Consider the following 57,671-nt stretch of genomic DNA (forward strand, 5'->3'; position numbering starts at 1 on the left):
AAAAATATATAGGTATAAATTTTGTGTCAAAGTTTAAAGAATAGAAAAAAATGTTGACCTGTTCAGGAAAAATTTACATAGCTGAACTATATTGTTGATGTGCTTTTTGCGTCATCATCAGAACAATCCATCCCAACAGACTCTGAACTGAGAGAGCCGTACGTCATGCCGCACCTTTTCCGATACATCTGAACTTTCTCCTTGTTGAGGCGAGTTCGCCTTGATTCAGGAGTCGAAGCCGGATGGGCTTTGTCGCACTTGAACAATACGGAATTGTTGCGTGATCTTACAGCCATTGCATCTTCATCATGGTCGCTTACGACCTCTCAGGCCGACTACCCTTGATCGACCGACAATCCTGCTCGCTCTTTTCTCCGTCGTCTCCGCCTTTGGTCCAGCATATCATCTTTCGCTCCCCGACTCCCTGCCATCTCCTGCTTTTCATCTGCCATCTCTTTCAAGAGTTGGTTCCCCGCAGATTTTCCATCCCTTTGTTTTTCGAGCTGAATCTTCGTTTGGCTTTCCGCGACGATCTGAGCGGCTGATCACCCGCCCTCGGTCTTTTCTGAACTCCGCGCTTGGGTTGGGCCTCGTCAATCGCCGCATACTTTTGCTTTCGGCCTCTTTCCCGGGCGTACGTCCGCCAACCAGCCATCTTACGCATCGAACTCCGCGGTCAGTCCGTCGGAGAGCGAGCAAATATATCCTCGGCAAGCACTTCTTGCCGCCTCACCTTCAACTCAAGGAGTCGTCATGCAGATCAACCGCAGAAACTTCCTCAAGTTTTCGGCCGTAACCGGTTCGGCCCTGGCTTTCGGCGGACTGGGATTCAATCTCAGGCCTGCCGTGGCCAAGGCTGAATTATCGAAATTGCGGGACGCCAAGGAGACAACCTCGGTCTGTTGCTACTGTTCCGTGGGCTGTGGCCTGATCGTCCACACGGCCCTTGGCGGGAAAGGGCGGACCGTCAACGTGGAAGGGGATCCGGATCATCCCATCAGCGAGGGATCGCTGTGCGCCAAGGGGGCCTCGGTCTATCAACTGGCCGAGAACGAGAACCGGGTGACCAAGGTGCTCTACCGCGCGCCCTACGGCGACAAGTGGGAGGAAAAAACGTGGGATTGGGCCATTGATCGGATCGCCCGTAAGGTCAAGGAGGCCAGGGATCAGACCTTCGTGACGACCAATGCCCAGGGGCAGGTGGTCAACCGTGCGGACGGGATCGCCCATGTGGGGTCAGCGGCTCTGGATACCGAGGAGTGCTGGTACCTCCAGGGTCTGATGCGTAGCCTGGGGCTGGTGTACATCGAGCACCAGGCCAGATTGTGCCACAGCTCCAGCGTACCGTCCCTGGCCGAGTCCTTTGGTCGCGGGGCCATGACCAATCATTACAACGACCTGATGAACAGCGATTGCATCCTGATGATGGGCGGGAATCCGGCGGAATGTCATCCGGTTTCCTTCAAATGGATCATGAAGGCCAAGGAGCGGGGCGCGACGTTGATCAGCGTGGACCCGCGCTTCAACCGGACCTCCAGCAAAGCCGACATCTATGCCCCAATGCGCTCCGGTACGGACATTCCCTTTCTGGGGGGGATGATCAAGTATATTTTGGACAATAACCTGTATTTCAAGGACTATGTCACCAATTACACAAATGCCGCTTTTCTGGTTAACCCAAAATTCGGCTTTACGGACGGGCTGTTTTCAGGCTGGGATCCGGAGAAAAACGCTTACGACAAGTCCACCTGGACCTATCAGTTGGACGACAAGGGGGTGCCCAAGCGCGATTTGTCTTTGAAGGATAAGAACTGCGTCTTTCAACTGCTCGGGAAGCATTTCGACCGCTACACCCTGGACCGGGTCTCCGAGACCACCGGTACGCCCAAGGACAAGCTTCTTGAAGTCTACAAGGCCTACTCGGCCACGGGGAAGCCGGACAAGTCCGGGACCAACACCTACGCCATGGGCTGGACACAGCACACCATCGCGGTCCAGTTGATTCGAACCATGGCCATGATCCAGCTCCTTCTGGGCAACGTGGGCAACGCCGGTGGCGGAGTGAACGCCCTGCGCGGCGAGGCCAATGTCCAGGGCTCCACGGACAGCGCCCTGCTTTATCATATCATCCCGGCCTACAATCCCGCTCCCCGGGCGGTCTGGCCCACGCTGGCCGATTACAACAAGGCCAACACTCCCGTCAGTCACGATCCCAAGAGCGCCAACTGGTGGCAGAACCGGCCCAAGTACATCGCCAGCCTGCTCAAGGCCATGTATCCGGACAAGGCGCCCGAGGAGAGCTACAACTACATGCCCCGGTTGGACGTGGGCCAGGACTGTTCCTGGCTGGTGATGTTCGACCACATGCTGCAAGGCAAGTTCAAGGGCCTGTTCGCCTGGGGCATGAACCCGGCCGTCAGCGGGGCGCATTCCAACAAGACCAGGGAGGCCATGACCAAGCTGGACTGGCTGGTCAACGTGAACATCTTCCAGAACGAGACAGGCTCCTTCTGGCACGGCCCGGGCATGGACCCCTCCAAGGTCAAGACCGAAGTCTTCATGCTCCCGGCCGCGGTGTTCTATGAGAAGGAAGGTTCCATCACCAATTCCGGGCGCTGGGCTCAGTGGCGTTACGCCGGCCCCGAGCCGTTGGGAGAGAGCAAGCCCGACGGGGACATGATGGTCATGCTGATCAAGCGGCTCAAGGAACTCTACCAGGAAGAAGGGGGCGCATTTCCCGATCCCGTGGACGGCTTTACCCTGGACGCCGTGGTCACGGACGGCAAGTTCGATCCGGTCAAGATGGCCAAGCTGCACAACGGCTACTTCCTCACCGACAAGAAGATCGGTGACGCGACCTACAAGGCCGGGACCCAGGTACCCGGCTTCGCGCTGCTCCAGGACGACGGCTCCACGGCCTGCGCCAACTGGCTGTACTGCGGGTCCTTCACCGAGGCCGGAAACCTGATGGCCCGCCGCGACAAGACCCAGACCGAGATGCAGGCCAACATCGGTCTGTTCCCCAACTGGGCCTGGGCCTGGCCGGTCAACCGACGGGTCCTGTACAATCGGGCTTCCGTGGACCAGCAGGGGATGCCATTTGCCCCGCAAAAAGCGGTCATCAAATGGGAGCAGGGCAAGTGGATCGGAGACGTGCCCGACGGCCCCTGGGCACCTTCGGAGAGACACCCCTTCATCATGACCACCGAGGGCTTCGGTCGTCTTTTTGGCCCGGGTCTGGTGGATGGACCGTTCCCTGAACACTACGAACCCTTGGAATGCCCCTTCGAGACCCAGCTCTTCTCCAGTCAGCTGCACAACCCCACGGCCCTGCATTTTTCCGGGCCGCTGGACAAGCGGGCGGTTTGTGATCCGCGCTACCCCTTCGTGGGCACAACGTATCGCGTCACCGAGCATTGGCAGACCGGGGTCATGACCCGCTGGACTCCCTGGCTTTTGGAGTGTCAGCCCCAGATGTTCGCGGAGATCGATCCGGAACTGGCCAAGCTCCGGGGCATCGCCAACGGGGAGAAGGTGATCGTGGAGAGCATCCGCGGCCAGGTGGAGTGCGTGGCCATCGTCACCCCCCGGCTGAAACCCTACAAGGTCATGGGGCAGAGCCTGCACATGGTCGGCGTGCCTTGGCACTACGGTTGGGTGCATCCCAAGGACGGCGGGGACGCGGCGAACCTGCTGACTCCTGCCGTGGGCGATCCGAACACCGGTATTCCGGAGACCAAGGCATTCATGGTCAATATCCGCAAAGCATAGCAGGCCGTTGAATTTCCCAATTGCTGCGTCACTGCAAAAAGCTCAAACTCTCACGCATCAATAAATACGCTTCGACCTTGAGCTTTTTTTGCTCCTTGCACTTGGGATTTTTGAACGGCCAGCCGAAATAGGACTTTTTCAACACTCAGATAGGAGGAAACTGAGTCATGCAAGGAAAAACGTTTTTCATCGATCTGACCAAGTGCACGGCCTGTCGGGGCTGCCAGGTGGCCTGCAAGCAATGGAAGAAGCTGCCCGCCGAGGAAACCAAAAACTGGGGCTCGTTCCAGAACCCCAAGGATCTGTCCTTCAACACGTTGAAGTTGGTCCGGTTCTCTGAAGTGGAGGAGAACGGGGAGTTCAAGCACTGGTTCTTCTTTCCGGACCAGTGCCGACATTGCGTGCATCCGCCGTGCAAGATGGTTGGCGACATGTATGACGACACGGCCATCCTGCACGATCCGGAAACCGGCGCGATCCTTTTCACGGAACGCACCAGGGATCTGGACGGCGAGGAGATCCGGACGTCCTGCCCCTACGATATTCCCCGCTGGGATGATACCAAGGTGCAGGCCAAGTGCGACATGTGTCTGGATCGGGTGCAGAACGGGCTGTTGCCTGCTTGCGTACTGTCCTGTCCCACCGGGACGATGCATTTTGGGGACCGTGAGGAAATGCTGGAATTGGCCAAGAAGCGTCTGGCCGAAGTACGGGCCTACCGACCAAAAGCCGTGCTGGTTGATCCGGAGGATACACGGGTCGTCTATCTGTGCGAAGAAACCCCCCGCAAGTATCACGGCTATGCCATGGCCGAGGCGGACGTTCCTGGAACGCTGAGCCGGAAAAGGGTGCTGGCCGCCGTGGCCTCGCCCGTCCGGCATCTGTTTGGATAAAGCGCAAAACACGACAAAGGCGGATTAACACAAGGGCCATGTATGAACCCGCCGGGTTCGTGCATGGCCCTTTCTGGTTTCACGACCTGCGAGATCGGAAACCCTGACGGATTATCTGTTTTGCAACGAAGTAAACACTGCTTTGGCGTTCCCAGAGTGGCTCTTGGTCGCAGACCAATCAGTGCGCTGCTACACCCTCGGTTCGCCAAGATGTTTCCGGGGCAACCCGAGTCTGCCCCATTAGCCTGGAGATTCGTTTCTGACTTTCAGACCGGGAGCATCGCACAGTCCGCGAAAAATTTCCCGAAGCATGTTCTGGTCGATGAGTTCATGGAGGGGGCGGTCATAGTAGTCGTCGTCATCGGATGAAGGGCCAAGCGTTGTTGACATGTCGGACTCGTCGGGCGCGCCCCGAGAATCGCTTGGCCCAGATGCGGTTCCGGGAATGATCTCCCCTCCGGAGACATCCAGTTTGATTCCCGTGTTATTCTTGATCCAGGTGTCGGTTTCATCGTGGGTACCCAGGAACAGGAAGACGAAGTCGCCCTCATGCTTGGCCAGGACCAGCCGATGCCCGCCGGCGAGGTTGAACTTCCAGCAGTTTTCCATTCTGGCCTCGCCGTTGGTGGTCAACTTGCGGGCAACAATGGGATCCAAACGACCGCTGTCGGCCAGATCCTGGATAATTGTCCGGGCCTGCCGGGCCGCGCCTTCGGCCTTGCCCCCGGATTTGAGCATTTTGGCTGTTTTCTTGGAAAACTGCGCAGGGTCGACAATAATAACGGCCATGGAGAACCTCCGGGCATTTGGTGTCAGTGTTTCGGCGGAAACGGTCTTGTGTTCACGGAACCGTTTTCTTTTACAGCATCTTCGAGTTTTGTGTCTAATTTAATAGACGGATGGATATTTCTTCAGGCGATTGCTTTTTTCGATGTACGGACCGCGACACAACGGAAACGGGTCCGGTTTCAAATATCATCTGGCATGTATGGAGAATATGCCGGTGAAGTTTTTCACGTCGGCCTGCTCAATTGGAACGGCGAATGCTTTTGTGGCAACACAATACAGGGAAGCTATTTGACTTTTCGTGTTCTTGTTTTTTACGAATGAAATGCACGTCGTTACAAAAGCAAACACTTAACCCAAGAGGAATACGAAACATGATTGAAATCACCCCTTCCGTGAAGGAACAACTGGACAATCACTTTCAAGGCAAGGCGCAATCCCCGATCCGGGTCCATCTTGCAGCCGGATGCGGGGGAGAGCGGCTCTCTTTGGCATTGGACACGGAGCAGGAGACGGACCTGGTGCAGGAAATTAGTGGCTATACCTTTGTCGTGGACAAGGAATTGAGCCAGAATGCCGGGGCTATCAAGATCGACATGACGCCGTACGGATTCGCCGTCTCCTCCGAGGTGCCCGTGGGTGGCGGAGGAGGTGGTTGCGGGGGAGGGTGCTCGTCCTGTTGACGGGATGAGACGTATCCGCTCCAAAATCAGCTTCTGTCGCTCCTGGTAGAGGACGGCAACAAGGCACGGCTTTGGGCGTGCCTTTTTTTGTACGCAATTTTATCCGAGTGTCTCGCATTGGCTATCAGCCAAGTGCCTCGGGTGAGTCCCAGCTTCTTCGACAGACGGCTCCAATCGGTCGTCGGACGCGCCGCCGCGCGGCTTCAATCAATGGCATTTCCGGGAATTATCCCGGCATCGTGGCTGGTTACGGCTCCCGTTGAGACTTCCCAAAAACGGAGAGCGAAGGACCACTAAGGCCGCTTCGCTCTCCGTGACATGCTCACCTGGCTCTCGCCGAGCGCTTTCCTTTCCGGTGGGCGTTCCGGCAGGACGAGGATTAGAGGATTTTGAACTCGTGGACCTGGTTGGTCTTGGAGTCGATGACGTGGACGCCGCAGGCGATGCAGGGGTCGAAGGAGTGGACGGTGCGCAGCAGTTCCACGGGGCGCTTGGGATCGGCGATGGGAGTGTTGATCAGCGCTTCTTCCACCGGGCCCAGCTTACCGGCCGCGCAACGCGGCCCCAGGTTCCAGGTGGAGGGCACCACCAGTTGGAAGTTCTCGATCTTGCCGTTCTTGATCTTGATCCAGTGGCTCAGCGCTCCGCGAGAGACGTCGGCGAATCCGACGCCTTCGGCTTCGTCGGGCATCTCATGATTCTCGGCGATTTTGGTGTCTCCGCGCTTGATGTTTTCCTCCAGCTCGTTCAGCCAATCCTCGTTCTTCTGGGCAATGGTCAAGGCCTTGATGGCCCTTGCCGCGGTTCGCCCCAGGGTGGAGTGCAGGGCTTCAGGACCGACTCCGAGGTGGTTCAGCACCAGATCCACGGCGGCTTTCACCTCTGGATGCCCCTTGGCATAGGCCACCAGGACGGAAGCCAGTGGACCAACTTCTGTCGGTTCGTCTTTGTACCTGGGCGCTTTTGACCATGAATAGCGCTGCTTGTCGTCAATGCTGGTGTATTTGGGCGCGGTCACGCCCTCGTAGGGATGGCGGGCCTCGTCGCCTTCGTACCAGCTTGCGGCCACGTGCTCGTAAATGGCCGCGGGATCGAAGTCTTGCACATTGGCCAAGTCGCGATTCATGATCACGCCCTGGGGATACCAGCGGCTGTTGATGTCCTTCTCCACCTTTGGAAACTCGCCAAAAGCCAGGTAGTTGGTGCATCCGCCGATGCCGGCCCAATCCTTGTAATAGGAGGCCACTGCCAGCACGTCGGGGATGTAGACTTCCTCGATGAATTTCTGGGTTTCCTTGTACAGGCCGCGATATTCTTCAAGCCGCTCGGGCCGCAGGGCGTCGTAGCAGGTCACGCCGCCGCTGATGGTGAACTGCGTGTGCGGCACCTTGCCGCCGAACACGGCCATGGCCCGGGACGCCTTGATCTGCAGGCGCAGGGCTTCCAGGTAGTGGGCCGTGGCGATCAGGTTGACCACCGGCGGGAGATAGTAGGCCGGGTGGCCTCCCAGGAAATCGGCGTTGGAAAAGATGCCGAGTTGGCCTTGGTCAACATAGGTTTGCAAACGGTCCTGGACCGCCCGAAGGTCGTCCGCGGAAGTCGCGCGGGGGGAGATGTTCCCGGCGATCTTGGCCGCCTTGATCGGATCGGCCCGCAGGGCGCTGGTCACATCCACCCAGTCCAGGGCGTGCAGGACGTAGAAATGGATGAGATGGTCAGCCATGAACTGCGAGGCCAGAACGATGTTCCGGATCAGCCTGGCGTTTTCAGGGATTTGCACACCCACCGCATCATCCAGGCATCGGACGGATGCCAGGGCGTGGGTGTACTGACAGACCCCGCAGGCCCGTTGGGTGAAGTGCTGGGCGTCGCGCGGATCGCGGCCCTTGAGAATGGTTTCCAGGCCGCGGTATAGTTGGGAGCTGGACCAGGCGTTCTTGACCTTGCCGTTGTCCACTTCCACTTCCAAACGCAAGTGACCCTCGATCCTGGTCAACGGATCAACAACCACGGGTCCGGAATAGTTGCTTTGCGGGGTGACCGGAATGACCGGAGCACCTTGGGGCTTACAGCCAGACATAATTTCTCCTCCTTCGAATTATTGGCAATGTTGGAATGTCTTTCCGCATGATGTCGAAACTGTCAGTGATAAAATCTGATTCCACCGGCTGTTCAAAAACCTCGAAGGCAAGGCGCAATAAAAGCTATCCGGACACGTCCTGTGTCCGGCCCCTGCGGGCTGTGGCTGCGCCACATTTTCGATTTGCCGTCCTGGCAATCGAATCAAGGCCGAAGTGTATTTTGTCATCCATGAGGGTTTGAACTTTTTGCCGCAACGCAGCCAGCGAGGATTTTTCAACAGTCGTCTAAACCGGTTTGTAGAACGGACTGAGCTGATCCCAAAACTTCGGCTCGCTGCAGCCGATGCAAGGATGACCGGCCTGCACGGGCCAGTTGGTTTCGTTGAACTTGACCTTGGGACAGTTGTTGTAGGTGTCCGGTCCCTTGCAGCCGACCTCATACAGACACCAGCCTTTTCTGGCCTCTTCGGAGTCGAAGGACGGAGCGAACTCGTAGTTGAAGAAATGATCCAGTCGTTCACAGAGTTCATGGACCGATTCGCCGTAGAACAATTTCGGGCGATTCAGGCGATCCAGCTCCGGCATGCCCTTGGTCAGCAGATGCACCACGGTCCCGACGAAGTTGTAGGGACTGGGGGGACAGCCGGCGATGTTGATGGCCCGGGTCGGCAGTCCGAGGTGTTCCATCAATTCGTTCACGCCCATGGCTTCCGTGGGATTGGGGTTCGCGGCCTGGACGCCGCCGAAGGTCGCGCAGGCGCCGATGGCGATGACGGCCTGGGCCTGGGGCAGGTACTTTTGGGCCATTTCCAGCATGGTGTGTCCGCCGACCATGCCGTAAACGCCGTTGTCCTTGGTCGGAATCGCGCCTTCCACCACGGCGATGAACCCGTGGGGCGAGGTGACGGCCTGCTCCAGGGCGGCTTCAGCCGGATCGCCGGCCGCGGCCATCAGGGTTTCGTGATAGTCCAGGGAAATGGTGTCCAGGATCAGTTCGTCGATGTAGGGATTGACCGTGCGCACCACGGCCATGGAGCAACCGGTGCATTCAGCGAAGTGGAAATACACCACGGACGGGCGGCGCGGATCAGTGAGCGCGGCCGCGACTTGTTTGGCGAACGAGGCCTCCATGCCCATGGCCGCTGCCACCGCGGCACAGAACTTCATGAAATCGCGACGATTGACGCCACGACACGCGAGCCGTTTTTCGGCTTCGTCTCTGGCCAAGCCAACACTGAATTTCATAACCCACCTCCGTTTAGAGTGTTCATAACCAGGGCCTGTTGCGATATCGAGCCGTACGGGATCAGCCGGACCTGCCAAAACCCGTGAGGCTTTTTTTGAAAAGTTCAATTTTTCACGTGCTAATAACTGCTTTTACACTTTGAACTTTTCTTTGTCCTTGCGTTGAGGGTTGTGGGGAGAACCATTTGTGATGGAGTTCGCGCGGCGATAATGAAGGTGCTTGTGTAACACGTTCCGTGTTTTTGTTGTCTCCTGTACGCCGATTTGAAAAATTAGTAGCAAAATAGATAATGATCTCGATAGCCTCTATTCTTGCTGATTCTTAAACCGATTCCGGGGAATAATGTCAAATAGGTAAAAACAATCATATGAGGCTGTTTCGATAGGCGGGGGCGTGAGAGACCTTGGCCAGGTTCTTGCCAAGGGCGACCGGGGTCGGCGCGGGGGCGAAGAGGTATGATCAGGAGCGGGGCGGCATGCCTGGTCGGCATCCATGATCAGCGGAGAGAGGCGGCTTCTGGGCCGGGAGATTGCGGGAGAAGATGGTGAAAGGAGGCGGGGATGACATGAGTTCGAAATAGAGAAATTGTGGGGAGATGCCCTTCGTATTCCGGCAGGCGGGGCATTCAATCATCAGGCCGGAGCGGTTGAACCGCCCCGGGCAGGTTAATAGGCGACCCGCCTGATGCCTTCGATGGCTCGCAGCGCGTCCGCAAGCTCGTTGGTGGGGGGCTGGTGGATGATGTAGACGGTTTGGACCAGATTGTTCAGTTCGCGGGAATTGTTCTCCCGGATATTGATGCCCAGGTTGCCCAGGGTGGTGGCGATCTTCCCGAACATGCCCGGTTTGTCCTCGTGGGTGATGAAGATCGTGTAGATGCGTTTGCCCTCTTCCTCAACGGTTTCCCCGACGTTGACCGAGCTCTGGAAGTCGCCCCGGCGCAGATAGCTGACCACGACCTCGCTGATTTCCAGGCTGGTGCGGCGCACCGCGTTGCGGGTGCTGGCGCCCAGGTGGGCGCTGAAAATGATGTTCTCCAGTCCGCGCAGCCGGCTCAGAAAGGGCTCCCCCTCCCGCTTGGGCTCCACCTCGTAGCAGTCCAGGGCCGCCCCGGCGATGCGGTTGCTTTTCAAGGCGTCGTAGAGCGCTTTTTCAGAGACGTTTTTGCCCCGGGAGGCGTTGATCAAATAGGCGGAGGGCTTCATCATGGACAGTTCGGCATCGCCGATAACCACGTCCGTGCCCCCGGTATGCAGGCTGACGAAGTCGGACCTTTCCAGCAGTTCGGCCTTGGTATCCACATATTCCACTTCGGAATCCATGGCGTGATAGACGTCCACCCCGATAACGCGCATGCCCAGGGCCTTGGCCTTGACCGCCAGAGCCTGGCCGATGCGGCCGCAACCGATGACGCCCAGGGTTTTGCCCATCAGTTCACTGCCCATGAACGCCTTCTTGTACCAGTGCCCGGCCTTCAGGGAGCAGTGGGCAAAGGGCACCCTGCGGGCCACGGCGAACATCAGTCCCAAGGCGTGCTCCGCGGCTGCATTAGTGTTCCCGTTGGGCGCGAACTTGACGATCACGCCGTATTCCCTGGCTGCTTCCTTGTCGATATTGTCCGTGCCCACGCCGCCGCGACCGACGATCTTCAGCTTGGCCCCGTTTCCGGCGCCGACCTCGATGACCTGCCGAGTGACCTTTGTGGCGCTGCGCACGATGAGCGCGTCAAATTCCGCGATGTCCGCCAGGAGTTGGTCCGGGTCGCGTTTGACCGTATCCACCTCGAAGCCTTCTTGCGAAAGATAGTAGAGAGCCTCGTCCGCCAATCCGTCATTGGCCAGAATTTTCATCAGCTACCTCCCGAGTAAGGCATTTTGCAGGTCGTACAGATAGGTTTCGAGCATCTCCGGCGTGATGTCGCCCATGTGCCCGATACGGAACACGGCGGCCTTGCCCTCGGCCGCCAGGGAGTCATTCAGTTTGCCGTAACCGGGATCAAACAGGTAGCCCTTGGAGCGCATGGTTTCCTTGAGCGCCTTCAGATCCTTGGGGGACATGCCCAGGGGGCATCGTACCGCGGTCAGGGTGGGCGATCGGTGCCCGGATTGGGCGAACAGCTCGAAGCCGTCCTGTGCGTCAACCCAGGCATGCACCATGTCCCGCATCCTGATGTGGCGGTTGAAACGGTTTTGCACGCCCTCGCGGTGGACGATATGATCGAGTTGGACGAACATCTGGTTGGCCAGGGTGCCGTTGGGGGTGGTCAGCGTTTGGGCCTTGGAAGCGCGCCCAAGCTGGCCCAGGATGTCCGACGAATGGCCTCGGAACTCCACCTTTTCGGCCTTGGCAAAGGCATCAGGGCCGATGAAGGCGATCCCGAAACCGGCGGGCAGTCCCAGGGATTTCTGGGTGGCGGTGCAGTACATGGTCGGCCGGGCCTCGTTGATTTCGCTGGGCGCTCCGCCGAAAATGGATACCCCGTCCACCAGGGGCAGCGCCCCGTGGGCGCGGATCAGAGCGCAGGCCGCCACGGTGTCGTTGGTCACGCCGGTGGAGGTCTCGTTGTGGGTGATGGTCACCACCTGGGGGCTGGTTTTCCGCAGGCGTTGTTCCAAGACCGCCAAATCCATGGCCCGGCCCGGCTCGAAGCGGAGTTGCTCGGCCTTCTTGCCGTTGACCACGGCCATCTTGTGATACAGATCGCCAAAGGCGCCCACGGATACGTTCAGGACCACGTCGTCCGCGGCGACAAGCGAGCGGATGGACGATTCCATGGCCGTGGAGCCCGAACCGTTGTAGATGACAACCTGGTAATCCGTGTCGGCGGGCAGCCCGGCCAAGGTCTTGAGATTGGCAATAATCGGGGCGAACCGCTTATTGTTCTCCGCGTCGCGGTGGCCGAATTCCGGCAGCAGGGCAGCCTGCTTCACCTCTTCCCGAATATACGTGGGGCCGGTGATGAACAGTTTCAAGGGGGCAAAATCAGAGTGATGCATGAAGATACCTCGCAACGATGATGACTGTGATGATTCCCGCCCCGGGGAGCGCACGGAACGGGCATTAAATACTGAGGGAAAAATGAGGCGGCCGAGAGCATTTGGCCGTGTCCGGAGCCTATCCAGCGACCTTTCGGTCTGGCCGCTTTACATGATTCTGGATAAGATGCAACAGGTGGAGATGCGGATACCAGGGCAGATTTGTTTTCGATTCCTCGGGCGCTTTCCGGATCGGTATCGATTTCGACTGATGCCGGCCTTTCCCGGGGACACGCCCTGAACACTCAATCGACTACTATACTGGGATTTTTGAAGTTTCACAGAGAACAATTTTGTACTGACCCTTAGGCGGAACCTCTTGCTGATTCGTGCTGTTTCGGGATACGTGAGGCCACGTTCAGGGCGTACTTCTCTCCGCCTGGCCTCCTTGAAACCTTTGAACCATCCGCAAGGCCCTGTCCTCGGAAACGACATGCATGGAGCGAACACGCACGGATACGCAATGAACCATTTCCCGGCTTTGGCCTTTACCGCGGACGCCTCGGACCCGGCTTCCAGGCTGCGCTGGGTTAGCGAGCAGGCCGAGGCGGTGGAGTTTTCTCCGGACCCGGAGCGGCTGGACCGGCTTCCGGAAATGGTTCGGCCTTTCTTGACCGCCGGTCTTTCCGTCCGATACCACACCAGATATTTCGAGCATGAACTGGGACACGCCGATCCGGTCCGGGCCGGTCAGGCCCTGGAGGCGCACGTGCGCACCCTGCGGGCCATGTCCGGACTGGGGGAGCCCGCGGTCACGGTGCATACCGGGCTTGACCCGCATCAGCCGGCGCATGAGCCGACCTTCGTGGAGAACCTGGCCCGGCTGGTGGAATGTGGAAGGGGGCTGGGCATCAAAGTCTGCCTGGAGAACCTGCGGCGCGGGCCTTCCAGCGATCCGGCGAACGTACTGCGGTGGGCCAAGGCCTCCGGGGCGATGATCACCCTGGACGTCGGTCACGCCCTGGGCTCGGAAGCCGCGCTAAGCGGCCGTTGTCCCGCGGAAAGGTTCGTGGATATCTTCGCGGATCGGCTGTTCGCGGTTCACATCTACGGTCGCGAAGACGACCAGGGCCATCACCCCATCGAGGACGTCGCTCCGTTCAGGCCGTTCATCGTCAAGCTCGCTCGAACCGGGTGCGCCTGGTGGACCATCGAATTGCAAAGCCCGGCGCACGCTCAGGACACCCGTGCCTTGCTCCTGAAGGAACTGGCGGCCATCTCCTCTCCGGCCTGCTCAAACCAGCACCCATCCGAACCTCCCGCTTCCCGTCGCATGAACTCAAACCACGCCTCTTGTTGCCCATGCCCGACAAATGCCTGTTGATCGTTCTGGACGGACTGGGGGATCGCTCCCATGAGGTCCTGGATTGGCGAACCCCGCTCCAGGCCTCCTACACGCCGCATCTGGACCGCCTGGCCCGAAACGGTGCCAACGGCCTGTACCACGCCGGCACCCTGGGCGAGGCTCTGCCCAGCGAAACCGCGCATTTTGCAATATTCGGTTATGATCGGAAGGAGTTTCCCGGGCGAGGGCCCCTGGAAGCCTTGGGTGCCGGGGTGGATTTATCCCGGGACGAAGTCGCCATCCTGGCGCACTTCGCGGCCCTGGAAGAGCGGGACGGCTGCCTGGCTCTGGTCCGGGACGTGCCCCAGGTCGAGGAAGAGGAGGTCGCCGCCCTGATTCGGGCGGTGGACATGTGGGAACAGGACGGCATCCGGGTTCGGTACGTCCCGGTCAAGGGCGTGTTCGGCGTGCTGGTGCTTTCCGGCGATGTTTCTCCGGACATCACGGACACCGGGCCAATGCGCGACGGCCGGTTCCTGTCGGACGTGCTGCCCTTGGTCTCGAAACATGCCAGGAGAGCAGGACCGGATGGGCCAGATGGGACGGATGGGGCGGAGAGCGATGAGGTTCGGGCCCGGAGGACGGCCAATGTGTTGCGGGCCTACCTTCTGCACGTTTGGCGCACCTTGCGGGAGCATCCGCTGAATGCCCGGCGCAGGGGGGCCGGGCTGCCGCCCGTCACGGGACTGGTCACCCAGCGCGCGGGAAGATTGTGTCCGGTGCAGCCGTTTTCCCGACGTTTCGGCCTGCGCGGCCTGAGCATCGCTTCGGGCGCGGTGTTTCGCGGATTGGCCCGGTATCTGGGCATGGATTGGCAAGCGCCGCGAGACACCGGCAATTTGCAGGCGGACTTTGCCCATGATCTGGCCGCCGTGCCTGGGCTTTTCGACCGGTACGACTTCATTCATCTGCACACCAAGGCCCCGGATGAGGCGGCCCATGCCAAGGATCCCCTGCTCAAGAAATCGGTGATCGAAGCCCTGGATCAGGCTTTGGGGAACGTTGAGGATTCCTTGCTGAAAGATCCGGACCTGTTGGTGGTGGTCACCGCGGATCACTCCACCCCCAGTTCCGGAAACATGATTCACTCCGGCGAGCCGGTCCCCTTGCTGTTCCACGGAAACGGGGTCCGGCGGGACATGGTGGATCGCTTCGATGAGATCCACGCCGCGTCGGGATGCCTGGGCGGGGTCCGTGGGCGGGAACTGCTTCGGCTGGCCCTGAATCACCTGGACATGGCCCGCCTGGAGGGGATCCGGGACACCCCGGATGAGTGCCTGTATTGGCCCGGAGACTACCAGCCCTTGCCAGTCCGTTGAAAAACCCCCAATTGCTGCGTCGCTGCAAAAAGTTCAAACTCTCACGTATGAATAAATACGCTTCGACCTTGAACTTTTTTTGCTCCTTGCACTTGGGATTTTTGAACGGACTGTCAGACAAGGACTTTTTCAACAGTCAGTTAACCCAATATCCGCATGGAAGCTCAGATGTACGACATCGGCGTGATTCACGGGCGATTCCAGGTGCCCCACAACGACCACCTCAAATACCTGTTGGTCGGCAAGGCGCTGTGCCGTCACCTGATCGTGGGCATCACCAACCCGGACCCCAGCCTGACCGTCGATACGGCTTCGGACCGCAAGCGTTCCAGCGCCCTGGCCAATCCCCTGACCTATTACGAGCGCTTGGTCATTCTGCGCGACGTCCTCTTGGAAGCTGGCATCAACCAGACGCGGACGACCATCGTCCCCCTGCCCATCACCCACCCCGAACTCTACCGCCACTACGTTCCCCTGGACGCGGTCTTTCTGCTTTCCATCTGCGACGACTGGGGCCGCCACAAACTGAGCCAGTTCCAGGCCCTGGGCCTGCGAACCCACGTTCTTTGGGACGTTCCCCCGGACCAGAAAGGCATCAGCGGCACGGAAGTCCGCCAGGCCATGATCGACGACCACCCCTGGGAACACCTGACCCCGGCGGCCACGGTCCGGCACTGCCGGGCCTGGAACATCGCCGAAAGATTGCGAACGATCCGGAATGTTGAATGAAGTTGTTTTTTTAAGAATTTCGGGCTTTTTTCTTCCCTCGTCGGAATCCTCAGAGGATTCTTTTCCATAGCTTTGGGTTGAGGCTACACCATCATTGACCCTGTCCGGGGCAAGTGGCGTGTTTTCGTCGCCAAGCCCAATGGGGTTGTTTCTATCCCTTATCAACGGTTTGGCGGTTCACATTCCATCTTGTTCCGGGTAGATTCGCGCGGGTTGAATCGTTGTCCGCCGGGTCGCCTTTCTCAACGCGGTCTTTGGATGGATGTCGGTGGGCAAGAGGCGGCTGTGTTTTCACTGAATATGATCATGGAGCAAAGAAAGATGAATAGACGATTGGCGACGTTGCTGCTGGTCGCGGTATTTTGCTGGGGGAGCGGGGGAGCTTTGTGGGCTCAGCCGCCTGGGCAGCAGGGAGGCCCGCCGCCGGCGGTGGTCGTGACGGCTCTGGTCGCGTCCGGGGAGATGATTGAGGAGCAAGAGTTCGTGGGCACGGTCTTTTTTCAGGAAACCTCCCTGGTGGCTTCCGAGGTCAGCGGTCGGGTGCTTGAGGTCCATTTCGAGCAGGGCGATCGGGTTCGCCGCGGCGACAAGCTAGTGACCATGGACGGGGTGCTCAAGTCCAAGGATCTCCAGTCCCGCCGAGCCCAGCGGGAGGAAGTCCTGTCTGAATTGTCCCGTGTCCAGCGGGAGTTGGACCGGATGCGGCGACTCTTCGATCAGGGGACCGTTGCCGAACAGGAGTACGAGAAGGTCAAATTTCTCGCCAGTGCGCTGGAGCGTCGAGCCGAATCCCTGGCCGCGGAAATCGCCCGGATTCAGGAGGAAGTGCGAATGCTGGAGGTTCTTGCTCCCTTCGACGGAGTGGTCCTGACCCGGCTGAGCAATCTCGGAGAGTGGCTGTCTTCGGGCTCCCCCGTGGCCGAAGTGGCGCGGGACGACGTGGTGGACATCCTGGTCAACGTTCCCGTGGACGTGGCTTTGGACCTGGAACTGGGTCAGGTCGCGCGGGGAAGCGCCGCGGGCCGGGAACTGGTGGGCCGGGTCCAGGCCGTGGTACCTCGGGGCGACGTGGGCTCGCGGACGTTTCCGGTCAAGGTTCGGCTGCCCAACGAGCACGGTCTTTTGGAAGGCATGGAGGTGCGGATGTACCTGCCCACCGGCCAGCGTCACGAGGGGTTGACCGTTCCCCGGGACGCCGTGGTTCCCAGCCCCATGGGCCAGGTGATTTTCCTGGTCCGGGACGGCCAAGCCCAAATGATCCCGGTCTCGGTCTCCGCCTTTGCCCGTGATACGGCTGGAATAGAAGCCCAGGGCGTCGAGCCCGGCGAGCATGTGGTGGTCAAAGGCCAGGAGCGCCTGCGCGATGGACAGCCGGTGCGGGCAGAGTGATTGGTGAAGTGTGAAGGTGAAGTGTGAAAGGTGAAATGTGAACCTCGCTATTGGCGTCCACTCCCCCCCTGAACCGCAAACCTCATCAGCCCTTGAACCGCTGAACCGTTGAACCGTTGAACCCTTGAACCGTGAACCCCAGAACCCCATGAATCCCATCAGTTTTGCCATCCGCAATCCGGTCACCATTCTGGTGGGCGTGATTTTTGTCGTGATTTTCGGTCTGATTTCCCTGTTCGGGATGCCCTATCAGCTCACACCCACGGTGATCGAGCCGGAGATTTCCGTGCAGACCGTGTGGAGCGGGGCTACGCCCTACGAGATTGAGCGGGACATCATCGAGGAGCAAGAAAACGTTCTCAAGGGCATCCCCGGCCTCGTGGAAATGGAGAGCGAGAGCTTCAGTTCCTTCGGGCGGATCAACCTGCGCTTCTCTCTGGGCACCAACGTGGACGACGCTCTGTTGCGGGTTTCCAACAAGCTCAACGAGGTGGCTTCCTACCCCCAGGGCGCGGACCGGCCGGTGATCACGGCCACGGGCGCGGCATCCTCCCCGGTGATCTGGACATCTCTGAAGACCCTGCCGGACAACCCCCGGAGCATCGAAACCTACCGGACTTTTTTCGAGAACGAGGTCCGCCAGGAGCTGGAGCGGATTGAGGGCGTGGCGGACTTGTTCGTGTTCGGGGGCACGGAGCGGCAAATGCACGTGGTGGTGCTGCCGGAGCGGCTGGCCGCCTACGGGATGACCCTGGACGAGGTGCTCGCGGCACTGCGCTCCGAAAATGTGAACGTAGCCGCGGGCAGTATCGACGTGGGCCGTCGGGACTACCGCATCCGGACCGTGGCCGAGTTCCAGGGGCCGGAGGAGATCGAGGCCCTGCCGCTGCGCTCCACCGGACAGGAGCGGGTCTTCTTGAAAGACGTGGGTTGGGCCGAATACGGCTATGAAAAAACCTCCGCGGCCATGCTGCACAAGGGTCGCAAGGGCATTACCGTGGGGGTGCAGGCCGAGCCCGGGACCAATGTCCTGGACCTGACGGACCGGGTGGAGGCCGTGGTCCTGGGGCTGAACGCGAACCTGCTCAACCCCAACGGGCTGGATCTGGAGTGGCTGGCCGACGAACGCGGCTATATCCAGGGGGCCATCGGCCTGGTTCAGCAGAACATCCTGATCGGCGGTCTGCTGGCCATGACCGTGCTGTTCATTTTCCTGCGCCGGATCTCCACCACCAGCATCGCCGCCGGAGCCATCCCCATCAGCATCATCGGCACCTTCATCTTCATGAGCGCCTTTGGCCGGAACCTGAACGTGGTCAGTCTGGCCGGAATTTCCTTTGCCGTGGGCATGCTGGTGGACAGTACCATCGTGGTTCTGGAAAACATTGACCGTCACCTGAAGATGCGCAAGCCCACCTGCCAGGCGGCCCTGGACGGCACCCGGGAGGTCTGGGGCGCGATTCTGGCCTCGGCTTTGACCACGGTGGCCGTGTTCCTGCCCGTGGTCTTCATTCAGGAGGAGGCCGGGCAGCTTTTCAAGGACATCGCCATTGCCGTGACCTGTGCCATCAGCCTGAGCCTCGTGGTCTCGGTGATGGTCATCCCGTCCATCACCTGCCAGATATTTCGGGTGGTCAGTTCGGTCAAGCCGCGAGACCTGGGGCCGCTGCCCAGGCTGGGCGGTTTTTTGGTCAATCTGATCATGTACTTCGTGCGCTTGGCCGTGCGCAACTGGTTCTCCCGGATTTTGACCGTCAGCACCCTGACCGCAGCCGCCGTGCTCATTGCCTGGCTGTTTTTCCCGAAGATGGACTACCTGCCCCAGGGCAACCGCAACCTGATCCTGAACATCCTGATCCCGCCACCCGGCCTGTCCTATCCGGAGCGGGAGAACATCGGCGAGCACATCCACCAGCGCCTGGAGCCCCACTACGACCAGGACGTGGACGGCTTTCCCGGGATCCGTCATCTGTTCTATGTTGGCGCGGAATCATTCATGTTTTTCGGGGCCGTGAGCACCCATGAGCAGCGGGCCGGGGAACTGATCCCGCTGTTTCGCAACGTGATCGGCTCCATCCCGGGCATGCTCGGGGTCAGCCTGCAGGCCGGGATTTTTCAGACCCGGCTGGGCCGGGGACGAACCATCGACATCGATATCGTCGGCCCGAATCTGGAGGAGCTGGTGACCGTGGGCGGAACCATGTTCGGGATGCTGCGCGGCATCTACCCCGAAGCCCAGGTCCGACCGATCCCCTCATTGGAGCTGACTTATCCGGAGATCCGGTTCATTCCGGATCGGGACCGGCTCAAGGCCGTGGGGCTGAGCGCCGCGGACCTGGGGCTGGCTCTGGATGTGCTGACCCATGGTCGCAAGATCGGCGATTTCAAGGAAGAGGGGCAAAAGACCATTGACCTGATTTTGCGCTCATCCGCCCAGGCCATGGAAACCCCCGAGGTGTTGCACCACGCCCTGGTGGCCACGCCCCAGGGAATCTCGCTGCCTGTCTCTTCCCTGGCCGCCATGGAACGAACCACCGGAATCACCCAGATCCGTCACCTGGAGCGCCAGCGGACCGTTACCTTGCAGCTCACGCCCCCGGAGGCCGTGACCCTGCAGGAAGCCATGGAAACCGTTCAAAATCGGATCGTTCCGGCCCTGGAGGCCCAGGGACTGCTGGCCAATACCCGGGTGGAGATGAGCGGGGTGGCGGACAAGCTGACCGAGACACGGCTGGCCCTGCAGTGGAACTTCATCCTGGCCGTGATTATCATCTACCTGCTGATGTCCGCCCTGTTCGGGAATTTCCTCTATCCGCTGATCATCCTGTTCACCGTGCCCCTGGCTACGGCCGGCGGGTTCGTGGGGCTGAAGCTGGTCAACGTGCTTATCGCCCCCCAGGCGTTGGACATCTTGACTATGCTCGGGTTCGTGATTCTGGTGGGCGTGGTGGTGAACAATGCCATCCTGCTGGTCAACCAGTCGCTGATCAATGTCCGCCAGCACGCCATGGAACATCTGGAAGGCGTGCTGGAGGCCACCAGGGTTCGTCTGCGGCCGATCTACATGAGCACCACCACCAGCATTTTCGGCATGCTGCCCCTGGTGGTGGCCCCGGGGCCGGGGTCCGAGCTGTACCGCGGCCTGGGCAGCGTAGTCCTGGGCGGGTTGGCCCTGTCCACGGTGTTCACGATCTTCGTGATCCCGTCCCTGCTGGCCTTCTTCATCCGCATGGAAACCCCGGGCTCGGCCATGGGCGCGGACGCCCCCCTGAGCGGGGCGGCACGCTGCGAGTTGCCAGAGTCTGAACGAGGAGCAAACAATGAAAAGCTATCGCAAGGAACTGTGGTTTGACGTGTCCGGTCGGCGGGCGTTCATCAACATAACGCCCCAGGTGGAACAGTGTCTGCGGGAAAGCGGGATTCAGGAAGGGTTGCTGCTGTGCAACGCCATGCACATCACGGCCAGCGTGTTCATCAACGATGACGAATCCGGCCTGCACCAGGACTACGACGACTGGCTGGAACGCCTGGCCCCCCACGCTCCCGTCAGCCAATACCGCCACAATCGCACCGGCGAGGACAACGGCGACGCCCACCTCAAACGCCAGATCATGGGCCGGGAAGTGGTGGTGGCCGTGACCAAGGGCCGCCTGGACTTCGGCACCTGGGAGCGGATCTTCTACGGTGAATTCGACGGCAACCGCCGCAAGCGGGTGCTGGTGAAGATTATTGGGGAGTGAGACGGGGGGGGAACTCCCCGTTTCGCACTACGATTCTCACGGCGCATGGCCCTTTCTTGTTGCTGCTTACCAAAAACATCACTCTGTCGCCTACCGTCAGCCGATTGATGTCCATGTCCACCAAATCGCCGTAGTGAAAGAAAAGGTCGTCCTCTCCCTCGTCCGGGCGGATGAACCCGTATCCGCCCTGGATGGAAACCACGGTTCCGGACTGGTCCTCGCCGGGTTTCGTCTTGGCCGCGTCCACGGGGCGGTATTTCTCCTTAACGAACAAATCCCGCACGATCTGGTCGTCGTGGCGCTCGGGGTCGTCGATGACCTCGTTGATCAGGATCGGGTAGGTGGCGTTGTCCAGCAGGGCCTGGGAGGTCTTGGTGACCCGGTGGTTCCCATACTGGTCCATGTATTCAAAGTCGCACCCCAGGACCATGACCCGCGCGCCAATGGTGTTCAGCTTTCTGGTTAGGGGCAGGTAGTCCCCGTCCGAGGCGATGAGCACGATCACGTCGTACTTCTTGAAAATGGCCAGCTCGAAGGCCTCCAGGGCCAGCCAGACGTCGATACCTTTCTCCCCCTCGGGGGACATCGGCAGATAATGGGTGATCACCCCTTCCTTCATCAGAATGTCGTCGAAGATACGCTCCTTGAGTAGCAGGTCCCGGGCCTGGGCGTCGTAGGCCGTCAGCCGCCCGCGAAAATAGTGCATGTCCACGATCTTGCAGTTCTTGACCGGCCGTTCCTCACGGGCCGCGACTTCGTGGATGATGAACTGGTGGACTCCGTTGATGCTGATCCGGGACTGGCGGGAGTGGTCGTAGAGGTAATAATTGCTGACGTGAAAGAAGAAATTGCCGTCATAAAATATGCCGATCTTGGTCAGGTTTGTGTTGGTGATCATGGGGATCCTGGGCAGGGCTTGAGTCCTGGCCCTTTTTCAATTTGGTTGCTGAGCGTCGAGATATCTCTGGTAATCGTCGTGCAAGGTTTTGGCTTGAGGTCCAGCCATGGGATGGAGATAGTCCGGAATGCTGAAGGCGATAATGTCGTTGCTCACGAGGGTTTGGGCCTGAAGCAGTTGTTGCTTGATGCGGTTTATTGGTGCCGGAACAAAATCGAGGCCGTCTTCCGCGGGAGCGAAGGTTTCCACGATGACCCGAAGGCGCGCGCCGGTCCGCGGCATGGAGGCCGCCAAGGCCTCAAGGTAGGCCGCCGACTCGGAGGGTAGGAGACGTTCGGTGCCCAGGCCGTCCTGGTACAGCACCTCCGTGATGTTACCTGAGAGGGCCAAATCGGCCATAAGTGCGGCAAATCCCATTGGATCGTTGCGGCCGGTGGCAAAGCATGAGACGCTTATTTCCACTTCCGGGGAAAGTTCGCGCAACCCATCGACGAGCCGGGTCAGGTGATTCGAAAGCCGGTTCAGGCGCTCCGCGTCGATCCAGGTGGCGTCGTCGATTTCCTGTGGAATATAGAACCCCGCGAAAATCGGCTCCTCCCCATAACGTTCGACCAGGGTCCGGGCCAGGGAAATCTGGTCCTGGAGCAGGCGGTTCAGGAAGACCTCCACCAGTCCGGCTTCATTCTTGATTTTTTCCCACCATGCCGGGTCTTCGCTCAGGCCGAATCGAACCGACAGGCCATGCCGTCTAGCCGCTTCGACAATCAAGTCCACGACGGGAGCGGGGTCAACGCGGTCGTTCGGAACGTCCATGCGTCGATCCGGGGTCAGTCGCCAGAAAAAAGCCGGTTCGGTGATCAGCGACCACTGGAGGATGATTTCCCGGATACCCATTGCCTTCAGATCAGCGCAGAGAGTGTCCCAGTTCTGCTCGGTCCAGTCGTCGTGACGGTCCCATATCTGGATGAACGTAGAGGAAAAAGCCGGGGGAGTCTCGGCCCGAACTGGAAGCGCACCCCAGGCCAGGGCCAGGCACGCCAGGAGCGCCCACCACGCGGCCCGAAGCCTAGAACCGGAAGAGCAGTGTCGCGAAAAAGGCGTCAATTTGGTCATCCTTGATGTTGTCCGTATTGAATATTCGACCTACCTTGTAGGTCATGAGAAGTTCCACGCTTTTCCGGGGCAAGGCGTACTTGTCCTCGTCGTACAGGTAGCGGGTCGAAAGGCCGAGGCCGCCCTCGTAAAAGGAGACATCGTCGGCCCGTGATTCGGACCACCACTTGGCGTCGGCCACCAGAAACGGCGTCAGGATCAGGTTGTCGCGCACTTTCCAGTTGAAGCCCTGACGACCCTCCACATAGGCCGCCAATCGGGACGGAGACTCCAGATAGGCGTCGACTTCTCCGAACAGAAAAGAGTAATTCCAAAACGTTTCGTTGGGACGGACCCGGTCCGAGTCATCGAACAGGGAGAGCATGGCCCGGGCGACCCAGTTGTCCTCCCCGTCCCCCGAAAGAGAAAACAGCCGCTCCAAACCCAGATTCAGGTTGTAGGGTTTCAAGGGTTTGTAGCGCAGGCCCAGGGCCGCTTCCCAGGAGTTGTCCAGCACACGGAAACTGTCCGGCTCCATGCTCCAGCCCAGTCGTCCGATGAGCTTGAAGATCCGATGGTCCTGGAAGCCCCATTCCGGCGGAATCCAGCCCAGTTCTATCCCCGACGACGTGCGCAATACGTCCCGACCAGGCGCGGCCAATCCACCGAGGGTCCCGGTTTTGCCCGAGGTGTAGGTCAGCCAGAAGTCCAGATCCACGGCATTGCGCAGTGCCCGTATTTCGCCGCGCATCCTTCGGACATCCTCAGCGACGGCCTGGGCCTGTTCTTCATCTTCCGCGGGGCGAAGCGGGGCGTTGTCAATGGCGTCCATGAAGTGCGCCACTGCCTCGTCGTTGTCCCCTTGCTGCATGGCGATGTAGCCTAAATCCTGATGCACGGCGAGGAGGTCCGGTTCGAGCAGGGCCGCTTCGCTCAAAGGATTCCGGGCATCTTCCAGGCGTTCCAGGTTCAGGAATTCGTAGCCGGAGGCCATCAGCATCGCCGGTGTCCCGTGCAGGTCCGCGGCTTGCGCGAATGCCTCCGCGGCGGCTTCATGGTCTTCCTTGAGGCGGTAAATCCCGCCTAACTCAAACCAAAGCTCAGCGAGCCGCATTTCACCATGCCCTTGGTTCTCGGCTTGAGCCAAGGCGTCATGGTAAAGACTCTCGGCTTCGTCCAGGCAATCGAGGGCTCTGGCGATTCGCGCCAGCAAGACGACTCCTGGTGGTTGGTCGTGCTCCGGAAGATCGGCTTGATCCACAATGGAAAGCAGGTCGGCGGCGCGCTTCGCGTCCCCACCGGATAACGAGGCTCTGGCCAAACGATACCGTGTTTCCGGGGTGTCTTGCAGTTCCAGGGCCTGCACGTACCAGCCGATGGCCAGATCATGGCGGAGAAGTTCCTCGCTGAGATATCCCAAAAGCATCAGCAAGGGATACCTTTCTTGCTCCGGCAACGTGCCTAGATCAATGTCCAAATCCGTTTGTCGACGAGTGAACGGGGCTTGGGCGAGGGAGTGCAGGGCCAAGCCGGGTTGATTGAGGCGTTCATAGGACCATGCTAAGCCAATCCAGGCCATGTCTCCCGCACCAAGCTCAGCTGCCCGGGCAAAAGCGTCTCGAGCGCGGTGGTGGAGGTCCATCGCGGCCAGGGCATAACCAAATTGGAGCATGCGACCGGGCTGTTCGTCTCCTCGAATCACGGCGCGTTCCATGGCTTGCAGCGCCCGGATACGGTCGCCTTGGCTGATGAGGATTTCCGCGGAAGATTCCGCGATTTGCGCGGCTTTTTCCGGTGGGAGACCGGGTTGATCCTCGGCTTGTTCAAGGAAGACCACGGTTCGTTCCTGCCAATCGGGCAGGGCACGTGTTTGTTCCAATCGGGCGAGGCGCAGCAGAACGTCGGCTCGATCCGGTCCCCTGGCCGTATCTTCCAGCAGAGTGACCAGAACGTCGCCTGCCTGTTCAGGGCTGTCGCCCTCCAAGAACAGCCTCTCCGCACGCCCCAGGAGGTCCGTTCGTTTTTCCGCGTCCACGGCAGGCAAGGCCGCGGCGCGGAGCAGGGTTCTTGCCGCGGCATCCGGGCTGCCGGCCTGCCGCTGCATATGCGCCGCGGACTCCATTGCCCGAAGTCGGTCTTTCGGGGCGGCGTCGGTGTTGTCGGCCAATTTCAGGGACGTGGCGACGGCTTGGTCGATCTGTCCGGACTTGGTCCAGTACTCGACGATCATTTCCGCCATGGCGACATCCTTCATTCCGCCGGCTTTCCATACTTTTTCGTATTCCTGGGCAGCGATGTCGAAGCGTTCCTCCTTCACGGCCAGCGCACCCAGGGTGGCCCAGGATGACGGTGAGAGGTCGTCTTGGGCGGCTTGTTCAAACGCCAGGCTTGCTCCTCGGAAGTCGCCGAGTCGCTCTCGAATGACGCCGAGCATGACCAGGGCCCGCTTGCGCTTATTCGGGTCGGTGGTCTGCGCCAGGATTTCAGCATGATGCTCGGCTTCATGGAGTTGTCCGAGGTCGAAAAACAGCTGCGCGAGATGTTCGCGGGCTTGCTCATCGCCCGCTTCCACGGCTCGGAGGTAATGTGCCACGGCCTCCATGGAAAGACCGGCGCGAAGAGCCAACTCAGCCAGCCGCGACTCCAACTCGGAAGATGTTTCCCGTACCGGGATGGTTTGCAGAAGCAGCACTCTTGCTTGGGCGTATTGGCCGATATGGATGGCCTCCTCGGCGGCGGCCGAGAGGGCTTGATCTCGAAATTCTCTGGTCTTAGCCTGTAATGCAGCAGTTTCCAAAGCTTCCAGGGCCAAGGCATGCTCGCCGAGAGCGGAAAGGGCGAATCCACGGACCAGGTTCGGTGACCACGAGAGTTCTTCCTGGACGGAGTCGTCGAGTAGCGCCAGAACCTGATGGAAATCCTCATGAGCCATGGCCCGATTGACCAGGGTCAAAAGGATGTCATGATCTTGTTCCTTGGAGATGTCGGGCAAACTCCGGGCCCGTTGAAAATCGACCTGGGCTTCTTCCCAACGTCCCAGGCGGTCAAGGGCCCAGGCCCGATACAAAAGCGGGAGCAGGGCGTTTGGTCGGTTTTCCAGTATCCGGTCGGCGTTTTCGACGATTTCACTATCTTCTCCAAGCTGTTCCAGCAAAACGATCAACTGAAGCCGTACGTTGTCCTCGATCGGGTCGATGGCCAGGAAGGCCCGCATTTCGTCGGCAGCGCCGTGAACGTCGCCCTTGGCTTGAAGGCGATACGCCATGTCCTGGTGCGGATATGTACGATTCTTGCGCAGTTCGCGGGCGATGACGCCTTCGTCTGTTCGATGGATTTCAAACGGCGGAGAGACTTGCTCGGCGTGTATGTCGTCCGAGAAAGAAAAAAGGACAAGACCGAGGAGCAACAAGGCGCGAACAAGGAGGAGGCTCATACGTCGGATCCGGAGATGCGAGGCGAAACAGATTCCAGTGTTGCCTGATCGATCACGCCCATGTCGGTTAAAATGGTTTCCAGCCGCCTGGTATTTCTGTTTTGCAATTGCAGGGCTTCATCCAGTTGGGTTTGCGTTATGATCCCTTGTTCCAGAAGACAGGTTCCCATCGGGGCCATGTCTTGTCTGTTCTCCACGCAGGACTTGAGTTCGGTGAGACTGGTTCTGTCGAAATGTCCGAGGGCCGTAAAGACCTCTCCGAGGTTCCGGTAGCCCTTCCGTTGCCTTTGTCGGGCTTCGGCGATCTGTTCCGGCGTGATCAGCCCCTGGGTCAAGAGTGCCGTTGCGAGTTTTTCTTCATGCGATTCCCGTACCAAGCGATCATAGCCAAAGCGAATCGCGAAGGATAGGTCGCCGCGGGTAGTCAGGCGCAATTCGATAGGACGGCCGATATCATTGGCCAACTGTCGAATTTCATCGGCATCCGGCATGGAGTCCATGGCCAGGATCAAGCCTCCATTCGGAGAGATGCCCACGGGAAAGAGGCGTTGTCCCCGGGCCATGCCCGGAGGGACCATGGCAATGATGTCCGTGTCCACGGCATAGGGGTCGACGGCGGTGGTCTGGACGCCGAACTGAACACCAAGGGTTTGCAGGAGCTTGTCCTCTTCGAGTACACCCATGTCCTCCAGGATCGCGCCTAGGGGCAGCCCATTTGCCTTCTGACGTTCAAGGGCCGCCTCCAACTGGGCCACGGTCACAAACCGGCGATCCAGGAGCAGGTCGCCCAAGCGACGCCGGTAGCGGACCAACTCGTCTTCACTGGGGTAGGAGTGGTCGGTCTTGTCCCAGGCCACGGGATTACCGGTGAGCAGGTGCCGGGTATAGAGCCTGATGGCCCGGATGGTGGCGAAAAAATTGATGACATTGGCCCAGATCAGTCGAAAAGGGCTCAAGGCGGCTTGGCCGATGCCGTAAGTTCGGGCCACGTACCAAGCCCGGATGCCGACTTGCCAGAGCAGCAGGCCCAGGTTGGCCAGCATCAGATGGAAGAGCGTCGTTCCGGCGGTGACCACGGGCGGGTAGCGATAGGCGTCGGGGAAGAAATGTACGTAGCCCCAGACGGTCAAATAGACAGGCACGAGGATGTTGGCCAGCATGTTCACCTGGTTGGTGATTAATCCGACCCTGTCCCTGGCCAGCATGTACCGGGTCCAGAATCCTCCCACCCAGCCAATGGTCTCCCAGGCTTGGAGGGTGATGCCCAGGATCCAGCGCGATTTTTGGCGGACCGCGGTGCGAAAGGTGCGGGGGAAAAAACCTCGGACACCGATGTAGTCCCGTTTTTGAACCATGCGCTCGCGGCCGGTCAGGGGGCTTTTCTTGCGCACGGAGCGCACAAAGGCCACCCGTGAGAAAATCTGGCGTACTCCGGGGACATCGGCAAGGCGGATGCCGAAGTCGTAGTCTTCGGTCACCGAACCGATGGTGAAAAGGCGATTCTGGTTTTTTTGGGCCAAACGGAGCAGCAGCTTTCTGGAAAAAGCCGTCCCGACTCCGGCGGAGGGGAGATTGCCGGTGAGCAGTTCTCGGACGACCATGTCGCGGGAGTGGTTCGTGGCGAACTCGTCCAGATAGGTGCCCATGGTGAACTGCCACCATTTGGGTTCCATGGGCAGGACCGGGACCTGGACCATGTCCATGCGAGGAATAAGAAAATTGAAGAGCTTCAGAAGCATGGGGTGCAGGACGTCTTCGGAGTCCTCCATGACGATGATCTCGAATTCGGTGCCATGGCTTTTCTCGTAATGCCGGATGCCCTCGAAAACCCAGTTCAGACAATCGGCTTTGGAGGTTGGGCCGTCCTTGGGACAAACGATGCGCTCCACGTTTCCGTAGCGCTCACGGACGAGGTCTACTTCCCGTTGCGTGTCCGGATCGTTGGGATACGTGCCGACGAAAATGACGTAGTTGGAATAGTTGAGCACCTTGATGGAGTTTTCCAGCATGCGGCTGATGACCGCGGACTCGTCCCAGCACGGAATCATCACGGCGACGAGTTGCTCGGGGCGGCTCATCAGGTCGGCTTCGGTGAGGTGTTTGGCCCGCCGAAAACCGAAGACGAACACCCGTCGCCAGATTTCCTGGCCTATTCTGACCAGATCGATGAACAGGTCGCTGAGTCCGTTCAGGAAAAAGACCAGCCCAAAGCCCCACAGACCGGCTTTAAGCAGAATGAGCAGGACTGGCATGAAATCGAAAAGCATGTCGTTATGTCTCCGAGCAGGTGCCGATGAAAGCCTCGTCGCCTGAAAGCAGGGGGCGCTGTCCGGTCAGGAAACGCTTGGCGGCCAGAACGATGCGCCGCGAGGCCCGGCCGTCGCCGAAAGGATTGCCGGTCCGACGCATGATCCGGGAGGCCCTGGACGTCCGGGCGAGTATCTCGCCGGCGGCCTGGATCACGGTTTGCGGGTCCGTGCCCACCAGTCGGGCCAACCCGCAGTTCACGGCTTCGGCGCGTTCGGTGACGTCGCGCGTTACCAGGACCGGTACGCCGAATGAGGGAGCTTCTTCTTGAACGCCGCCGGAGTCGGTAAGAATGAGTTCGGCTTGGTGCATCAGGCGAACGAAGTCCAGGTATGGCACGGAAGGGAGTAGAACGATCCGGTCATGGCGTCCGAGGATTCGTTGCGCGGTTTGTTGAACAAGAGGGTTGGCATGGACCGGAAAAACCGCGATCACATCCGGATGATCCTGGACGATGGATTCCACGGCCCGGCAAATGTTTTCCAAACCTTGGCCCCACGACTCCCTGCGGTGGGCCGTGACCAGAATCATGCGGCGTCCCAGGAGGCGGCTTTGGATGTCCGAGGCCAGGGGACCGAGCTTGTCCTCGAAATGCAGCAAGGCGTCCACCACGGTATTGCCCGTGACGGCGATGTTCTCCGGAGGGATGCGCTCGGCCAGCAGTTCGGCTGCCGCGGATTCCGTGGGCGCGAAGTGCGGTCCGGTCAGGATGGAGACCAAGCGGCGATTGGCTTCTTCGGGGAAAGGGTTTTGGAGATCATGGCTTCGCAGGCCGGCCTCAACGTGTCCCACGGGCACGCGGCGATAAAACGCGGCCAGGGCCGCGGCCAGGACCGTGGTGGTATCGCCCTGGACCAGGAGCAGGTCAGGCCGATGCGTGTCGATTTCCTGATCCATGGCGCGCAGCGTGTCCGCGGTCATTTCGGCCAGGGAACTTCCCGGCCGCATGACTTCAAGATCGCGGTCGGGTCGTAGATCGAAGGAATCCAGGATCTGCGTGAGCATCTCCTTGTGCTGTCCGGTGCTGAGGACCCGAACCGCAAAATCATCCGGGCAGTCGCGAAAAGCGGCGATGACCGGGGCCATTTTGACGGCTTCGGGCCGTGTGCCAAGAACGATGTCAATGGTATGGGGCATGGGAAAAGTGGATTAGAGGTGGGTTGGGAGGGGGATGACTCGCCTCGTCGCGTCGTGTCTGTTCACTTTGGAATCAAAACGTCAGGGACAAGGCGGAGCGAGCAAGGCGTCAATATTAGTCAGGAATGGATATCAGTCAATAATAGTCAGGAATGGATATCAGTCAATAATAGTCAGGAATGGATATCTGTCAATCTCAATTCCGGCGACGATCTGCGGACTGCTGAAAAAGTACCCTTGAAACAGGGAGAAGCCCGAATCCCGGCATCGATGGAAAAACCTCAAGTCCTCTACTTTTTCGGCGAGCAGCGTACAATGATGCTTGCCAATTTGCCCACAACCGCGTCCAATCGCCCTGGTTCAACCCCGAGAACGTCCACCTTGACGATGTCGAGGGAATCAAAGGCGGACAGGCGACAGCCGCTGCCATCTTCCTGGCCAGGACGTAGGGATCGAAGAACAATATCAAGGAGTTCGTCGACCAAAAACCAGTACGACCTGAGCCGACACGTAGACGTAATTCGTCCCGAATATGCCTTTGACATCTCTTTACAGGGTACAGTGCCCCAAGCCATCCGGGCATTCTACGATTCAACGGACTTCGAGGATGCTATCCGCACCGCCGTTTCTCTGGGCGGGGACTGCGACACCCTGCCCTGCATCACCGGAGGGATTGCCCAAGCGTTTTACGGTGGTGTGCCGGTCGATATCCAGAGCAGGATCTATGCAATTCTGGATATGAAGCTGGGGGATGTTGCCAGGAAGTTTATGGAACGCTTTTGCGGCTTGCCATGAACCACATGTATGGTTCACAGTAGATTCCGTTACATCGGCACCGACATAACGATCTCATCCGTCCCATCATTTAATGACAAGGCTCCGATATGCTCCCAGATGCATGGATTTCCTCGTGGTTGCCGTGGTTTCTCGCTGCCATTGCTTTTGCAACCCTTGAATTGTTTCTGCCTGTTTTCGTTTTTCTCTTTTTTGGCATCGGCTGCCTGGGAGTTGCCCTAGCACTCCTTGTTTTTGACATCCATCTTTCACAACAGCTTGTTATCTTTATCATTGTGACAATTTCTTCGCTCGTGATGCTGCGAAAATGGATGATGGGCATATTTCGCGGTGTAACCACTGACCGTACTGATAAAGATTTTGACGATTTTCCTTATGGTGAACGGGTTCAGGTTCTGAGAGACATCAATCCGTCACAGCCAGGGCGGATTCAACACCGAGGAACTGCCTGGGATGCCGTGGCCGACGAGAGTATCGAGGCAGGCACAACAGTCGAGATTATCGGTTATGCCGCTACTTCACGCCAAACCTTTCAAGTTCGAAAAATCTAGAAGGAGTTCCTGATGAACGCCACTCTTATCGCCCTGCTGGTTCTTGCCGGTTTTATTATTGTTATTCTTCTGAAAACAGCCGTCATTGTTCCTCAAAAAAGCGAGTATATTGTGGAACGACTCGGCAAGTATAACAATACGCTTGGAGCTGGATTTCATATTTTATTCCCATTTATTGACCGTGTCGCCTACAAGTTCACATTGAAGGAAGAAGTTTTCGACATTCCCAGCCAAACATGCATCACAAAGGATAATGTGACCGTTGAGGTTGATGGACTTATCTATCTACAAATTGTGGATAGCAAGCAATCTGCCTACGGAATCAACGATTACCGCATGGCTGCATCCCAGTTGGCGCAAACGACATTGCGGTCCTGCATTGGCCGTATTGACCTGGACAAGACTTTCGAGGAGCGGGAGACCATCAACAGCCAAGTCGTCGAATCCATCGACCAGGCTGCGCAGGCATGGGGCGTGAAGGTCTTACGCTATGAGGTCAAGGACATTTTGCCGCCGGAGTCAGTAAAAAAAGCCATGGAGGCCCAGATGACGGCGGAGCGGGAAAAGCGTGCCGCCATCGCAAGATCCGAAGGCGAGCGTCAAGCCACGATCAACAGAGCGGAAGGAGATAGACAGGACGCCATCCTGCGTTCCGAGGGGGAAAAGCAAAAGCGGATCAATGAGGCGGAAGGGCGAGCCAGGGAGATACTCATCGTCGCCCAGGCCACCGCTGACGGGTTGAGCACGATTGCCAAGCAACTGGAAATGCCGGGTGGCCAGAACGCCGCGAACCTGAGGGTGGCTGAACAGTATGTCGTGGAGTTCGGAAAATTGGCCAAGTCTTCAAACACGATGATCATTCCAGGGAATATCGCCGACTTGGCGGGCATGGTATCTTCAGCCATGGCAGCATTTCAGAATGTGAAAAAGGGCAATATTGATGGTGGAACGGAAAGTTATCAATTCACAAACAGGTAAGTGTCGGGATGTGGCGAAGAGGCCCCAGGAAGAACTCGGCCTGAAATTACTCAACTGCATTGCGTCAGTCGCTTCACAGCTTTGACTTGGCTTATTCACATTTTTTTCTCAAAGTGTTTCCAGCCATCCATGCCTTAATTCACCGCTTTGATGCTTGCAGTGCATCAAAGCCGAGAGCTGGTCCTTGTTGAAGCAAGGGCAAGATGTAAGCAAGCTTTTTAGTCATATCAGGGGGTGGGAAAGAGGGTGGGAATGGCCCTTGGCATTCCCGAAACCAGAAAAGGCGGGAAAGAAATTCAGAAACAACAAAAAAAGGGTTACAGCATTTGCTGTAACCCTTTGATTTTCCTGGTGCCGAGGGACAGAATTGAACTGCCGACACGGGGATTTTCAGTCCCCTGCTCTACCGACTGAGCTACCTCGGCGGCGAAAGATTGAGCTTGTATCCAAAACTCCAAATCTTGGCAAGTGAATTTGGGAGGAATCTTTTCGTTTTCTTCAGCCGTTCGGAATGTCAGGAGAATGTTTGGTCTATAAGTTTGCGGTGGCCGGCGGGGAAGGCGTATTGGTTCAGCTCTTCCTGGCGGACCCAGCGATATTCCTGGGCCGCGGCGAGGATGGGCGGGGGCTTGGGTTGATCGTCTTCCAGGCGGCAGCGGTAGCAGTGGAGGGCCACGCGGTATTTGGTGTAGCCGTGGCGGATCACGGCGAGCTTGCGCGGGTCGTTCACCACGAAGCCGGTTTCTTCCATGTATTCGCGGATCAGGGTCTGCTCCGGGGTTTCCGCGCCTTCGATGGTTCCGCCGGGGAACTCCCACAACCCGGCCCAGACTCCGGTGGCCGGTCGCTTCTGGATGTAGATCAGCCCTTGGGCCATGAGTACGCCGGTGGCCACGTCGATGGGGATGTAGGTCACGGCCTTGGACGGAACCGGGCGCTCCAGGACGATGTCCAGGCGGCGGGCCTCGCAAATGTCGTGCAGGGGGCAGGAGGAGCAGCGTGGGCGGCGGGGAAGGCAGATCAGGGCACCCAGTTCCATCAGGGCCTGGCTGAAGTGTCGGATTTGTCCCGGCGGCGTCAGGGCCAAGGCCTGCTCGGCGATGAACGTGGCCGCGGCCCGTTGCCGGACCGGGACGTCCAGGTCGAAGATCCGGGCCATGACCCGGCTCACGTTGGCGTCCACCACGGCATGGGGTTGGTTGTAGGCAATGGCGCACACCGCGGCCGCGGTGTACGGCCCTATCCCGGGCAGGGCCAGCCAGCCGGCATGGTCCCGGGGCAGCGTTCCGGAGAGGTTGTCCATCACGTACCGGGACGCCCGGAGCAGGTTTCTGGCCCGGGTATAGTATCCAAGCCCTTCCCAGGCCGTCAGAACCTTGTCCTCCGGGGCCGCGGCCAGGACGCGGACATCCGGGAATCCGGCCATCCAGCGCTGAAAATAGCCCACCACCCGATCCATCTGGGTCTGCTGGAGCATGACCTCGGAAATCCAGACCTGGTAGGGATCATACGTCCTTCGCCAGGGCAGATCCCGGGCATGGGCCGCGAACCAGTCCAGCAGGGGGCGGGAGAAGGTGGACTGGTCAATCACGGCGGGATGAATCGGATTTTCGGCCGGTTTTCCGCGTGCCTTTCGGAGACTCTTTTGGGGTTTCCTTCTGGTCGTCCTTTTGGGCATTTTTACGGGCGCCTTTTCGGCTGGAGCCTTTCGCGGACCGCTTGGAAGGAGTTTCCTCAGGCGTCTTCTCCGGCTTAAGGGTCAGGTTGATCTCCAAGCGGGAGAGGCTGACGTCCTCCAGGATCACGGAAACCCGCTGCCCCATCCGGAAGGTTCGCCCGGTCCGCCGCCCCACCAGTTCGTGGCGCTCCGGGAAAAAGGCGTAATAGTCGTCGGTCAGCGAGGACAGCCGGACCATGCCGTCGGCCAGCAGATCGGACAGCTCCACGAAAAAGCCGAAGTCGGTCAGGGAGGAGATCACTCCGGAGAGTTCCTCGCCCACCCGATCCAGCAAAAACATCACCGTGACCCGCTTCAGGATCTCCCGCTCCGCGGCCATGGCCCGGCGCTCCCGGATGCTCAACTGATCGCCCAGAGTCTTAAGTTGTTTATTGGAGATTTTCGGGCCAAGCCCGGCCAGGGCGGTTTTCAGGGCCCGGTGCAGCTCCAGGTCGGCGTAGCGCCGGATAGGGGAGGTGAAGTGGGCGTAGCAGGTGGAGGCCAGGCCGAAGTGGCCGAGGTTTTCAGGGCTGTACTTGGCCTGCATCTGGCTGCGCAGGAGCAGCCGGTTGACCAGGAACTCCATGTCCGTGTCCTGGGCCGCGGCCAGAATGGCCTGCAAGGTTTTGGGGTCGGTCGGCTCGCCTTTCTTGGGGAGGCTGACGCCCAACTCAGTCTGCTGCAGAACCTTGAACAGGGCGCGCAGCTTGTCCGGGTCCGGCTGGTCGTGCACCCGGTAGAGCATGGACCGCCCGCGCTTGGTCAGGAATTCGGCCACGGCCTCGTTGGCCGCGATCATGAATTCCTCGATGATCTGGTGGGAAAAATGCCTGGGCCGGGATTGAATGTCCGCGGCTTCGCCCTGGACATCCAGGAGCACTGCCGGGTCCGGCAGATCAAAATCCAGGCTGCCTCGACCATGCCTGCGTTGCTTCAGTGCCCGGGCCAGGGTCGCGGCCCGGTCCAGCATGGTCAGCAGCGGACCCAGATCCCGGCGCACGGAATGGTCGTTTTCCTCCAGAGCCCGATGGACCTGCTCATAGGTCAGGCGGGCATGGCTCTGGATCACCGCGGCGTAAAAGTCGGAGCGGAGAATCTTGCCGTCCGGGGAAAAGTCCATTTCCGCGACCATGGCCAAGCGGGGCTCGTCGGGGTTCAGGCTGCACAGACCGTTGGACAACCGCTCCGGAAACATGGGCTCCACGGATTTGGGAAAATAATAGGAGTTGCCCCGTTCCCGGGCCTCCTCGTCCAGGGGGGTGAAGGGCGCGACGTAATGGGCCACGTCCGCGATGGCCACCCAGAGGGTGAAACCCTGGGCGATTTTCTTGACGCAGACCGCGTCGTCAAAGTCCTTGGCCGTTTCACCGTCAATGGTCACCAGGGGCAGTTCGCGCAGATCCGCGCGGCTTTTGAAGTCCTCCTGAGCCGGTTTCTCAGGCAAGGCTTCAGCCTGCTCCAGGGCTGCCTCCGGAAATCCGGCGGGCACGTGATGGTTAAATTTGACTATCTGCTCCTGGACGTCGAGGTTGATCTCCGATCCCAGCACGGACTTGATGGTGCCGGACCAGAGATGTTCCTCCAGCCGCTCGCCGATCCGGGCCAGGACGATGTCGTTCTTGCGCGGTTGCAGATCCGGGTCGGATGAGGTCAAAAGCAAATGAAAGCCCAGCTTGGGGTCCGTGGCCTGGGCCAGCCATTGGCCCCGTCCCCTGGCGTCCAGGATGCGCACGGCGTAGATCTCGGTCTTCCGTTCCAGCACCCGGACCACGCGCCCCTCCGGATTACGGCCGCGGCGTTTGGGCATCAGGGCCACGGCCACCTTGTCTCCGTGGCGGGCGTCGCCCAGATCACGGGGGCTTACGAAGACGTCCTTTCCGCTGCTGTCCTCCGGCAGCACGAACCCCACCCCGGAGCGCTGGATTTCCAGTTCTCCGGTGATGATCCGCATGGTCTCGGCCAGACCGTAGGCGTCGCGCATCTGGATGATCCGACCTTCCCGGACCAGTTGGTTCAACGTCTCGGTCAGATCGTCACTTTGCCGCTTTCCTCCTCCCAAAAGTTGGGACAATTCGGCGTAAGCCAGGGGAGTGCGGGCCTTGCGGAAAGCCTGGAGCACGCTCTCCGGTGTCAAGGCGTCTGATCGATTTTTTCGGGCCATGGCGGTCACGTCCTTTGGCAAGTGGTTAACAATCCGTTGAAAAACTCCTAATTGCTGCGTCGCTGTAAAAAGTTCAAACTCTCCCGTATCAATAAATACGCTTCGACCTTGATTCGATTGCCAGGACGGCAAATCGAAAATGTGGCGAAGCCACACCGTGAGGGCCGGACACAGGACGTGTCCGGTAGCTTTTCTTGCTCCTTGCACTTGGGGTTTTTGAACGGACTGTCGAGATAGGACTTTTTCATCACTCGGTTAAGCGGAGCATGCCTCCGCCCGCAACATCTGATCATCCCCGACCAGGGCCAGAATGTCCAGGAAGGCCGGTTCAAAGCTGCCCGGTCCGGTGGATTTCAGGGCCGCCAGCTCTCCGGCCACATTGTAGAGGGCCATGGCGGCCACGGCCCCGGCCAGGGTCTCGCCTCCCGCGCCGACGAACGCGGCCACGGTGGAACTCAGGGCGCAGCCCATGCCGGTGATCTTGGTCATCAGGGGAGAGCCCCCGGACAGGCGGACGGTGCATCGCCCGTCCGTGACCAGATCCCGCTCCCCGGAAACAGCCACCACGCAGTTCAGTTTGACGGCCAGGTTCCGTGCCGTTTCGGCGATTTCCTCCACGCCATGCACGGCGTCCACGCCCCTGGCGCCTCCCTGGGCCCCGGAAACGGCCAGGATTTCGGACGGGTTGCCGCGGAGCACGGAGATTCGGACGGCGTCCAGAATCCGGATCACGGTTTCGGTCCGAAAGCGGGTCGCCCCGGCCCCCACCGGATCCAGGACCACCGGCTTGTTCAGCGCATTGGCCTTCTTCCCGGCCAGGATCATGGCCTCCACCCAGGGGCCGCTCAAGGTGCCGATGTTCAGGGCCAAAGCGTTGGCCAGGGACGTCATCTCCTCCACCTCCTCCGGAGCGTGGGCCATCACCGGATAGGCGCCCTGGGCCAGCAGCACGTTGGCCGTCACGCCCATGACAACGTAATTGGTGATGTTGTGAACCAGCGGCCCGGCCCGGCGCATGGTCCGGAGCTGCTCTGCCGCGATTTCCGGCCATTGTTTTTCTGTGTCGTGCATGATCTCTCCTGGTAATGATTTGTTATATTTTCGTCACCGGCGACCGGTTGAGCCCGGAGGCCGGAGGCGTTAGACTGATCCGCTTCGCGTCCTCTCCGAACAACCCGCCCAATTATTCATTCACACGTCATGACTGAACCAATTGCTTTAAATCCCCGCCGTGAGGAACCGAGGTCGCTTGCCGCCTCACGGGATCATCCCGAAGGCCCTGGGGTCTATCTGTTCAAGGACGCCAAGGGGCGGATTCTCTATGTCGGCAAGGCCAAGAACCTGCGCCGCCGGTTGGCGTCCTACTTTCGGCCTCCAGCGCAGCTTCCGCTCAAAACCCGGGCCATGGTCGCCAAGTCGGCGGCGGTGGACACGCTGTGCACCACCACGGAGAAGGAAGCCCTGCTTCTGGAGTCCAGCCTGATCAAGAAGCATCGTCCCCGTTACAACATCTGCCTGCGTGACGACAAGCAGTACGTGCTGTTCAAACTGGACGCCCAGACTGAATACCCTCGTCTGACTTTGACGCGCAGGGTGCTTAAGGACGGAGCCCTGTACTACGGCCCGTTCATCTCCTCTCAAGCCGCCCGCCAGACCCTCAAGGCCGTGCATCGCCTGTTCAATCTGCGTCGCTGCAAGGACACGATGTTCCGCAACCGGGTCCGGCCCTGTCTCTATCACCACATGGGCCAGTGCCTCGGACCCTGCGTACTGGATGTTTCCCGTGATGACTACGCGGATATGGTCCGGCGGGTGCGGATGTTCCTGGGCGGCCGCTCCCGAGAGTTGGCGACCGTTTTGAGCCGGAGCATGCAGGAGCACTCCGAGCGACTGGAGTACGAAAAGGCCGCGGAGATCCGCGACCTGCTCAAAGGCGTTCAGCAGACCCTGGAGCGCCAGGCGGTCGTGCTTTCCGACGAGCTGGACCGGGACGTGATCGGCTTGGTTCGCGACGCGCGGGGCGTGGGGCTGAGCATTCTGTTCATTCGCCAGGGGCGGCTTCTGGATAGCAAAAGTTTTTTCTGGCCTACAGTGGAAGAAACCGTCGGTGACGCAGGGGCATCGTCCGGCCTGTTCGATGACTCGAAAGCCGGTCGCCACGAGGCCGTGGCCGGACCGGAAGGGGAAGCGGACCACGGCCTGGAGGACGAGGAGGGCGGCGGCGCGTTGCTGGAAAGCTTTCTTGTCCAGTTCTACGGTCCGGAGCGGTTCATTCCGGAGCGGATCATCCTGCCCGCGTGGTTGGCGGAAACAGTGGGGAACGACTCTATTGTCCAGGTGCTGACCGAACGTCGTGGGGCACAGGTTCGGTTGACCGCGGCCCGGGGCGAGGCCCAGCGACGGCTGGTGGAGATGGCCGAGGCTAATGCGCTGGAGACCATGAAGCGGCGGGAGCCGGACCTGGCCGTGCTCTTGGCCGACGCCCTGCGCTTGGCGGCACCGGTTCGGCGCATCGAAGCCGTGGACGTCTCGCATCTGGGCGGGCAGGGCGTTCGAGTGGGTATGGTGGTCTTTGAGGACGGACGACCGCGCAAGGACGCCTACCGCATCCACGCCATGCCTGAGCTGGAAGGAACCCATGACGACTACCTGGCCCTGACCCACTGGGCCGAACGGCGGATCGAGGCCGGACCGCCGTGGCCGGATCTGCTGCTCATCGACGGCGGCCTGGGGCAGCTCGCCGCCGTGGGGAGAGTCAGTTCCGCCGCGGGTCTGGAACAAACATGGAACCTGGCCTCCATGGCCAAGGCCGGTCGCCGGGGCGGAGAACTGGGGGACAAAGTGTTCCGTCCGGGCCGCAAGAATCCGCTGCCGCTGCGGCCTGGAAGCAAGGAGCTGCTTTTTTTGCAGCAAATCCGGGATGCGGCGCATCGGTTCGTGATCTCCCGGCAGCGCAAGGCCCGCGAGCGCAAGGCCCTGGACACCAAATTGGAAGCCATCCCCGGCGTGGGGCCGAAGACCGCTCGTTTGCTCTGGGATTACTACCCGGATATTTCGGCTATGACTCGGGCCTCCCTGGAAGAATTGACGGCCCTGCCCGGTCTTGGGGCGGACAGGGCCAAGAAAGTTTATGAAGGGTTGCGGGGGTGATCGGGTAAGGCGTCATTCATCCGCGATCCGAGCCGCGAAATCCAGATTCTGCTTGCCCATGTTCAGGGTTTGGCCAGGCTTCATGGCATTGAGCCGGACCTTCGGGGCGTGGATGCCAAGTTGTTCGGCGAAGCTGTCGCAGTTCTGCTCTAGAACCGGGAACGAACCCCAGTGCATGGGCACGACTTCCCCGCACTGGAGCAGGGCGCAGGCCATGGCCGCCTGCCGGGGATCCATGGTGAACACTCCGCCGATGGGCAGCAGGGCCAGGTCGATGTTGAACAGCCGCCCGTAGAGTTCCATGGTCGAGAAAATGCCCGTGTCCCCGGCGTGGTAGACGCAGGTCCCGTCTTCCAGGGTCAGGATGTAGCCCACGGCCAGGCCGGTTTCCGAGGAGTGCTGGGCCTGGACCATGGTTGCCTGGAGGGTGTGGAAGCGCACCGTGCCGCCGATGTTCATGCCGGTGCCGTTGACCACTTGATCCGCAGGAAGGCCGAGGTTTTTGAGCTTGGCCACGGTTTCCACGACGCCGAGAAGGTGTGCTCCGGTCCGCCGGCAGATTTCCACGGCCTGACCGACATGGTCCCCATGGTCGTGGGTGATCAGCACCAGGTCCACCTTGTCCAAGGCTTCGTGGGAGGTTCGCGAGGACGGGTTGCCCTCGAACCAGGGGTCGATCAGCACGCTCAGGCTGGGCGTGACGATTTGAAAAGCCGCGTGTCCATGCCAGATCAATCGATGTTCCATGTCGTTCCTCCTCATTGGCGTGTCTCGGTTGGTGACGGCTCCAGACCGGGGGCGTCCTCTCCCCAGCGTCGCGTCGCGTCGTGATCCACGTCCAGCGCGTCCAGTATCCGACCGCAGAGTTGTTCCGTCAGATCCTGGATGGTCCGGGGGCGGTGATAGAATCCCGGACTGGCGGGCAGCACCACGGCTCCGGCCCTGGTCGCGGCCAGCATGTTTTCCAGGTGAATGCTGTTCAGCGGCGTTTCCCGGGTGACCAGAATCAGCCGACGCCGCTCCTTGAGCGTGACGTCCGCGGATCGGTGGATCAGGTTGCTGCCCAGCCCCCGGGCAATGGCCGCCAGGCTGGCCATGGAGCAGGGGCAGACCACCATGCCCTGATGTTGCCAGGATCCGCTGGCCGGCGGCGCGGCCAGATCGTCTTGGGAATAGGCGCGAAATGCCTTGTTCAGCAGTTCCTCGCGGGGCGTGCCCAGTTCCTGGTTCCAAACCAGCCAGCCGGCCTTGGAAACGATCAAATGCAGTTCGCGGCGATCGCCCAGCATTTCCGCCAGGGTCCGGGCATAGGGCATGCCGCTGGCTCCGGTGACGGCCAGGACGATGCGGTTTCGAGCGGATGGGGGCATAGAGGGCTACCTTTTTCGCAGGGTTTGCCAGAGTCGGCGGACGGTCTCGGTGAAGTGCGGATCAGGATGGCTGGGCATGGGCTGGGCTGGAGGTTTGGCTCGGGCGTCCAGGAGTAGTTTACCGCCCCGGCCCGGCGTCGTTGATGGGTGCCATGGGGCCAGCGGACCTTGGATACGGACCATGTCCCGATCCGGGTCCAGGCAGTTGCCCAACCGCCAAAAAACTTGCGAAACGTCAGTGCAGTCAACGAATTCATCCACGGCCACCAGGAATCGAAATCGGCGCAGCTCACGTTTCTCGCTCAAGCAACGCAGCAACTCCAACGCAGCATTTGGTGGGTCCCGCTGGTCCGAGTCCAGGGTGACGAACAGGAAATTCTGGTAGATGCCCTCCATGGGCAGGGCGATGTCCCGGATTTCCGGATACGCGGCGCAGAGTCGTGCCCGGAGCATCGCTTCCTGGGCCTTTGCCATCCAGGTGCTTTCCGAAGGCGGAGGCCCGGCGACGATGCAGGGCTGAACCGGGTCCAAGGCTTGGGTGATGGCGCGTAGTCTCAAGACCGGGCAGGGGCGTGGAGTGCTCAGCAGCCCGGTGTGATTGCCGAAGGGGCCTTCCAAAGCCCGTTCTCCGGGCAGCGCGTGTCCCTCCAGGACAAATTGGCTTGTGGCCGGGATCAGCAGGTCCACCGTGCTGCAACGGGCCATGGGCAGCCGGGAACTCGTCACGCGGGCCGTGAATTCCAATTCGTCCACCTCCCGGGGCAGGGACAGCCCGGCGGCCAGGAGCACGGCTGGAGGCGCGCCCAGGGCCACGGCGACTTCCAGCGGCTGGTTCATATCTTCAGCCGCGTGAAAATGCTCCGCCGCGTCGCTGCCCGGATGCCAGCCCAGAGTAGCCCTGGTATTGTCCAATATTTGAAGACGATAGATTCCCGCGTTGCGTCTTCCGGTCCGGGGGTGCCTTGTCACGACCACCCCGGCGGTCAGACAGGGTCCGGCGTCACCGGGCCAGAGCGTGATGCGCGGCAGGTGCTCAAAGCTGGCTTCAGATCCGGCAAGGGAATGCTCTTGGCAGGGCGGTTCATCGACGATCTCCATGGCGTCGTCGAGATCAGAACTGTCGGAGGAGGCAGGAGCGGGATCTGGATTTTGCCGCAAAAGATTAAAAGCCGTGTTCCCGAATTCTCGTAGGGAGGCGTGGTTCAGGGCCAGGGCTATGCGGCCTTCAGAGGCCAGGGCGTTGGTCAGGATGGGATGCTTCGAGTCGCGGGCATTCCTGAAAAGCAGAGCCGGTCCTTGTTCGCGAACGGCCATGGCGGTCAAGGCGGCTATCTCCAAATGTGGATCTACCGGCACGTCGACGACCATCAACGCATCACGCCGGTCGAGCTCCTCCAGATAAAAGGGTAAGTCCATGGGACGCAGTGTAGGCGATCCCCGGAAAAAATCCAATCACGACCAAGTTCGATTTCCTTGACAATCGTCCAGCCGTAAAGGTAAGTAGACTCTTTTAGGGCAATTAGCTCAGTTGGATAGAGCGTTGGCCTCCGGAGCCAAAGGCCGCAGGTTCGAATCCTGCATTGCCCACCAGGAAAAACAAGGGGTTACGATGAAAATCGTAACCCCTTTTTTTGTGTGCTCGGCAGGGAATGGTCATTAGTCAAACTCCTTCAGTCTGGCCAGGGTAAGGCGGGAATAGTCTTATGGTTCGCCGCATTGGGCTTGTTCGAGAAAGGTTGAGACAGTACAGATGGTTATGCCTTCGGTCTGCGAAGAGGTGTTCATGAATCGGCCGAAATGGCGCAGATCTCCTGTCAGCAGGTGGGTGGCTCTGGAGTGCAGGGCCGCGAGAAATATGGGGGCGTCCTTGGCCGGCAGGCCCAGGGTGCAGGACTGGTTGTTTGCCGCGGACACGACAAGAACGCTCTTGAGCAGCATTTCCAGACGAGGCAGGCATGCGGGATATTTCAGCCGCAGGTTGTGCCTGGCTTCTTCCACCGCCTGACCGGAAGTGACAATGGCCCAGTGCCCCAGGGCGGCCAGGTCAAAAACCAGGGAAGCCTTGCCGGTTGGATTGTGCGCTGCCGTGAACAACACGTTGGCGTCCAGAAACAGGCGGTTCACGGTTTATCTCGGAATCGTTTGAGAATAGCCTCGCGCTCCTTGGCGGGAAGATGATCCTCCGCATCCCAGGCGGCAATATCCTGATCAGAGTAGGTGTCGACCTCCATGACCACCGCCGGCTTGAGAATGATTGTCCCCTGCCCTTCCTCGGCGATGACCACGCCGCCAGCCGTAATACCGAGGCGTTTGCGCAACACGGCCGGCAGGGTGATCTGACCGCGACTGGATACAGTAAGCGTTTCACGCATGGTCGTTCTCCTTGTTGCCTCTTTCCATACTGAAATTGCAGAAATTCCGCAATGCGGAAAATATGGGCTATAGAGAATGAAAAGCGATTATTCTCTCAGGCGCACCTCGGTTGGTTGAAAATCCGGTCAACGGGTCAGGCGAGGGGGGAGAAGGGGGAGGTTGAGCAACAGAGCTGCAAAACCCTTCAACCTGTTCCAGTGCCAGTCTTTACGATCAACAGTCAGAGTCCAGCCAGTCCAGCAGTTCTTTTGGGGATTGCAAGATCGCGCGTGCTCCGGCGGCGAGGAGTTCTTCCGGGCCGCGGAAGCCCCAGGCCGCACCCAGCGGGGTCATGCCGGCGGCTTTGGCGGTGTGCATGTCCACGTTGGAATCGCCGAGGAAGAGGATGGTCTCGGGGGGGAGCCCCAGGTGTTTGGCCGTTTCCAGGGCCGTGGTCGGGTCGGGCTTGCTGGGTTTTTCCGGGTGCGCACCCATGACCACTTGGAAAAGGTTTGCCGGGAAAAAGTGATCGACCATGGCCGCGGTGGCGTCATGGGGCTTGTTGGAAAGCACGGTCATTGGGACGCTCTTGTCCCGCAAGGTGTTCAAGAGGTGATCGATCCCAGGGTACGGCTTGGTCTTGTTGGCCCATCCGTGGGCGTAGGTCTCCCGCATTTCCAAAACGATTTCCGCGACCCGCCTGTCTTCCCCGCGCTCTTCCTCCGGCATGGCCCGGCGGACCAGCATGGTTACACCGTTGCCGATGAACCTACGGTAGGCGTCCAATGGGTGCGTGGGCCAGTGGTGGTCGGCCAGGACCGTATTCATGGCGTCGGCCAGATCCTCCAGTGTGTTGAGCAGGGTTCCGTCAAGGTCGAAGATCACGCCTTGGGGGTGAATGGCGGGCATCTGGATATCTCCTGGTGAACTGATTTTGAAGCGTGGTCGGCAAATGGAGATAAAGGTTACAGCTCAATAAGACGGGGCAACCAACCGCCGCGGGTTCCGTGCTGCCTGGATACCGGCCTGCGTCGACGCTTTGCCGCTATGGCGGATGGGAGTGCCGTGTCGGTTGAGTTCCTTCAGCCGTCACCCCGGCGCAGGCCGGGGTCCAGGTGTTTTCGTGAGGTTCAGTTGCCCGGAGCTACAGAACAGTTACAGCTGAAGCAATCGAAATCAGGTTAGGTAATCGCGTTTAAACTTGGAATAATAGGGTATTGTGTGCTTCATTCATTGCTTTTGAACGCCTTGGCGTCGATCTCCAGCTTTTTGATCCGGTGCCAAAGGCTGCGCTCCTTGATGCCTAGGAGTCGGGCCGCCTTGGATTGGACGCCGTCCGTTCGGGCCAGAGCGGATTCGATCATGGAACGTTCCAGGGTCTCCAGACGATGATCCAGGGAGGAATCGTCTTCAAGACACGTTGATTTCCTCTTATCAGCAATGGGCGGAGTGGCTGGCGACGGCCCGAGGCCCGGCAGGTGTTCCGGCCGGAGTTCCTCGTAGTCGGCCAGAACGGCGGCCCGTTCCAGCACGTTGCGGAGTTCCCGTGCATTGCCCGGCCAGTCGTGGGCCATGAGCAGGCTCAGGGCTTGGCCGGAGAGACGCGGTGCGTGATCAGGCTTTGTGAGAAAGTGGTCGGCCAGCTGGGGGATGTCCTCCCGGCGCTCGCGTAGAGGCGGCAGATGCAGGGGGAAGACGTTCAGGCGGTGCAAAAGATCATCGCGGAATGTTCCCCGCCGCGCCATATCGGCGATATTCCGATTGGTTGCCGCCACGATTCTGACGTCGCAGCGGATGGTTTTGGTTCCGCCGATCCGTTCCACGGAGCCGGTTTCCAGCATGCGCAGAATCTTGGCCTGTACGGACAACGGCATGTCGCCGATCTCGTCCAGGAAGAGCGTGCCGCCGTGGGCCAGCTCGAACTTGCCCTGTTTGGCCGTCGCGGCACCGGTAAAGGCCCCTTTTTCGTAGCCGAACAGTTCGCTTTCCAGAAGATTTTCGGGGATGGCCGCGCAATTGATCGGAATCAGCGGACCGTCGCGACGTCCGCTCTGGGCGTGGATGGCCCGGGCCGCGAGTTCCTTGCCCGTGCCGGATTCTCCGGTCAGCAGGACCGAGGTCGTTGTCGGCGCGACCTTCATGATCTGGCCGAGGACGGAACGCATGGAACGGCTCTGGGCCACGATTTCCGGGAACAGGGCCTTGGCGTCCAGGCGGGACAGGGCCAGGCCCACCTGTTCAAGAGCCAGGCGGTACTCTTCGAGATCGCTTCTCGGAGCAGGGGCCGCGCTGTCCGGGGATCTGTCCGGAATGACGCCGGACTTGCGGGCCGAGGCCAGAAAGCGACGGACGGGGCGCAGGATGACGTACAGCAGCAGGGCGCAGGAAGTGGAGGTGGTCGCGGCGATCAGCAAGGCGACCCAGTGCAGGTTTCCCAGAAAATCGCGTTGGAAGGGCGGAGCGTAGCTGCTCAGAAACAGGGTCAGCACGGCAGTACCGGCCACGATTACTGGAACGAGCACGACCAGACTGACGTGAAACCCCGTGCTTCGTGCCATTCTCCCTCTCTACACGGTCTTGGTCAGATCCCACATGGGCATGAAAATGGCCAGGGCGAAGAAGCCGACCACCCCGGAGAGCAGCAGAATCAGAATCGGCCCGATCATTTCGGACATCCGCCCGATGGCGTATTCCACTTCATAGTCGTAATGGTCGGCCACGGCTTGAAGCATTTCGTCCAGGTTTCCGGTTTCCTCTCCCACCGCGATCATGCTGATGATCATCGGGGTGAAGCACTTGGATGATCGAAGCGGCCCGGAAATACCTCGACCTTCCCGCAGTTTTTCACGTAGAATGCTGAAATCCTTACTGATGGCAGCGTTGCCGATAACGTCGGAAAGAATGCCGATGGAGTCCAGGATGGAAACTCCGCTGGCCTGCAGCAGGGAAAAAATACTCGCGAACCGGGTCATGGCTGCTTTTTGAAGGACCGGGCCGATTAGGGGGATTTTCAGAAAGAGCGCGTCCCGGGTTATCTGGCCCTGCTTGGTGCGACAGACGAGATAGAGGGTCAGGATGGTCAGGGCGATGCCGCCGAGCATCAGGTGCCAGTAGTTCACCAGACCGTTGTACATATGCACGATGACCTGGGTGGGAAAGGGGAGTTCAAGGCCGGCCCCATCGAAAATGGAGATGAACTGCGGAACGACGAAGGTCAGCAGGAACAAGAACGCCCCGATCAGCGTCACCAGGATCACGGCGGGATAGGTCAGGGCGGACTTGATCTGCTTTTTGACCTTGTTTTCGTGGGTAGTCAGATAGATCAGCCGCTCCAGGACGGTGGTTAGCGTACCGCTGATTTCTCCAGCCCGGACCATGGCCAGGTACAGAGGATTGAATATTTTTGGGTGCTTGGAAAAGGCCGCGTGCAGGGAAGCGCCTTGGCGGATGTCGTCGCGGATGGTGGCGAGAGCCTGGCGCAGGGTCTGATTTTCCGTCTGGTGCTCCAGAACGTCGAGCAGGGAGATGACGGTCATCCCGGCGCCGAGCATGGTCTTGAACTGCTTGGTGAACAGAATCAGATCCTCGTCCGTGGGCTTTGGCTGTAACAGGGACGAGAATGCGCCTTTCCCGTCGGCGCTGCTGGTGGCCGCGCCGACGGAGCGCGGTATCAATCCTCTGGCGGCGACTTTGGTCTTGGCTGCCTGTTCTGAGTCGGCTTCCACCTCGCCGGAGACAGTGGTCCCCGCGTCGGTCATGGCTTGGTATTTGTACTTAGGCATGTTTTTTCGGAGTCAGGAGTCAGGTATCAGGAGGTCAGAAGGAACCATTGAACTATAAACCGTTGAACCGTTGACCCCCTCAAACCATGACCGTACTCATGGCTTCCTCGGCGGTGGTCAGGCCCAGGCGGACCTTGTCCGCGGCACCTTGGCGCAGGGTGCGCAGTTTGCCTGCCTGGACCAGGTTCTTGGTGATCTGACGGGGAGATTCGCGTCTGAGGATCATGTCCTGGACATCATCGTCCACCAGCAAAACTTCGTAAATACCCACTCGTCCGGAATAGCCCTGCTGTCCGCACCGTGCGCAACCCGCGCCGCGGTAGAACGGACCAGGGTCCTGGTCAAGGCCCAAAGCTTTGAGCATGGGTTTAGGCGGGGCGTATTCCTCTTTGCATTTAGAACAAATCTTGCGCACTAGGCGTTGGGCCACGGCTACCAGCAGGGTTGAGGCCACCAGAAACGGTTGAACATCCATTTCCATGAGTCGGGTCACGGCCCCCGCGGCATCGTTGGTGTGCAGCGTGCTCAGCAGGCGGTGGCCGGTAAGCGCGGCCTGGACCGCGATGTTTGCGGTTTCGGCGTCGCGGATTTCGCCGACCATGACCACGTCGGGATCCTGACGGAGGATGGAGCGCAGACCTGAGGCAAAAGTCATCCCGGCCTTGCGGTTGAGCTGGGCCTGCCGGATTTTTTCCACCCGGAACTCCACGGGGTCTTCCAGGGTGATGATGTTGATGTCCGGCTGGTTGATCTTCTTCAGCAGGGCGTAGAGGGTGGTACTTTTTCCGCTGCCCGTGGGGCCGGTGGCCAGGAGCATGCCGTAGGGCTTGATCACCGCGGCTTCGATCTTGGCCTTGTCTTCCTCGGAAAAACCGAGGTCTTCCAGGGTCATCACCTCGCCGCTGCGATGCAGGAGGCGCAGGACCATGTTTTCACCGTGGATGGTGGGCAGGCTGGAAACCCGGACATGGATTTCCTGGTTGTCCATGTTGAAGGAAAAGCGGCCGTCCTGGGGAATCCGGGTCACGGAGATGTCCATCCCGGCCAGAATTTTCAGGCGTGAGGCCATGGCCGCGAAAAAAGCCCGGGGCGGGGCGGGCACTTCACGCAGTTTGCCGTCAACCCTATAGCGTAGGTGAACCGTAGATTTTTCGGGGCTGATGTGGATATCGCTGGCTCCGGAGCGGGCGGCCTGGCTCAGGATGGTGTTCACCAGTCGAATCACCGGGGCCTCTCCTGCCATGTCCTCCAGAGACGAGAGGGAAACCGACTCGTTTTCCTCTTCCTGGCTCCCGTACATCTCGTCGTCTTCCATCTTGCTGATGGAGTCGTCCACTTGAGAGCCGACGCCGTAGATGGAATAGATGAGTTCGGTCAGTTCCCGGTCGCTGCAGATGACCGGTTCCACCTCTAGGTTGGTCATGATCTCCAGGTCGTCCAAGGTGGTGATATCCAGGGGGTCGACCATGGCCACGGTGAGCAGGTTTCCGCGACGCCGCAGCGGAGCAACCTTGTTCATCCTGGCGAAATCCGTCGTGATCAGGGAGGCAAGTTGAACCTCGAAGGGATATTTGTTCGGATGATACTGCTCAATGTTCAACTGCTGGCTGATGACCTCGGTGATTTGCGATTCCCGGATGACTCCCTCGCGCACCAGATATTCGCCCAGCTTGACGTTGGCTTTTTTATGTTCGAGCAAAGCCTTTTTGAGGTTTTCCGTGGATAACAAGCCGGCTTCCACGAGCATGTCGCCAAGGCGTTTTACTTGTCTGGCCATGTATTCCGTCCTTACTCGGTCGTCATGGGCGCGGGCCGCGGGGAGGTGCTTTGGAGCAGGGAGAGGGGACGCTCCGGGAGGATGGTCGCGGTGATGAAGATCAGCACCTCCTCCATCCGTTGGCCCTGTAAATCCCTTCGGAACAACCCGCCCAGTCCAGGAATGTCCATCAACCCGGGTACGCCTTCCAGGCGGGATCTGGCATCTTCCTTGGTCAGGCCGGAGATGACCACGGTTTCTCCGCTGGCCGCCACCAGGGATGTCGCGGTCTCTTTTTTAATGATATAGGGATTTTCCATGACCCTTCGTGTGTCGTCCACCTCGTCCTTTTTCACGAGGATTCCCAGCCTGAGCTGATCCTTGTCAATGACGTTGGGCGTTATTTCCAGGCGGAGCACCGCGTCCTCGAACTGGACCGTCAGGTCTCCGTCCTTGTCCCTGGTCACGAAGGGCACCTTTTCTCCGTTCTCGGTGTAGGCCATCAGGTTGTCCAGGGTGGTGATGGACGGAGAGGAGAGGATGTTCAGCTTGCGATCCTGTTGCAGAGCCGTGAGCTGGGCCTCCAGATAATTTGCCCCGCCCATGACGAAGCCCAGGGCCAAGCCTGATGCGGTTTCCGCCAAATTGGCCGGAAAATTCCCGGCCATCCCTCCGCTGCCCTGGCCGATGTCGAACGTGGGGGCCGGGCCCTCGCCGGGAAAGCCACCGGCCGGCCGGCCAACGCCAGGCGCCACCATCCAGGGCTGGCCAGCGTTGAGTCCGGCACGCCGCCCACCCCATTGGATGCCGAGATCCCTGGCCGTGTCCTTGGTGGTTTCCACGATGTGCGCCTTGATATGCACCTGTGGGCGGGGTTGGTCCAGATGCTCAAGCAGTCTGACGACTTTGTTCGTATCTTTGTGCGTCGCATGGACGACCAGAGAATTTGTGTCCGGGTCAAAATTGATGGAGCCGCGGGGGGTGCCGTCTTCTTCCTTGGACAAAAAAGGCAGAAGTCGATCCCGGATGCCAACGCCAGCCTCGGCCGCCGACCCTCCGGCGGATTTTCCCTGACTCACGTTGCCTGTGATATACCGCAACCTGATGATGCTCGTGACCAGCGGGTCCCGTCGGCCCTTTTCCGCGGTCATGGCCTGGTGCTTACGGAGTTTTTCCATCAGTTCGATGTCGTTGTCGATGTCGGACCTGGAATAGACCTGGAGGACGTCGCCTTCCCAGAAATACGTCAATCCGTGACTGCGCAGCAGGCCTCGAAAGGCATTGTCCCAGGAAACGTTTTCGAATTTGAAACTGACCCCTTCCAGCTCGTGGACTCCTGGGGAAAGAACCATGTTGACGTTCGCCGAGCGCCCCAGCAACATGAGCATTTGCGCGACACTGGTGTTTTGCACCTGGAAGGTTCCAATGATGTTCGTGGGCAGAGGTCGTTCAGGTATGATTTCCTGTTCCTCGAGAATGGTGATCGGCTCCTCGTACACCTCTCGAATCACCTCCGGAGGTATCCTGGCCGGCGTATAGGCCAGGTACTCTTCTTCCTTTTCGAGCCATTTCTGGATGCGGTCGTCAAGGTGCTGGCCTTTGGGCGCGCAACCGTGCAGCAATAGGATACCGGCCAGAAAAAAATTCGCGGATACGAAGAGTATGCCCCGTGGAATCGTCGTGTGGGTGTTCATAGAAAACCATCCTCTAGGGGGTATGCCTGTCGCCAGTTCACTTCGCCCGAAGGCAATCGAAAAGCAATGACGACGGTTTTTGGGTATATCTCCAATACTTCAAAGCCTTGTTCCCGCATGCGTTCTCCGACCGTGTAGGTTCTCCCGTTGATCATGGCCAGCCGGTGCGTGTCCGTTTCGAGGTAGCCCTGGTATACGAATTCCGGCAAGGGATCGGGCACGCCGACCATGGCGGCCTTGTCCTTTGCGGATACGGGAGGGGGGCGGAAAAAAGGATTCTTGATCCAGGGGCGCAGGGCCGTTTGGATGACGGTTTCCTGTCCGGAAGTCAGTCGCCCTGTACGGGCCACCGTGGTGGTCGCGTCAATTTGCTCGGTTATCGCCGCCCTGTCCAGTTCCTCGACATCGGTATCCAGGATGCCTGCCGGTGCGAGCAGCGTGTAGGCCCCGTAGACGACCGCCAGGATCATGGCCAGAACCATGATTTTTTCGCGATTGGCCATCAGGTCGCCTCCTTCTCGGCTTCCAGCCGCACGTTTACCCGGATTCGGAATTCCTCCCGGTCTCCGCCGCCGATGACTTCCAGGCTTTCAAGGTTCAGCATCCAGGGCTGGGCGATCAAGCTCATCAGCAGATCCCGCAACCGCTGAAAATCGCCGGACAGCCTCATGTCCACGGACAGGCCGTCCTGGATGGACAGGGAAGATGGCCTGGGTGTGATGGACATCTTGTTCAGGCCGGATGCGTCCACCAATTCTTCCAGGGTTGGGACCGCCATTTCCGGAGTGTTCGGCGCGGGCAGGGTCCAGTGGTCCTCGTCCACATATTGATTGGCGACTCCGCGGAATTGAGAGGTCAGCAGGGCATGGGCCGGAGCCAGCATTTCCTGGCGTTCCACGGCGTTTCGACGTTCCTGGATTTCGCGTTCCAGCGAGGCGTTTTTTGAAAAGGCCGGAAAAAGGATGAGCAAGATAAAGGCGATGATCGCCCCCAGGCTGAGAAGTACTGGAAAGAGACACGCGGAGGTGAAGCGGAATGTGCCGGTGATGCGTTTGATCAGTTGTGACATGGAGATATCCTTAAACAGACGAATCCAGAAGCAGCACGACGCGTAGAACTTCACCGAGCCCGGGCCTTTGCTCGCGTTCCTGACTTTGCACTACGGGCATGGCGAACAAGCCGGCGCGGCGCAGGACGAACATGTATCCGGTCAGGGCGCTGTCCAGGTTGCCTGACGGATCCGTGACCAGGGCCTCCAGAATGATCTCAGCTTTTTTAGTGTCGTCGTCGCCGGTCCGGATTGCCGGGGACAGGCGCAGGTTGAGCAGGTGGATGGTGTCCGGTGTGACGCGAGAGATCTCTCCCAGCATGGCCACGGGGTGCATGCTGGCGCTCAAGGCCCCGAGCCTGGCATGCTCTTTTCCGATCCGCGTGGCCAGATCCATGAGCATGGCCTCGTCCACCTGGGGCTGGAACGCGGCCAGACGGGTGTCCAGTTGAGCAAGAGTATTTGATCTTTCATTGATGGAGGAGTGTTCCATGCCGTAGAATAGGCTCATGACCAACAAAGCGAGAATCGTCAGGCCGTAGATGCCCAGGTTGACGCGTTGTACGGATCGGGCTTCCTCGATCTGGTGAAATGTTTTCTGCAGATTCAGACAGTTGCTGGATGTGCAGAGGGCCAGGGCCAGGGAAAGATTCTGGCGGACGCGATCCATTTGCGTGGGCGGACTGGTCGGTCCCCACTTGGTGTGTTGATCCGGGTCGAGGGGATCGAGGGCAATGGCGGGCATGCCCAGAATGCCCCAGAATACTTCGCGGACGCGGACGTTCACGGAAAGATCCCCGGAGATCATCAGCAATTCCACGCGTTCCTGGTTCTGTTCACGCGTGTTGTAGGAAATGGTGCGCTCCACCTGTTTGGCCAGACGCTCACAGACTGGCGTGATCAGGTTGAAGATCTGGTCGTCCGAAAGGGATTCCCAGGGAATGGACGCGACATCCGAGCCGCTGGCCAGGGCTCGAATCAACATGTCCATGGCCTGGTCCATGCTGATGGTCTCGCCGGACTGTTCGGTCGTGGGGAGATCATCCCTCCTTTCCAGGGGCTGGACGTGAGCCAGCTTGGGTAATGAAGAGCCGTCGTCCTTTTCGTCGTCACCGGGCAGGGTCGCGGCGATTGCTTCAATTTCCGCGATCTCGGCGGCCTCGTCTTGAACTAGAAGACCCTGCTCGAAAAAATCCACCTCGGAATCCTCCCCGTGCTCGGAGGCGGCGAGCTGCCAATCTTCCAGGCGATTGCTGCACTGCCGGACCAGGGTTTCGGCCATGCTGGTCATACCGGTCTTGACCATTCGGCTCATGAGCAGGTTGCCCTCTGAAAAGATATCGATGCGCGACCAATCGCGTTCCACGTGCAACGTGGCGAAATGGGGCGAATCAACGGGAAGGAGCGGTTTACGAAACATGGTCTGCAGGGCCAGGGACGCGGTGGTCAAGCCGGCCAGAGGCAGCCCGGCCTCGATGAAGTAGGAGCGGGTCCGGTCAAGCTCGTCCCTGGGAACCAGGCAACAGATCACGCTGTACATCGAGGCCCCCTGCTGTGTGACCTGGCCCTGAACCTTGAAGTCCAGCAGGAATTCGTCGTCGTCAAAGGGGTTGTCCCGTTTTACGCGCCAGTAAACCAGGTCGTACAGCTCCCAGGGCGGGGCCTTGGGAACAAGAAGGCGCTGCAATTGAGCCCGAAACGAGAAGACATGGCTCCAAATCTGGAGATCGCCAATCCGCCCGCACAGAGATTTAACCTGGTCGCGCAGAAAAGCCGGGAAATCGGCGCTGCCGGGTTTGGCCTTTTCAGGATAGGGAATATCCCGAAAGCCAAGGATTTTTGGGGCGGACTCGCTGTCCGTGACCAGCATCAAGCGCAGCCCCCCCGGAGCGATGTCCACTCCGAGTCGTCGGCGTTTGGCTGACCAAGGGCCGGGAATCCTGAAGCCCGAAACCTTCCTTGTGGAGGAATGCGCGGCAGAGGATTTTTCTTTGCCTTTGGAGCGGATGATATGTAGCAGTTTTTCAGTGGCTTGGCTCATGGTAGATGATCATGCCTGTATTGTGGTTTTAAGGGGAAAGCCCTTTTCTTCTCCAGTGTTTGATCGGCCATTGAAAGAATATCTTTAGGTCGAATATTGCATGGTCCTTTTCTTAACGCCATCGGTTCGTGATACGAAATGGGCAAGATTGTTCTGGTCAACGATGTTTCGGAAATGTAGTGCAAAACACGATCCACTATTGCCAGACAAACCGATATAGTACTCCAGAAACTTCCACGACGGCCAAGTCTAAGCCTTCGTTTTCACGAACGATTTTCGCTTTTCGGATGGCCTTTGTCGATGTGTCGAAATGGTCAAGATAGACGATGTCCCAGGGTTGTCCCTTGTAGGCAACGTGAACCATACCGGCGGAAACATGACGCCGACGAACCGTGTCCAGGGTACGCGCGGCGTACTCCCTATCCTGAAACCCGCCGACCTGGATATAGAAGCGCGACCCGGGAAACTGGCGGCCCATTTCTGAGGAATTTTTTTCTCCGCTATTTGCGGCATGGCTTGGCGGTATGCTCGCGGGTTGAGTGGCCTGGTCGTTTGGAGAGCCGGATTTAATTTGATCGTGGTTCGTGTTGCCTGAAACAGGGGCGGTCTCGGTGGGAACGGGAAACTCTTGTGGAGGCGCATGGTTGATGGGTTCCCTGAATTCAGAGGACGGCCTGGGCTTTCCGACTTCCGATGTGTCGGGGTTGGATATGGGCGCAATGTACAGTTTTCCAGGGATAAGGAGCAGGGTGAGAATCAGTGAGGCCGAGGCAAGGAAAACCAAGCCAGGGTGCAGATCCTCGTCCCAGCCCAGGGGCCGGGCACAGGCCAGCACGACGCTGCGGCTCACCTTGGATTGGTTGTTGACGATCAGGGTCATCAGGGCCTTGTGCCCCAGGTGCATGATCTTCCGCGGATGCCCTTGTGACGCCCGGTGCATGGCCCAGTATGCCGGCCAGGTGAAAAGGGATCTGGAAATGCCGGCGAGGCTGAGTCGATGCCGGATCAATGCCCTGGTATCCCAGAAGCTCAAGGGAGTCAGACGGCAAAATTCGTTGATTCGGTCCCTGAAGTTGGGAACCTCGGCCAGAACGAGGTCGAATTCCTCCTGGGCGAAAATGATCACCTGCAGGAGCTTGGCGTCGTTGGTTTCGTAATTCAGCAGTTCCCTGATCACTTCCAGACAGGAGGGCACGAGCTTTTGCCCTTCATCGATTATCAGGACCAAAGCTCTTTCGTTTTCCAGGGCTTCCTGGAAAAGGTGGTCTTGGAGCGCTTCCATCATTTCTCGATGGGTGGCGCTCGGCGAAGGAGAGGTGCGCAAAAAACGGGTGTACAGGGTGACAAGCAGCTCTCTGGCAGTGGAAAACGTAGGGTCGAGAACAAGGTGGGGAGCAACGGTTTCATCCCTGGCCATGCGTTGGATCAGAGTGCGACACAACGTACTTTTGCCCGAGCCGATCTGACCCAGGCAGACGTTCAGGCCGCGGCGGAGCCGGATGGCGATTTCCAGCCGGTGCAGGCACTTGGAGTGGTTGCGGGATTTGAAGAAAAAGGCCGGGTCCGGAGAATTGGAGAACGGTTCTCTGGTCAGCCCCAGCAGTTCATAGTATTTCACGCAATCTTCCCTGGATGTGAGAGGTTGCTCCTTGTCGGTCAGTATGTCGAAAGGTGATCATGTAATAAAGCATTATGGCCGAACTACTCATGGTGAAAAAATCTCCTTTATCCAAGCCTTGCTTCTTAGGCAAGAAATATGCGAAGTATTTTTGGATAATGCATGCTGTGGTGAAGGTTAGCGATCGTATTTGATTTATATGCAATTTTGATGCAAATTTTTTTATCGCATTTTATGCACCAACGGCCACTCAGAGCAGGCCCGCAGGGCGGGGGGGCTTGGCCCTGTTAGACGAGGTGAGCCGTTTGTGAATCATTCAGCCGGATGCGACTATTCCTTTCGTTCGGCGCGATCAGCCGATTTGTCCGGCGGGGCATGGAGCATGGACGACGAACAGACGCGTGAGTGCGTCCGGGGAGCTTTGAGGGGCGACAGGCAAGCCTTTGGGGACCTGGTCGGGGCCTGTCAAACGCCGGTTTACAACCTGGCTTTACGGATGACCGGATCGCCTGAGGATGCCGCGGATCTGACCCAGGAGGCCTTTGTCCGGGCTTGGTTGAACCTGGAAAAATATGATCTCCGGCATTCGTTCCGCACTTGGCTGTACACCCTGGCCCTGAACGTGATCCGCAATCACCTCAAGAAAGCCGGTCGGGCCGGGGTCATTATGCCCCTCGATCCGGAGCGGCATCCCGCGGATGAAACGCCGGGGGCCGACCCGGTCCGGGCTCTGGCCGCGAAACAGGCCGGTCTGGATGTCCTGGCCAGGCTGCGCCATTTGCCCCTGGAGCAAAGCGAAGCCCTGTTGCTGCGCTTCTTCCAGGACGTGTCATTTAAGGATATGGCCGAGATTTTGAATGTGAGCGAGAGCGCGGCCAAGATGCGGGTCAGGCGGGGGTTGGAGGCGTTGCGAAGGGGAGAAGGGTGATCGTCCTTGTGACTTTTTCATTTCTCGTGTTGTATACTGAGTATGATCACAAACGCTGACGATGATCCAATTGTTGTCAAAAACCTGACCCGAGCCCTGCGTGAGCTGCCCTCGGTGGAGCCGCCCGGCGATTTGCGCGGTCGCATCCTGGGTTCCCTGCCTCGGCGCAGGGGGGGGTGGGGTCGTCTGGAATACACACTCAAGCGTGACCTGTTCCCCCATTCTCCCTCCGGAAAGACTTCTTTTTTCCTGCCCTCAACACCACCCGAGTTCGGCTTGGCCCTGCTCAGCGCCGGGGTCTTCCACTTCGCGCTGGGCTTGGCCGTTATCTTCGGTGCGCCGACAAGCTTCCTTGGCATCCTGTCCGTAGATTCGCTTTTTGGTATCGTTCCCGCTTTAATCGGTTCGTCCTTGTTGTGCGTGGGCGGCTTGGCGCAAGTCAGGTCTCCTTATGCCGTCGTTCTGCAGCGGGCCAGACTCGCGGTGGCTTTTTCCCTGTTCCTTCTGGCCGCGCTCATCGGCTTCCACGCTGGTGCTCAGAGCGGCATAAGCATTGTCGCGGGGGTGATGGGTTTGTCCGGACTGGTCGTAACGACGGTCGGATTCTGTTATTCCAACCACTCAAGAACTACTTTGGAGATATGTCGTGAGAAAGCCCCCTGTGTCGCCTAATCGTTTTTGTGTTCGAGGATTTACCATGTTGGAACTTGTTGTCGTTTTGATTCTTCTCGGTGTTCTTTCCGCTGTGGCAATTGCCAGAGTGGACAGGGGGAGCGCAAATGCAACGGCTTGGAGCGATACCATCAAGGCGCATCTTCGTTACGCGCAGATGAGGGCCATGAATTTTGGTCCTCTTTATGAAAATCATCATGTTTGGGGCGTAAACTTTCCAACAACATCAACTTATTATATTTTTCATTGCACCACGGCTAGTTCCTGCAACCCGGCAACAAATCAAGTGCTTGCGCCCGGTTCAGAGTCAATTGTTATTGATATGAGTGGCGATGGCGTCAATGTAAATGCAGCCGGGATTGTCGCTTTTGACAGGTTTGGTCGTCCGTCCAGCGATGCGACGCTATCTACTGAACTGACTTCAGATATAGGAATAACAGTTAGCTACGGTAGTGATTCGAAAGGTGTTACAATTGTTCGAGAATCTGGGCTTATACAATAGGTCGTTTTGGGGAAAATTATGTATAATTGTAATAAAAATGAAGGCTTTACACTCATCGAATGCATTGTGTTCCTTGTTTTGCTTGGTATCTTTGGAGCGTATTTGGTAACGTATATCGGCTCGACGACGCAGAGTAGCGTCATTCCTGTTCAATGGCTTGAAAGCGAAAATGCTTTGCAGGACAGGATGGAGAAGTTAGTCGCTGAATATCGAAGAATCGTTACTGAAACAGATGATGCCAAGGTAACGACCCATGCCGACTTGGAAGCCTTGAAAGATTTTGCTTTAACCGAATACACATCCTATGTGTATTCCGCGGAGACAGGTTATATTACTTTTGATGTCAATGGGATTTCCGGTCCCTGGCCGCCTGATTCCAACATCCAGTCCCAGGAACCCGTCTTAGTCGTTACTCTGCAACACGGGGACCAAAAAGTCTCTTCACTTTTCATGGCATCTGAGTGACATTGGGAGTTGACGATATGCATGGCAATAATAGTGGGTTCACCCTGGTCGAGATTATCGCTACCCTGGTAATACTCGGCGTTATTGGTAGCATGGCCGGATTCGGCCTGGCAGCGGGAACCAGGGCGTATGTTTTCTCCAAGGAAAATGTAGAAATGGCTCAAAGAGCGCAGTTTGCCTTGAATAGAATTCGCTTGGAGATGCTTC

45 protein-coding genes and 2 tRNA genes (1 of these 47 running past the window's edge) are annotated in these 57,671 nt (G+C 59.2%); 19 read left to right on the plus strand and 28 right to left on the minus strand.

Going from position 1 to position 57,671, the window contains the following annotated elements:
* The first annotated feature begins 753 nt into the window (after window positions 1–753).
* Complete coding sequence (gene fdnG / locus C6366_RS05890; protein WP_107736417.1) at window positions 754–3,771, plus strand: formate dehydrogenase-N subunit alpha; 3,018 nt, start codon at window positions 754–756, stop codon at window positions 3,769–3,771.
* A gap of 167 nt (window positions 3,772–3,938) precedes the next feature.
* Window positions 3,939–4,664 (plus strand): 4Fe-4S dicluster domain-containing protein, encoded by a 726-nt coding sequence (locus tag C6366_RS05895; RefSeq protein WP_107736418.1) that lies wholly within the window; start codon window positions 3,939–3,941, stop codon window positions 4,662–4,664.
* A 240-nt stretch (window positions 4,665–4,904) separates the two neighbouring features.
* Here C6366_RS05895 and C6366_RS05900 read toward each other — a convergent pair whose 3' ends face one another.
* A complete protein-coding gene (locus C6366_RS05900) occupies window positions 4,905–5,453 on the minus strand; it encodes a hypothetical protein (protein WP_107736419.1) in 549 nt (182 codons plus the stop codon).
* 371 nt (window positions 5,454–5,824) lie between these two features.
* Between C6366_RS05900 and C6366_RS05905 the strand changes: the two genes are divergently transcribed.
* On the plus strand, window positions 5,825–6,133 hold the full coding sequence (locus tag C6366_RS05905; protein WP_107736420.1) for an IscA/HesB family protein: 309 nt from the start codon (window positions 5,825–5,827) through the stop codon (window positions 6,131–6,133).
* A 379-nt stretch (window positions 6,134–6,512) separates the two neighbouring features.
* Here the strand turns inward: C6366_RS05905 and C6366_RS05910 are convergent, their stop codons facing one another.
* The 4 genes from C6366_RS05910 to C6366_RS05925 form a co-directional block, all read right to left on the minus strand.
* The gene (locus C6366_RS05910; RefSeq protein ID WP_107736421.1) at window positions 6,513–8,213 is read right to left on the minus strand and encodes a nickel-dependent hydrogenase large subunit; all 1,701 of its coding nucleotides are present in this window, start codon (window positions 8,211–8,213) and stop codon (window positions 6,513–6,515) included.
* A 286-nt stretch (window positions 8,214–8,499) separates the two neighbouring features.
* Window positions 8,500–9,459, minus strand: coding sequence for a hydrogenase small subunit (locus C6366_RS05915; protein WP_107736422.1), 960 nt, complete (start codon window positions 9,457–9,459; stop codon window positions 8,500–8,502).
* 666 nt (window positions 9,460–10,125) lie between these two features.
* Window positions 10,126–11,310 carry an NAD(P)-dependent oxidoreductase gene (locus C6366_RS05920; protein WP_107736423.1) on the minus strand — a complete coding sequence of 395 codons (1,185 nt, stop codon included), beginning with the start codon at window positions 11,308–11,310 and terminating at the stop codon, window positions 10,126–10,128.
* 3 nt (window positions 11,311–11,313) lie between these two features.
* Complete coding sequence (locus C6366_RS05925; RefSeq protein WP_107736424.1) at window positions 11,314–12,456, minus strand: alanine--glyoxylate aminotransferase family protein; 1,143 nt, start codon at window positions 12,454–12,456, stop codon at window positions 11,314–11,316.
* Window positions 12,457–12,958: 502 nt separating this feature from the next.
* Between C6366_RS05925 and C6366_RS05930 the strand changes: the two genes are divergently transcribed.
* From C6366_RS05930 to C6366_RS05955, 6 genes are all read left to right on the plus strand, one after another.
* Entirely contained in the window at window positions 12,959–13,819 is an 861-nt protein-coding gene (locus tag C6366_RS05930) for a sugar phosphate isomerase/epimerase (protein WP_158269668.1), read from the plus strand.
* Entirely contained in the window at window positions 13,798–15,159 is a 1,362-nt protein-coding gene (locus C6366_RS05935) for an alkaline phosphatase family protein (RefSeq protein WP_107736426.1), read from the plus strand. Before C6366_RS05930 ends, C6366_RS05935 begins: the two co-directional genes overlap by 22 nt.
* Window positions 15,160–15,327: 168 nt before the next feature.
* Window positions 15,328–15,888, plus strand: a complete 561-nt coding sequence (locus C6366_RS05940) for a nicotinate-nucleotide adenylyltransferase (RefSeq protein ID WP_107736427.1) — start codon at window positions 15,328–15,330, stop codon at window positions 15,886–15,888.
* A gap of 321 nt (window positions 15,889–16,209) precedes the next feature.
* Window positions 16,210–17,277, plus strand: a complete 1,068-nt coding sequence (locus C6366_RS05945; protein ID WP_158269669.1) for an efflux RND transporter periplasmic adaptor subunit — start codon at window positions 16,210–16,212, stop codon at window positions 17,275–17,277.
* Window positions 17,278–17,425: 148 nt separating this feature from the next.
* Window positions 17,426–20,629 (plus strand): efflux RND transporter permease subunit, encoded by a 3,204-nt coding sequence (locus tag C6366_RS05950; RefSeq protein ID WP_107736429.1) that lies wholly within the window; start codon window positions 17,426–17,428, stop codon window positions 20,627–20,629.
* Window positions 20,598–21,017 carry a secondary thiamine-phosphate synthase enzyme YjbQ gene (locus tag C6366_RS05955; RefSeq protein ID WP_107736430.1) on the plus strand — a complete coding sequence of 140 codons (420 nt, stop codon included), beginning with the start codon at window positions 20,598–20,600 and terminating at the stop codon, window positions 21,015–21,017. Before C6366_RS05950 ends, C6366_RS05955 begins: the two co-directional genes overlap by 32 nt.
* Here the strand turns inward: C6366_RS05955 and C6366_RS05960 are convergent.
* Genes C6366_RS05960 through wecB form a run of 5 tightly spaced genes read right to left on the minus strand, consistent with a single transcriptional unit; the run spans window position 21,004 to window position 29,884 of the window.
* Window positions 21,004–21,915: a cold shock domain-containing protein gene (locus C6366_RS05960; RefSeq protein WP_107736431.1), complete on the minus strand. Its 912-nt coding sequence runs from the start codon at window positions 21,913–21,915 to the stop codon at window positions 21,004–21,006. The genes C6366_RS05955 and C6366_RS05960 overlap by 14 nt on opposite strands.
* 36 nt (window positions 21,916–21,951) lie before the next feature.
* The gene (locus C6366_RS05965) at window positions 21,952–23,028 is read right to left on the minus strand and encodes a DUF4434 domain-containing protein (protein ID WP_107736432.1); all 1,077 of its coding nucleotides are present in this window, start codon (window positions 23,026–23,028) and stop codon (window positions 21,952–21,954) included.
* Entirely contained in the window at window positions 22,982–26,440 is a 3,459-nt protein-coding gene (locus C6366_RS05970; RefSeq protein ID WP_107736433.1) for a hypothetical protein, read from the minus strand. The genes C6366_RS05965 and C6366_RS05970 overlap by 47 nt, the downstream gene beginning before the upstream one ends.
* Complete coding sequence (locus C6366_RS05975) at window positions 26,437–28,707, minus strand: glycosyl transferase family protein (protein WP_107736434.1); 2,271 nt, start codon at window positions 28,705–28,707, stop codon at window positions 26,437–26,439. Before C6366_RS05975 ends, C6366_RS05970 begins: the two co-directional genes overlap by 4 nt.
* A 4-nt stretch (window positions 28,708–28,711) precedes the next feature.
* Complete coding sequence (gene wecB, locus C6366_RS05980) at window positions 28,712–29,884, minus strand: non-hydrolyzing UDP-N-acetylglucosamine 2-epimerase (RefSeq protein WP_107736435.1); 1,173 nt, start codon at window positions 29,882–29,884, stop codon at window positions 28,712–28,714.
* A 54-nt stretch (window positions 29,885–29,938) separates the two neighbouring features.
* Here wecB and C6366_RS05985 point away from each other — a divergent pair, with 54 nt between their 5' ends.
* The 3 genes from C6366_RS05985 (at window position 29,939) to C6366_RS05995 (ending at window position 32,208) form a co-directional block, all read left to right on the plus strand.
* Complete coding sequence (locus tag C6366_RS05985) at window positions 29,939–30,679, plus strand: ADP-ribosylglycohydrolase family protein (RefSeq protein ID WP_233248408.1); 741 nt, start codon at window positions 29,939–29,941, stop codon at window positions 30,677–30,679.
* A gap of 89 nt (window positions 30,680–30,768) precedes the next feature.
* Window positions 30,769–31,230: an NfeD family protein gene (locus C6366_RS05990; protein WP_107736436.1), complete on the plus strand. Its 462-nt coding sequence runs from the start codon at window positions 30,769–30,771 to the stop codon at window positions 31,228–31,230.
* A 12-nt stretch (window positions 31,231–31,242) separates the two neighbouring features.
* Entirely contained in the window at window positions 31,243–32,208 is a 966-nt protein-coding gene (locus C6366_RS05995; protein WP_107736437.1) for an SPFH domain-containing protein, read from the plus strand.
* Between the two features lie 349 nt (window positions 32,209–32,557).
* Here the strand turns inward: C6366_RS05995 and C6366_RS06000 are convergent.
* From C6366_RS06000 to thiM, 4 genes are all read right to left on the minus strand, one after another.
* Window positions 32,558–32,633 (minus strand) — tRNA-Phe (locus C6366_RS06000).
* 89 nt (window positions 32,634–32,722) lie between these two features.
* Window positions 32,723–33,799, minus strand: coding sequence for an A/G-specific adenine glycosylase (gene mutY / locus C6366_RS06005; RefSeq protein WP_107736438.1), 1,077 nt, complete (start codon window positions 33,797–33,799; stop codon window positions 32,723–32,725).
* A complete protein-coding gene (gene rnr, locus C6366_RS06010) occupies window positions 33,792–36,086 on the minus strand; it encodes a ribonuclease R (protein WP_146164785.1) in 2,295 nt (764 codons plus the stop codon). The genes mutY and rnr overlap by 8 nt, the downstream gene beginning before the upstream one ends.
* Before the next feature lie 255 nt (window positions 36,087–36,341).
* Window positions 36,342–37,157, minus strand: a complete 816-nt coding sequence (thiM, locus tag C6366_RS06015) for a hydroxyethylthiazole kinase (protein WP_107736440.1) — start codon at window positions 37,155–37,157, stop codon at window positions 36,342–36,344.
* 129 nt (window positions 37,158–37,286) lie between these two features.
* Between thiM and uvrC the strand changes: the two genes are divergently transcribed.
* Complete coding sequence (gene uvrC, locus C6366_RS06020; protein WP_107736441.1) at window positions 37,287–39,236, plus strand: excinuclease ABC subunit UvrC; 1,950 nt, start codon at window positions 37,287–37,289, stop codon at window positions 39,234–39,236.
* A gap of 12 nt (window positions 39,237–39,248) precedes the next feature.
* On the opposite strand, the gene C6366_RS06025 is transcribed toward uvrC, so the two are convergent.
* From C6366_RS06025 to C6366_RS06035, 3 genes are read right to left on the minus strand one after another with little or no spacing between them, the layout of a single operon-like run.
* Window positions 39,249–39,983 (minus strand): metal-dependent hydrolase, encoded by a 735-nt coding sequence (locus C6366_RS06025; RefSeq protein ID WP_107736442.1) that lies wholly within the window; start codon window positions 39,981–39,983, stop codon window positions 39,249–39,251.
* A gap of 11 nt (window positions 39,984–39,994) precedes the next feature.
* Window positions 39,995–40,606, minus strand: coding sequence for a UbiX family flavin prenyltransferase (locus tag C6366_RS06030; protein ID WP_107736443.1), 612 nt, complete (start codon window positions 40,604–40,606; stop codon window positions 39,995–39,997).
* A 6-nt stretch (window positions 40,607–40,612) separates the two neighbouring features.
* A complete protein-coding gene (locus C6366_RS06035; protein WP_146164786.1) occupies window positions 40,613–42,022 on the minus strand; it encodes a UbiD family decarboxylase in 1,410 nt (469 codons plus the stop codon).
* A 97-nt stretch (window positions 42,023–42,119) separates the two neighbouring features.
* Between C6366_RS06035 and C6366_RS06040 the strand changes: the two genes are divergently transcribed.
* Window positions 42,120–42,196: transfer RNA gene (locus tag C6366_RS06040), tRNA-Arg, on the plus strand.
* 111 nt (window positions 42,197–42,307) lie between these two features.
* Here C6366_RS06040 and C6366_RS06045 read toward each other — a convergent pair.
* The 11 genes from C6366_RS06045 to C6366_RS06095 form a co-directional block, all read right to left on the minus strand.
* The gene (locus tag C6366_RS06045; protein ID WP_107736445.1) at window positions 42,308–42,730 is read right to left on the minus strand and encodes a DNA-binding protein; all 423 of its coding nucleotides are present in this window, start codon (window positions 42,728–42,730) and stop codon (window positions 42,308–42,310) included.
* Window positions 42,727–42,978 carry an AbrB/MazE/SpoVT family DNA-binding domain-containing protein gene (locus tag C6366_RS06050; protein WP_107736446.1) on the minus strand — a complete coding sequence of 84 codons (252 nt, stop codon included), beginning with the start codon at window positions 42,976–42,978 and terminating at the stop codon, window positions 42,727–42,729. The genes C6366_RS06045 and C6366_RS06050 overlap by 4 nt, the downstream gene beginning before the upstream one ends.
* A 214-nt stretch (window positions 42,979–43,192) precedes the next feature.
* On the minus strand, window positions 43,193–43,867 hold the full coding sequence (locus tag C6366_RS06055) for an HAD family hydrolase (RefSeq protein WP_107736447.1): 675 nt from the start codon (window positions 43,865–43,867) through the stop codon (window positions 43,193–43,195).
* A gap of 317 nt (window positions 43,868–44,184) precedes the next feature.
* Window positions 44,185–45,516 (minus strand): sigma-54-dependent Fis family transcriptional regulator, encoded by a 1,332-nt coding sequence (locus C6366_RS06060; protein ID WP_107736448.1) that lies wholly within the window; start codon window positions 45,514–45,516, stop codon window positions 44,185–44,187.
* Between the two features lie 9 nt (window positions 45,517–45,525).
* Window positions 45,526–46,740 carry a type II secretion system F family protein gene (locus C6366_RS06065; protein ID WP_107736449.1) on the minus strand — a complete coding sequence of 405 codons (1,215 nt, stop codon included), beginning with the start codon at window positions 46,738–46,740 and terminating at the stop codon, window positions 45,526–45,528.
* A gap of 79 nt (window positions 46,741–46,819) precedes the next feature.
* Window positions 46,820–48,517: a GspE/PulE family protein gene (locus tag C6366_RS06070; protein ID WP_107736450.1), complete on the minus strand. Its 1,698-nt coding sequence runs from the start codon at window positions 48,515–48,517 to the stop codon at window positions 46,820–46,822.
* Window positions 48,518–48,528: 11 nt separating this feature from the next.
* Window positions 48,529–50,190 carry a secretin N-terminal domain-containing protein gene (locus C6366_RS06075; protein ID WP_107736451.1) on the minus strand — a complete coding sequence of 554 codons (1,662 nt, stop codon included), beginning with the start codon at window positions 50,188–50,190 and terminating at the stop codon, window positions 48,529–48,531.
* Window positions 50,187–50,693, minus strand: coding sequence for a hypothetical protein (locus tag C6366_RS06080; protein WP_107736452.1), 507 nt, complete (start codon window positions 50,691–50,693; stop codon window positions 50,187–50,189). The genes C6366_RS06075 and C6366_RS06080 overlap by 4 nt, the downstream gene beginning before the upstream one ends.
* Complete coding sequence (locus C6366_RS06085; protein WP_107736453.1) at window positions 50,693–51,259, minus strand: hypothetical protein; 567 nt, start codon at window positions 51,257–51,259, stop codon at window positions 50,693–50,695. The genes C6366_RS06080 and C6366_RS06085 overlap by 1 nt, the downstream gene beginning before the upstream one ends.
* Before the next feature lie 10 nt (window positions 51,260–51,269).
* A complete protein-coding gene (locus C6366_RS06090) occupies window positions 51,270–53,279 on the minus strand; it encodes a hypothetical protein (protein ID WP_107736454.1) in 2,010 nt (669 codons plus the stop codon).
* 196 nt (window positions 53,280–53,475) lie between these two features.
* Window positions 53,476–54,897, minus strand: coding sequence for an AAA family ATPase (locus C6366_RS06095; protein WP_158269670.1), 1,422 nt, complete (start codon window positions 54,895–54,897; stop codon window positions 53,476–53,478).
* 307 nt (window positions 54,898–55,204) lie between these two features.
* On the opposite strand from C6366_RS06095, the gene C6366_RS06100 reads away from it, so the two are divergent.
* The 5 genes in view from C6366_RS06100 to C6366_RS06120 are tightly spaced (at most 42 nt apart) and all read left to right on the plus strand, a layout consistent with a single transcriptional unit that may run on beyond the window.
* Window positions 55,205–55,825 (plus strand): RNA polymerase sigma factor, encoded by a 621-nt coding sequence (locus C6366_RS06100; protein WP_146164787.1) that lies wholly within the window; start codon window positions 55,205–55,207, stop codon window positions 55,823–55,825.
* A gap of 42 nt (window positions 55,826–55,867) precedes the next feature.
* A complete protein-coding gene (locus C6366_RS06105) occupies window positions 55,868–56,497 on the plus strand; it encodes a hypothetical protein (RefSeq protein ID WP_107736457.1) in 630 nt (209 codons plus the stop codon).
* Complete coding sequence (locus C6366_RS06110) at window positions 56,487–56,999, plus strand: prepilin-type N-terminal cleavage/methylation domain-containing protein (protein WP_255412085.1); 513 nt, start codon at window positions 56,487–56,489, stop codon at window positions 56,997–56,999. The genes C6366_RS06105 and C6366_RS06110 overlap by 11 nt, the downstream gene beginning before the upstream one ends.
* Before the next feature lie 18 nt (window positions 57,000–57,017).
* Window positions 57,018–57,464 (plus strand): type II secretion system protein, encoded by a 447-nt coding sequence (locus tag C6366_RS06115; RefSeq protein ID WP_107736459.1) that lies wholly within the window; start codon window positions 57,018–57,020, stop codon window positions 57,462–57,464.
* A gap of 17 nt (window positions 57,465–57,481) precedes the next feature.
* On the plus strand, window positions 57,482–57,671 hold the start of the coding sequence (locus C6366_RS06120) for a type II secretion system protein (RefSeq protein ID WP_107736460.1). The gene runs 362 nt beyond the window's last position; 190 of the gene's 552 nt are visible here — the first part of the coding sequence; its start codon is at window positions 57,482–57,484; its stop codon lies beyond the right edge, outside the window.

It is taken from the genome of Desulfonatronum sp. SC1, assembly GCF_003046795.1.
Lineage (GTDB): Bacteria > Desulfobacterota > Desulfovibrionia > Desulfovibrionales > Desulfonatronaceae > Desulfonatronum.

Bases quoted from the DNA above. Each gene is read 5' to 3' on its own strand.
- fdnG (WP_107736417.1), top strand. From the start codon at position 754: ATGCAGATCAACCGCAGAAACTTCCTCAAGTTTTCGGCCGTAACCGGT.
- C6366_RS05895 (WP_107736418.1), top strand. From the start codon at position 3,939: ATGCAAGGAAAAACGTTTTTCATCGATCTGACCAAGTGCACGGCCTGT.
- C6366_RS05900 (WP_107736419.1), bottom strand. From the start codon at position 5,453: ATGGCCGTTATTATTGTCGACCCTGCGCAGTTTTCCAAGAAAACAGCC.
- C6366_RS05905 (WP_107736420.1), top strand. From the start codon at position 5,825: ATGATTGAAATCACCCCTTCCGTGAAGGAACAACTGGACAATCACTTT.
- C6366_RS05910 (WP_107736421.1), bottom strand. From the start codon at position 8,213: ATGTCTGGCTGTAAGCCCCAAGGTGCTCCGGTCATTCCGGTCACCCCG.
- C6366_RS05915 (WP_107736422.1), bottom strand. From the start codon at position 9,459: ATGAAATTCAGTGTTGGCTTGGCCAGAGACGAAGCCGAAAAACGGCTC.
- C6366_RS05920 (WP_107736423.1), bottom strand. From the start codon at position 11,310: ATGAAAATTCTGGCCAATGACGGATTGGCGGACGAGGCTCTCTACTAT.
- C6366_RS05925 (WP_107736424.1), bottom strand. From the start codon at position 12,456: ATGCATCACTCTGATTTTGCCCCCTTGAAACTGTTCATCACCGGCCCC.
- C6366_RS05930 (WP_158269668.1), top strand. From the start codon at position 12,959: ATGAACCATTTCCCGGCTTTGGCCTTTACCGCGGACGCCTCGGACCCG.
- C6366_RS05935 (WP_107736426.1), top strand. From the start codon at position 13,798: ATGCCCGACAAATGCCTGTTGATCGTTCTGGACGGACTGGGGGATCGC.
- C6366_RS05940 (WP_107736427.1), top strand. From the start codon at position 15,328: ATGTACGACATCGGCGTGATTCACGGGCGATTCCAGGTGCCCCACAAC.
- C6366_RS05945 (WP_158269669.1), top strand. From the start codon at position 16,210: ATGAATAGACGATTGGCGACGTTGCTGCTGGTCGCGGTATTTTGCTGG.
- C6366_RS05950 (WP_107736429.1), top strand. From the start codon at position 17,426: ATGAATCCCATCAGTTTTGCCATCCGCAATCCGGTCACCATTCTGGTG.
- C6366_RS05955 (WP_107736430.1), top strand. From the start codon at position 20,598: ATGAAAAGCTATCGCAAGGAACTGTGGTTTGACGTGTCCGGTCGGCGG.
- C6366_RS05960 (WP_107736431.1), bottom strand. From the start codon at position 21,915: ATGATCACCAACACAAACCTGACCAAGATCGGCATATTTTATGACGGC.
- C6366_RS05965 (WP_107736432.1), bottom strand. From the start codon at position 23,028: ATGACCAAATTGACGCCTTTTTCGCGACACTGCTCTTCCGGTTCTAGG.
- C6366_RS05970 (WP_107736433.1), bottom strand. From the start codon at position 26,440: ATGAGCCTCCTCCTTGTTCGCGCCTTGTTGCTCCTCGGTCTTGTCCTT.
- C6366_RS05975 (WP_107736434.1), bottom strand. From the start codon at position 28,707: ATGCTTTTCGATTTCATGCCAGTCCTGCTCATTCTGCTTAAAGCCGGT.
- wecB (WP_107736435.1), bottom strand. From the start codon at position 29,884: ATGCCCCATACCATTGACATCGTTCTTGGCACACGGCCCGAAGCCGTC.
- C6366_RS05990 (WP_107736436.1), top strand. From the start codon at position 30,769: ATGCTCCCAGATGCATGGATTTCCTCGTGGTTGCCGTGGTTTCTCGCT.
- C6366_RS05995 (WP_107736437.1), top strand. From the start codon at position 31,243: ATGAACGCCACTCTTATCGCCCTGCTGGTTCTTGCCGGTTTTATTATT.
- rnr (WP_146164785.1), bottom strand. From the start codon at position 36,086: ATGGCCCGAAAAAATCGATCAGACGCCTTGACACCGGAGAGCGTGCTC.
- thiM (WP_107736440.1), bottom strand. From the start codon at position 37,157: ATGCACGACACAGAAAAACAATGGCCGGAAATCGCGGCAGAGCAGCTC.
- uvrC (WP_107736441.1), top strand. From the start codon at position 37,287: ATGACTGAACCAATTGCTTTAAATCCCCGCCGTGAGGAACCGAGGTCG.
- C6366_RS06025 (WP_107736442.1), bottom strand. From the start codon at position 39,983: ATGGAACATCGATTGATCTGGCATGGACACGCGGCTTTTCAAATCGTC.
- C6366_RS06030 (WP_107736443.1), bottom strand. From the start codon at position 40,606: ATGCCCCCATCCGCTCGAAACCGCATCGTCCTGGCCGTCACCGGAGCC.
- C6366_RS06035 (WP_146164786.1), bottom strand. From the start codon at position 42,022: ATGGACTTACCCTTTTATCTGGAGGAGCTCGACCGGCGTGATGCGTTG.
- C6366_RS06050 (WP_107736446.1), bottom strand. From the start codon at position 42,978: ATGCGTGAAACGCTTACTGTATCCAGTCGCGGTCAGATCACCCTGCCG.
- C6366_RS06055 (WP_107736447.1), bottom strand. From the start codon at position 43,867: ATGCCCGCCATTCACCCCCAAGGCGTGATCTTCGACCTTGACGGAACC.
- C6366_RS06060 (WP_107736448.1), bottom strand. From the start codon at position 45,516: ATGGCACGAAGCACGGGGTTTCACGTCAGTCTGGTCGTGCTCGTTCCA.
- C6366_RS06065 (WP_107736449.1), bottom strand. From the start codon at position 46,740: ATGCCTAAGTACAAATACCAAGCCATGACCGACGCGGGGACCACTGTC.
- C6366_RS06070 (WP_107736450.1), bottom strand. From the start codon at position 48,517: ATGGCCAGACAAGTAAAACGCCTTGGCGACATGCTCGTGGAAGCCGGC.
- C6366_RS06075 (WP_107736451.1), bottom strand. From the start codon at position 50,190: ATGAACACCCACACGACGATTCCACGGGGCATACTCTTCGTATCCGCG.
- C6366_RS06080 (WP_107736452.1), bottom strand. From the start codon at position 50,693: ATGGCCAATCGCGAAAAAATCATGGTTCTGGCCATGATCCTGGCGGTC.
- C6366_RS06085 (WP_107736453.1), bottom strand. From the start codon at position 51,259: ATGTCACAACTGATCAAACGCATCACCGGCACATTCCGCTTCACCTCC.
- C6366_RS06090 (WP_107736454.1), bottom strand. From the start codon at position 53,279: ATGAGCCAAGCCACTGAAAAACTGCTACATATCATCCGCTCCAAAGGC.
- C6366_RS06105 (WP_107736457.1), top strand. From the start codon at position 55,868: ATGATCACAAACGCTGACGATGATCCAATTGTTGTCAAAAACCTGACC.
- C6366_RS06115 (WP_107736459.1), top strand. From the start codon at position 57,018: ATGTATAATTGTAATAAAAATGAAGGCTTTACACTCATCGAATGCATT.